This is a genomic window from Frankia nepalensis (assembly GCF_016786325.1).
Taxonomy (GTDB): Bacteria; Actinomycetota; Actinomycetes; order Frankiales; family Frankiaceae; genus Pseudofrankia; species Pseudofrankia nepalensis.
Genome location: NZ_JADWYU010000132.1, coordinates 1 through 57,671 on the forward strand (window position 1 = coordinate 1; position 57,671 = coordinate 57,671).

42 protein-coding genes and 1 pseudogene (1 of these 43 running past the window's edge) are annotated in these 57,671 nt (G+C 72.1%); 24 read left to right on the forward strand and 19 right to left on the reverse strand.

The features are described 5' to 3' along the window. Positions 1–338: 338 nt before the first annotated feature. On the forward strand, positions 339–1,181 hold the full coding sequence (locus I6A81_RS17880; protein WP_238428309.1) for a DUF7065 domain-containing protein: 843 nt from the start codon (positions 339–341) through the stop codon (positions 1,179–1,181). A 70-nt stretch (positions 1,182–1,251) separates the two neighbouring features. On the opposite strand, the gene I6A81_RS17885 is transcribed toward I6A81_RS17880, so the two are convergent. Further along, on the reverse strand, positions 1,252–2,466 hold the full coding sequence (locus I6A81_RS17885) for a zinc-dependent alcohol dehydrogenase (RefSeq protein WP_203000199.1): 1,215 nt from the start codon (positions 2,464–2,466) through the stop codon (positions 1,252–1,254). A 538-nt stretch (positions 2,467–3,004) separates the two neighbouring features. Here I6A81_RS17885 and I6A81_RS17890 point away from each other — a divergent pair. Then, complete coding sequence (locus I6A81_RS17890) at positions 3,005–4,225, forward strand: diacylglycerol/lipid kinase family protein (RefSeq protein ID WP_407661322.1); 1,221 nt, start codon at positions 3,005–3,007, stop codon at positions 4,223–4,225. A gap of 99 nt (positions 4,226–4,324) precedes the next feature. Here I6A81_RS17890 and I6A81_RS17895 read toward each other — a convergent pair whose 3' ends face one another. Continuing rightward, on the reverse strand, positions 4,325–4,915 hold the full coding sequence (locus I6A81_RS17895; RefSeq protein WP_203000197.1) for a TetR/AcrR family transcriptional regulator: 591 nt from the start codon (positions 4,913–4,915) through the stop codon (positions 4,325–4,327). A 297-nt stretch (positions 4,916–5,212) separates the two neighbouring features. Here I6A81_RS17895 and I6A81_RS17900 point away from each other — a divergent pair, with 297 nt between their 5' ends. Continuing rightward, positions 5,213–6,157 (forward strand): alpha/beta hydrolase family protein, encoded by a 945-nt coding sequence (locus I6A81_RS17900; RefSeq protein ID WP_203000196.1) that lies wholly within the window; start codon positions 5,213–5,215, stop codon positions 6,155–6,157. A gap of 271 nt (positions 6,158–6,428) precedes the next feature. Here I6A81_RS17900 and I6A81_RS17905 read toward each other — a convergent pair whose 3' ends face one another. From I6A81_RS17905 to I6A81_RS17925, 5 genes are all read right to left on the reverse strand, one after another. After that, entirely contained in the window at positions 6,429–7,475 is a 1,047-nt protein-coding gene (locus I6A81_RS17905) for a hypothetical protein (protein WP_203000194.1), read from the reverse strand. A 158-nt stretch (positions 7,476–7,633) separates the two neighbouring features. Further along, positions 7,634–11,188: a hypothetical protein gene (locus tag I6A81_RS17910; protein WP_203000193.1), complete on the reverse strand. Its 3,555-nt coding sequence runs from the start codon at positions 11,186–11,188 to the stop codon at positions 7,634–7,636. Positions 11,189–11,201: 13 nt separating this feature from the next. Beyond that, on the reverse strand, positions 11,202–13,463 hold the full coding sequence (locus I6A81_RS17915; RefSeq protein ID WP_203000191.1) for a hypothetical protein: 2,262 nt from the start codon (positions 13,461–13,463) through the stop codon (positions 11,202–11,204). Positions 13,464–13,521: 58 nt separating this feature from the next. After that, positions 13,522–16,536: a DUF6603 domain-containing protein gene (locus I6A81_RS17920; protein ID WP_203010240.1), complete on the reverse strand. Its 3,015-nt coding sequence runs from the start codon at positions 16,534–16,536 to the stop codon at positions 13,522–13,524. A gap of 404 nt (positions 16,537–16,940) precedes the next feature. Next, entirely contained in the window at positions 16,941–17,522 is a 582-nt protein-coding gene (locus tag I6A81_RS17925; RefSeq protein WP_307874732.1) for a hypothetical protein, read from the reverse strand. A gap of 52 nt (positions 17,523–17,574) precedes the next feature. Between I6A81_RS17925 and I6A81_RS17930 the strand changes: the two genes are divergently transcribed. From I6A81_RS17930 to I6A81_RS17945, 4 genes are all read left to right on the forward strand, one after another. Next, a complete protein-coding gene (locus tag I6A81_RS17930; protein WP_203000188.1) occupies positions 17,575–18,282 on the forward strand; it encodes a response regulator transcription factor in 708 nt (235 codons plus the stop codon). Continuing rightward, positions 18,279–19,637 carry a sensor histidine kinase gene (locus tag I6A81_RS17935; RefSeq protein WP_203000187.1) on the forward strand — a complete coding sequence of 453 codons (1,359 nt, stop codon included), beginning with the start codon at positions 18,279–18,281 and terminating at the stop codon, positions 19,635–19,637. The genes I6A81_RS17930 and I6A81_RS17935 overlap by 4 nt, the downstream gene beginning before the upstream one ends. 91 nt (positions 19,638–19,728) lie before the next feature. Then, a complete protein-coding gene (locus I6A81_RS17940; protein WP_203000186.1) occupies positions 19,729–21,249 on the forward strand; it encodes a cellulose binding domain-containing protein in 1,521 nt (506 codons plus the stop codon). A gap of 224 nt (positions 21,250–21,473) precedes the next feature. After that, positions 21,474–22,682, forward strand: coding sequence for a beta-1,3-glucanase family protein (locus tag I6A81_RS17945; RefSeq protein WP_203000185.1), 1,209 nt, complete (start codon positions 21,474–21,476; stop codon positions 22,680–22,682). A 228-nt stretch (positions 22,683–22,910) separates the two neighbouring features. Here I6A81_RS17945 and I6A81_RS17950 read toward each other — a convergent pair whose 3' ends face one another. From I6A81_RS17950 to I6A81_RS17965, 4 genes are all read right to left on the reverse strand, one after another. Continuing rightward, the gene (locus I6A81_RS17950; protein ID WP_203000183.1) at positions 22,911–23,414 is read right to left on the reverse strand and encodes a hypothetical protein; all 504 of its coding nucleotides are present in this window, start codon (positions 23,412–23,414) and stop codon (positions 22,911–22,913) included. 68 nt (positions 23,415–23,482) lie between these two features. Then, complete coding sequence (locus I6A81_RS17955; RefSeq protein ID WP_203000181.1) at positions 23,483–24,322, reverse strand: MaoC/PaaZ C-terminal domain-containing protein; 840 nt, start codon at positions 24,320–24,322, stop codon at positions 23,483–23,485. Positions 24,323–24,692: 370 nt separating this feature from the next. Then, on the reverse strand, positions 24,693–24,857 hold the full coding sequence (locus tag I6A81_RS17960; protein ID WP_203000179.1) for a hypothetical protein: 165 nt from the start codon (positions 24,855–24,857) through the stop codon (positions 24,693–24,695). A gap of 447 nt (positions 24,858–25,304) precedes the next feature. Beyond that, positions 25,305–26,588 carry a sulfite oxidase gene (locus I6A81_RS17965; RefSeq protein ID WP_203010241.1) on the reverse strand — a complete coding sequence of 428 codons (1,284 nt, stop codon included), beginning with the start codon at positions 26,586–26,588 and terminating at the stop codon, positions 25,305–25,307. Between the two features lie 446 nt (positions 26,589–27,034). Between I6A81_RS17965 and I6A81_RS17970 the strand changes: the two genes are divergently transcribed. The 5 genes from I6A81_RS17970 to I6A81_RS17990 all read left to right on the forward strand — a co-directional run bounded on the left by I6A81_RS17970 (position 27,035) and on the right by I6A81_RS17990 (position 33,587). After that, positions 27,035–28,024 (forward strand): LacI family DNA-binding transcriptional regulator, encoded by a 990-nt coding sequence (locus I6A81_RS17970; RefSeq protein WP_203000175.1) that lies wholly within the window; start codon positions 27,035–27,037, stop codon positions 28,022–28,024. 198 nt (positions 28,025–28,222) lie between these two features. Next, on the forward strand, positions 28,223–29,752 hold the full coding sequence (araA, locus tag I6A81_RS17975) for an L-arabinose isomerase (protein ID WP_203000173.1): 1,530 nt from the start codon (positions 28,223–28,225) through the stop codon (positions 29,750–29,752). A gap of 30 nt (positions 29,753–29,782) precedes the next feature. After that, positions 29,783–31,579: a ribulokinase gene (gene araB, locus I6A81_RS17980; protein WP_203000171.1), complete on the forward strand. Its 1,797-nt coding sequence runs from the start codon at positions 29,783–29,785 to the stop codon at positions 31,577–31,579. Next, entirely contained in the window at positions 31,576–32,280 is a 705-nt protein-coding gene (locus tag I6A81_RS17985) for an L-ribulose-5-phosphate 4-epimerase (protein WP_203000169.1), read from the forward strand. The genes araB and I6A81_RS17985 overlap by 4 nt, the downstream gene beginning before the upstream one ends. 569 nt (positions 32,281–32,849) lie before the next feature. Then, a complete protein-coding gene (locus tag I6A81_RS17990) occupies positions 32,850–33,587 on the forward strand; it encodes a class I SAM-dependent methyltransferase (protein ID WP_238428308.1) in 738 nt (245 codons plus the stop codon). A 52-nt stretch (positions 33,588–33,639) separates the two neighbouring features. Here the strand turns inward: I6A81_RS17990 and I6A81_RS45620 are convergent, their stop codons facing one another. Beyond that, on the reverse strand, positions 33,640–34,608 hold the full coding sequence (locus I6A81_RS45620) for an AraC family transcriptional regulator (protein WP_203000165.1): 969 nt from the start codon (positions 34,606–34,608) through the stop codon (positions 33,640–33,642). A 44-nt stretch (positions 34,609–34,652) separates the two neighbouring features. On the opposite strand from I6A81_RS45620, the gene I6A81_RS18000 reads away from it, so the two are divergent. Both I6A81_RS18000 and I6A81_RS18005 read left to right on the forward strand, forming a co-directional pair. After that, positions 34,653–35,534 carry an NAD(P)H-binding protein gene (locus I6A81_RS18000; RefSeq protein ID WP_203000163.1) on the forward strand — a complete coding sequence of 294 codons (882 nt, stop codon included), beginning with the start codon at positions 34,653–34,655 and terminating at the stop codon, positions 35,532–35,534. A gap of 217 nt (positions 35,535–35,751) precedes the next feature. Beyond that, positions 35,752–36,864: an epoxide hydrolase family protein gene (locus I6A81_RS18005; RefSeq protein ID WP_203000161.1), complete on the forward strand. Its 1,113-nt coding sequence runs from the start codon at positions 35,752–35,754 to the stop codon at positions 36,862–36,864. 268 nt (positions 36,865–37,132) lie between these two features. On the opposite strand, the gene I6A81_RS18010 is transcribed toward I6A81_RS18005, so the two are convergent. The 3 genes and pseudogenes from I6A81_RS18010 to I6A81_RS45625 all read right to left on the reverse strand — a co-directional run. Further along, complete coding sequence (locus I6A81_RS18010) at positions 37,133–38,203, reverse strand: glycoside hydrolase family 16 protein (protein WP_203000158.1); 1,071 nt, start codon at positions 38,201–38,203, stop codon at positions 37,133–37,135. A 19-nt stretch (positions 38,204–38,222) separates the two neighbouring features. Then, entirely contained in the window at positions 38,223–38,441 is a 219-nt protein-coding gene (locus I6A81_RS46220; protein ID WP_407661323.1) for a WD40 repeat domain-containing protein, read from the reverse strand. Between the two features lie 5 nt (positions 38,442–38,446). Next, a pseudogene (locus I6A81_RS45625) lies at positions 38,447–39,499 on the reverse strand (WD40 repeat domain-containing protein); the annotation flags it as partial. Here I6A81_RS45625 and I6A81_RS43515 point away from each other — a divergent pair. The 5 genes from I6A81_RS43515 (at position 39,500) to I6A81_RS18045 (ending at position 46,406) form a co-directional block, all read left to right on the forward strand. After that, complete coding sequence (locus tag I6A81_RS43515) at positions 39,500–40,213, forward strand: GNAT family N-acetyltransferase (protein WP_203000155.1); 714 nt, start codon at positions 39,500–39,502, stop codon at positions 40,211–40,213. It abuts the pseudogene before it with no gap. Beyond that, positions 40,210–41,067, forward strand: coding sequence for a heme oxygenase-like domain-containing protein (locus tag I6A81_RS18030; protein ID WP_203000153.1), 858 nt, complete (start codon positions 40,210–40,212; stop codon positions 41,065–41,067). Before I6A81_RS43515 ends, I6A81_RS18030 begins: the two co-directional genes overlap by 4 nt. Further along, positions 41,064–42,056: a beta-ketoacyl-ACP synthase 3 gene (locus I6A81_RS18035; RefSeq protein ID WP_307874733.1), complete on the forward strand. Its 993-nt coding sequence runs from the start codon at positions 41,064–41,066 to the stop codon at positions 42,054–42,056. Before I6A81_RS18030 ends, I6A81_RS18035 begins: the two co-directional genes overlap by 4 nt. 61 nt (positions 42,057–42,117) lie before the next feature. Then, complete coding sequence (locus I6A81_RS18040; RefSeq protein WP_203000151.1) at positions 42,118–42,426, forward strand: acyl carrier protein; 309 nt, start codon at positions 42,118–42,120, stop codon at positions 42,424–42,426. A 170-nt stretch (positions 42,427–42,596) separates the two neighbouring features. Next, positions 42,597–46,406, forward strand: a complete 3,810-nt coding sequence (locus I6A81_RS18045; protein WP_203010244.1) for an indolepyruvate ferredoxin oxidoreductase family protein — start codon at positions 42,597–42,599, stop codon at positions 46,404–46,406. Here I6A81_RS18045 and I6A81_RS18050 read toward each other — a convergent pair. Together I6A81_RS18050 and I6A81_RS18055 are read right to left on the reverse strand one after the other, a co-directional pair. Continuing rightward, positions 46,302–50,237 (reverse strand): DUF6531 domain-containing protein, encoded by a 3,936-nt coding sequence (locus tag I6A81_RS18050; RefSeq protein WP_203000148.1) that lies wholly within the window; start codon positions 50,235–50,237, stop codon positions 46,302–46,304. The genes I6A81_RS18045 and I6A81_RS18050 overlap by 105 nt on opposite strands. Positions 50,238–50,722: 485 nt before the next feature. Continuing rightward, positions 50,723–51,124: a MerR family transcriptional regulator gene (locus I6A81_RS18055; protein WP_203000146.1), complete on the reverse strand. Its 402-nt coding sequence runs from the start codon at positions 51,122–51,124 to the stop codon at positions 50,723–50,725. 59 nt (positions 51,125–51,183) lie between these two features. Between I6A81_RS18055 and I6A81_RS18060 the strand changes: the two genes are divergently transcribed. Beyond that, on the forward strand, positions 51,184–52,077 hold the full coding sequence (locus I6A81_RS18060; RefSeq protein WP_203000144.1) for an NAD(P)-dependent oxidoreductase: 894 nt from the start codon (positions 51,184–51,186) through the stop codon (positions 52,075–52,077). Between the two features lie 96 nt (positions 52,078–52,173). Here the strand turns inward: I6A81_RS18060 and I6A81_RS18065 are convergent, their stop codons facing one another. Further along, on the reverse strand, positions 52,174–52,761 hold the full coding sequence (locus I6A81_RS18065; RefSeq protein WP_203000142.1) for a DUF642 domain-containing protein: 588 nt from the start codon (positions 52,759–52,761) through the stop codon (positions 52,174–52,176). A 1,067-nt stretch (positions 52,762–53,828) separates the two neighbouring features. Here I6A81_RS18065 and I6A81_RS18070 point away from each other — a divergent pair. Together I6A81_RS18070 and I6A81_RS18075 are read left to right on the forward strand one after the other, a co-directional pair. Then, positions 53,829–54,311, forward strand: a complete 483-nt coding sequence (locus I6A81_RS18070; RefSeq protein ID WP_203000140.1) for an ATP-binding protein — start codon at positions 53,829–53,831, stop codon at positions 54,309–54,311. After that, a complete protein-coding gene (locus tag I6A81_RS18075) occupies positions 54,280–54,570 on the forward strand; it encodes an STAS domain-containing protein (RefSeq protein ID WP_238441520.1) in 291 nt (96 codons plus the stop codon). The genes I6A81_RS18070 and I6A81_RS18075 overlap by 32 nt, the downstream gene beginning before the upstream one ends. A gap of 221 nt (positions 54,571–54,791) precedes the next feature. On the opposite strand, the gene I6A81_RS18080 is transcribed toward I6A81_RS18075, so the two are convergent. Continuing rightward, positions 54,792–55,718: a TauD/TfdA dioxygenase family protein gene (locus tag I6A81_RS18080; protein ID WP_203000136.1), complete on the reverse strand. Its 927-nt coding sequence runs from the start codon at positions 55,716–55,718 to the stop codon at positions 54,792–54,794. An 800-nt stretch (positions 55,719–56,518) separates the two neighbouring features. Between I6A81_RS18080 and I6A81_RS18085 the strand changes: the two genes are divergently transcribed. After that, entirely contained in the window at positions 56,519–57,127 is a 609-nt protein-coding gene (locus I6A81_RS18085) for an HD domain-containing protein (RefSeq protein WP_307874734.1), read from the forward strand. A gap of 173 nt (positions 57,128–57,300) precedes the next feature. Further along, positions 57,301–57,671: the start of a GlxA family transcriptional regulator gene (locus I6A81_RS18090; RefSeq protein WP_307874735.1), read on the forward strand. 697 nt of this gene lie beyond the right edge of the window; only the first 371 of its 1,068 coding nucleotides appear in the window; it begins with the start codon at positions 57,301–57,303; its stop codon lies off the right edge, out of view.

Below are 57,671 nucleotides of genomic sequence, written 5' to 3' on the forward strand. Positions count from 1 at the left end.
GCTGACCCTGCCCAGCACGGGCGCCGGCGGTACGGGTCGTCGAAGCGTCGGGCGCCATGCTTTCACGCTACCGGAGCGGGCGAACGGTCCTCCTGGATGGCGGCCATGCATACATTGGACGTCGTCTGGGCCGACGGGATGCCGTCGCCGCCGCCCGCGGCCACCGGCAGGTCCTGACCGTGTCGGTGTCGGCTTCACCGCGTCCGCGGGCTCAGATCAACGACGGAGGGATCATGAGTAGGCCCCTCGATGCAAGCGACGAGGCGTTCCACCCGGCCGGCGACGATCCGTGCTGGAACGAAAGTGCGTGGTTCGGCTTTTCTGTTCCGGAACGGAGGATGAACGGGTTCGTATACTTCTTCCACGACGTTCGCACCGGGGTTTCCGGTGGCGGCCCCGCGGTGTGGGACCCCAGCGGGGAAGAAACCTACACCTGCCGGTTCTATGACTGGCGCTGGCTGCAGCCACCCACCGGCCGCCTCGACTTCGGGGACTTCACGCTGCCGAACAGCCTTCGTCACGAGGTGGTCGAGCCGCTGCGGCGCTACCGGTTGTCCTACGCGGAGCTGGGGCTGGAGCTCGATCTCGAATGGACCGCGTTGATGGCGCCGCACGAGATCCGCTACGGCAACCTGTCGACCATGACCGGTGCCCGGCACTTCGACCAGCCCGGACGGATGACCGGATCGCTGCTGCTCGACGGTGAGCGCCTCGAGGTCGACTGCTACTCGCTGCGGGACCGCACCTGGGGCCCGCACCGGCCGGGCGCGTCCCGGTCGGGCGACTACCTGTGGGCGATCGCCTCGCCCGAGGACCACTGGCACGCGATCACCATCGCGAGCGACGAGCCCGGTGTGGACACCGTCATGAACGGCTACCTCGTTCGCGACGGTGAGCTGGGTGAGCTGGTTCGCGGCCAGCGCCGGGTGCTCGAGCGCCGCGCGGGCGCACCGGTACGGGTCCTGCTCGAGGCCGAGGACGACCGCGGGCGGCACCTGCGGGCCCACGGCGACGTGCGCACCGCCCTGCGCTGGTTCGGGTGGCCCGGCCGGCTGGCCTTCTGGACGCTGACTGACTGGCGCTGGGACGACCATCAGGGCTGGGGAGAAGATCAGGAGTTCTTTCCCCGCGAGCAGGCACGGTCGCTGATGGAGCCGCCCGCCGCGTCTGACCTCGGCTGAACACGCCGCCACCGCGGGACGGTCTCCGGACGTACCGGCGGCCGTGACCCGAGAGATGTCGGCCCTGGCCTCAACTGGCCGGGTCCAGGGCCACCTTGAGCCAGCCCGGGCGGCGCAGGTCGAACTCCTCGTAGGCCGCGAGCACATCCCGCATCGGCTCATGCTGGGTGAGCACCTTCTCCGGGTGCGCCACTCCCGATTCCACCATGGCCAACAGCTTCGGGATGTACCGCGGGTGGTTGCCGTTTCCCATGTTGATGGTGAGGTTCTTGTTCATCGCGGTACCGATCGGGAAGAACCTGTCGGTCGGCGGATACACCCCGACGATGCCCAGCGTGCCCGCCTTGGCCAGGCTTTCGACCGCCCACGTGTGGGCCTGCGTCGGCGCGTCGCCGGGCTTCCAGTGTCCGTCGTGCTCATTCGTCTCGGGGGCGATCTCCCGCAGTTCCGCGCGGTGCTGATCGTCCTGCGCACGGGCCCTGGCGGCGGCGGGGCCGGACTTCGGGCTTTCCGCGTCCACCCCCACGGCGTCGATGGCCCGGTCGGGGCCGATACCGCGCGTCAGATCCAGGAGCGCCTCGACCGGTTCCTCCTCGTTGAAGTTGACCACCTCGGCGCCCAGCGCCTGGGCGCGTTCCAGCCGGTCGGCGTGCCCGTCGACCGCGATCACCCGTGTCGCGCCGCGCTGGAACGCGGACAGAATCGCGAACTGCCCCACCGGCCCGCAGCCCCAGACCGCCACCACGTCGCCGTCCGACACTTCGGCTATGACCGCGCCGAAGTATCCGGTGGGGTAGATGTCCGACAGCGGGATCGCCTGATCATCGGAGATCGAGTCCGGCAGCCGGAACAGGTTGGTGTGGGCGTAGGGCACGCGGGCGTATTCGGCCTGCAGCCCGTCGAACGAGCCGTTGTCCTTCGGGGCGCCGTAGAAGCCCGATCCGGCCCGGCGGCCGTACGGGTTGATGTCGTCGCACTGGGCGAAGTAGCCGCTGCGGCAGTAGGAGCAGGAGCCGCACCCGAGGACGGCGGACAGCAGCACCCGGTCGCCGCGCCTGACGTTGCGGACGCTCCGGCCGACCTCTTCGACCACGCCGACGCCCTCGTGCCCGATGATGATGCCCGGCTTCATCCCCGGTACGGTGCCCCGGACGAAATGCAGATCCGTGCCACAGATAGCCGCGGTGGTGATGCGAACGACGGCGTCGGTCGGCTGCTCGATCTTCGGTTCGGCGACGGTGTCAAGACGGATATCACCCACACCGTGCCATACGACTGCTCTCATCACCTTCCGCTCCTTCCGTCCCTCGTGGTTCGTGACATTAATCGCGAACGCCCACCGGCCCGATTCACGGCGAACTCTCAGTCCACCGACTCACACGCCAACATCGACGGCACAGCAGGCTCATGCATTCGGTACAGGTAACTATCGCCCCAGAGGGACGCCGACGCCCGACGAGGCCAGCGGGTGGAGGGGTAAAGCGCGACATCACCGAAATACGCAAGGCCCGGTGGCGGACATGGCCGGGTCAGCTCGGATGGCTGTTTGTCACGACGCACGGGCCCGCCGTGACACGAACTCGCTCCGCGAAGGCGGCTGACGGCCCACCCGTGGACCGGCGCTCGCGGTTGCGGAGCCAGGCGAGACGGGTGAGCATGCCGGGATGGTTCGCCGGCGAGTACGGCGCGTGGAAGTGTCGGCACCGCCTGCGCATCGTCATGGCTCTCCCGCCGATGCCGGACATGGTCGTCGCCCAGGCAGGCGGGTTTCCCCATCTCGGCGGGCAGCCGCCGTCGGCGCGCTGGTCTGCTTCGCCGCGGCGATCGCGGTCGTGCTGGCGCGGTTGGCCGACCGGCCGGTCGCCCTGCCGGTCTCGATCGTCGCCGTGTCCGTGACGGCGATGGCGGGCTGGACGGCGCTCGTTCAACGAGGGTCACGCCGGGTGATGGCCGCGCTCGTGGCCGCCCTCGCGTTCGCCGGGCTCCTTGCTTTCGCCGAGGCGGCCGGTCTTGTCAGCGTGCTCGTCCTTGTAGGGCTGCTGTTCGCGTCGGGAGGCACGGCACGCGCGGCTTTCGGCCGACATCGACCAAAAGGAGCGGTCGTCGGGCCCGCCCGGCGCGGAGTGCTGCTGGTGAACCCGCGCTCTGGCGGGGGTGCCGCCGAGCGCCATCGGCTCGTGGAACGGGCAGCCCAGCGCGGAGTCGAGGTCGTGATCCTCACCCCGGGTTCGGACCTGCGCACCCTCGCCGAGCGGGCAGCCGACGCCGGTGCCGACGTGCTGGGCATGGCCGGTGGGGACGGTTCGCAGGGGCTGGTCGCCGACGTGGCCCGCCGGCGCGGGATGGCGTTCGTATGCGTCCCGGCCGGGACGCGCAACCACTTCGCCCTCGACCTGGGCCTTGACCGGAGCGATGTCGCGGGGGCCCTGGATGCCTTCGGCACGGCCATCGAGCAGCGTGTCGACCTCGGCCAGGTAGGCGACCGCGTCTTCGTCAACAACGTCTCGCTCGGCGTCTACGCGGAGATCGTCCAGTCCGACAGCTACCGTGACGCCAAGGTGAGTACCGCCGCCGCCCTGCTTCCCGACCTTCTGGGCCCGGGCCGCACCCCGCCGGACCTTCGGTTCACCGCCGCGGACGTCCTGCTCGTCTCCAACAACCCTTACCACCTGCACAGCCTCGGCGGTCTCGGTACCCGGCCCCGGCTCGACAGCGGTCAGCTTGGCCTGGTCGCGCTGCGGGTCGACCGCGCCCGAGATCTGCCCACGCTCGTCGCGCTCGAGTCCATGGGCGCCATCAACACGTTCCACGGCTTTCACCAGTGGAACAGCCCCACGGTGCGCGTCGATGCCGCCCGGCCGGTCAGCGTCGGTGTGGACGGAGAAGCGCTTCGCCTCGCCCCGCCGCTGCAACTGCGCTGCCTTCCCGGCGCCGTGCGCGTACGAGTGCCCCGGCACGCGCCCGGGGTACCAGCCCCACGACCGGGCATCTGGGGCACCGTTCCCGCCCTGATCCGCATCGCCGCGGCCAGGCCGGCGGCCTGAACCGCCAGAGCGGAGAGAGCAGGCGGGGCGCGGACGTCGCCCGACGGCGACCGCGACGGTCCGCGCGTCGCCGCATCGCGGGCCGCTGTCGGCCGATGGTCAGCGCGGCCGGCGTAGCCCGGTGACGAGGAGCTCGACCAGCCGGCGCGCGTCGTAGCGGGGATTGTTGCCGGCGCCCACGCAGAGGCTCGCGACGCCGCGCATGAGTTCCTGGGCGTTCAGGTCGGAGCGAATCTCCCCCGAGGCGGTCGCGGCCTCGAGCAGCCGGGTGCACACCGGTTCGAGCCGCTCGAGGAAGTAGGAGTGCAGGGGGTCGAAGCAGGGGTCGTCCGACTGCAGGACGGCGGCGAGTCCGAGCTTGGTGACCAGGAAATCGACGAAGAGGTCGATCCATCGCCCCAGCGCGGCGTGCGGCGTCGCGCTACTCGCCAGCAGGGTGGGACCGGCCTCGGCGAGGGCCTCGACCTGGTGCCGGTAGACGGCGATGACAAGATCGGCTCGTGTCGGGAAGTGGCGGTAGATCGTGGCCGTCCCGACGCCCGCCTTGGCGGCGATGTCGCGTATCGGCGCTTCCACGCCGGAGGTGACGAAGACGGCGGCGGCCGCGGCGAGCAGGGTCTCCTCGTTGCGCCGCGCGTCCGCCCGCTTGGGCCGCGTCGCCCGCCCCGCGTCCCGATCGCCGTCGTCCACCGCATCCTCCCACCACCGAGCTTGCTAAACGGGACAGCGTCCCGTATCGTCAAACGGGACATCGTCCCACTTCCTCATGATGGCAGATCGGGGAACCGACAACCACCCCGCGCACAGCCATCACGCGCCCAGCCGCCATGCGTACCGCGAAGGAAGAAACGATCACGCACCGTGCCGCGGGCCGCGTGGGAACGCGCTGCGGCGCGCTTGCGCTCGGCACGACATCCCGCGGGACGGGCCTCCGCTTATCCCACGGCCCGCCGCCGCCAGCCGAAACATCCGCGAGGAGGGCCCTTCATGGCCGAATCTGACAGGACGATCACGGAGGCGGACGTCGACGCGCCCGCTCCGATCGTCTCGGTGAAGCCGGTGGTGCTGCCGGCGCCGGGCCGCGGGGAGGACCTGCGGGTGAGGGTGTCCGCGCCGACGACCGGGCGCGAACTGCCGATCATCGTCTTCTCGCACGGCTTTGGCTCGTCGCTGGACGGCTACGGCCCGCTGGCCGACTTCTGGGCCGCCCACGGCTTCGTGGTCATTCAACCGACCCATCTTGACTCGAGGACACTGGGCATTCCGCCGGACGATCCCCGCGCCCCTCGGATCTGGCGTTTCCGCGTCGAGGACCTGAAGCGGGTCCTCGACCATCTTGACCTGCTGGAAGCCGCCGTTCCCGGCCTCGGCGGACGCCTGGACCGAGACCGGATCGCCGCCGCCGGGCACTCGTTCGGCGGCCAGACAGCAGGCAATCTCCTGGGCCTGCGAGTCCTCGATCCGGAGACCGGGAAAGAGGAGGACCTGGCCGACCCGCGCGTCAGCGCGGGCGTCCTGCTCGCCACCGCCGGACGCGGCGGAGCCGACCTGACGCCCTTCGCGGCCGAGCACTTCCCCTTCATGAACCCGAGCTTCACCGAGATGACCACGCCGGCCCTCGTCGTCGCGGGGGACCGAGACGACTCCCCGCTGTCCGTCCGCGGGCCGGACTGGCTCACCGACCCGTACTTCCTGAGCCCGGGCGGCAAGAGCCTGCTCACCGTGTTCGGGGCGGAACACTCGCTCGGCGGAATCCCCGGCTACGAGGCCAGGGAGACGACGGACGAGAGCCCTGAACGAGTCGCCCTGGTCCAGCGAATCACCTGGGCCTACCTTCGCGCCGCGCTCGGCATCGAGGATTCCAGCTGGTCGGCGGCGCGCAGGGCCTTGCGGGAGAGCGCCAGTCCACTCGGCCGGATCGAATCCAGATGACGCCACGCAGGAGGGGGCCGATCTTTTATGCCCAGGCCGAGCGTTTCCGGTTCGCCGGGCAGGCCAACGGCATGGCCGGGCCGACAGCGCCCCGCCAGAGCAGACCCCTACCGTGCTTGGACTTGTCGTCACCGCCCACAGTGCGGCGGCGCCGCTGTTCTGACGCACCCCACCCGTGGTGGCCTCGACGCTCGAGGGTCGTGATGGCGGCTGCGCGTGCTGCTCGGACCCCGGCAACCTCGCCCGGTCGGGGACTCGGATCCCCGGTGGGCTACAGCGGCTGCAGGTCGCCGGACCCGAACGGGGTCCACTTCATGTAATGGCGATGGTGGGACGGGTTCCACACGCTGTCTCCATGCTCCGCGCCCAGTATCACGCTGATCGTGGTCCCGGCGCGCAGCAGAACGCTGCCCGTATTTTCCAGGTCATCGATGGCCAGCACCCGGAAATGCACTCCTTCGCCGCTCACCAGAAAAAATGACTCAGGTGCCGATTGGCTATTTTTTTCCGCCATCAGCACCAGTATTCCGTCGGTCGGCACGGCATACCGGCTCCCGTTGGCCGGACCAACGATAGTTGTCGTCTTCCCGGCCATGGCGACCTTGCCGGTGGCGCTCAGGTCGGTGGCGTCGACGTGGGGGCGGGTGACGGTGACGGTGGTGTGCAGGATGCGCTCGGCGTGGTCCTCGCCGACCTGGGCGCGGCCCCGCAGGTAGAAGGTGGTGGTGCTGGTCAGGTTGTTGACGGTGAATTCCCGGCGGTCGGTGACGTCGATGTCGGTGGCGCCGTAGAGCAGCCGGTAGTTCGCGTTCTGCGAGGCTTCCCAGCGCAGGGTGACGCTGCCGCCGTTGTCGACCTCGATGGGGGTCACGGTGAGGTTGCGCAGGTAGAAGTCGCGCGGGAACTTGCCGACCTCGATGACGGTCTGGGGTTCGTTCCAGGTGCTCTCGCCCTGAGGACGAGATCTTTCGATGATGGTGATCGGCGCGCTGCCGACCTGGCGGTTGACCGGGATGCCACGGAACTGGATGGTGATGCCCTCGTTGACGGAGATGGTGCCGTGTCCGGTGGGCGGGGCGAAGATGAACCGGCCGGTCTGGCTGTCGAAGGTGGGCGTCCAGCCGTCGATGCTGATGGACGCGGTGACGCCCTGGAGGTTGAGCGCGAATTCGGGTGAGCGTTCGCCGTCGGGGATGCGCACGGAGATGCGCGCGCATTCCAGGGGCAGGCTGGAACGCCGGGTGCCGACGATGATGATCTCGGCCTTCTCCGGTTCGCCGGAGGCCGGCGACACCCGTACGGGGTCGGGGACGGTCATGAGTTCGAATTCCAGGCCGGGTCCGGTCTCGAACCGGATGTCGGCGCCTTCGGCGGCCGGTCGCTGGAGCTGAAGCACCGTGGCCATCGTGTTCTCCTTCGGCGGGCGGCGGCGCGGCGCCGCGCGGTGGGTTCGGGCGGGTGCGGGGTTGGACGGGTCTAGCGGGTGGCGGAGTGGCGAGTGGCGGACGCGGCGTCGTCGAGGACGAGGAAGCCGGAGCGGATCTCGGGCGCGCCGACGGGTGCCTCGTCGTCGGTGGGCGCCACCATCGGCCAGCGGGCCCACTGCCCGTCGAAGGGTTCGGTCCAGCTCCAGGTGCCGACGGCGGTGGCGGGTCGGGGGATGGCCATGGCGTCGACGAGCTGGCCGTCGGGGGTTTCGATCTGGCGGGGCGCGGCGAGCAGCGGGCCGGTACGGAAGCAGATCGCCATGCGGGTGAGCGCGGCGGTGACGAAGCGTTCGGGCACCCGCAACTGGCCGACGGGGAGGATGTCGGTCACGGCGTGGACGGCGGCGCGGGGGTCGAACAGCAGGGTGAGGATGGCGTTGTCCTCGCCGGCGAAACTCAGCCGCAGGCGGGAGCCGTCGCCGATCGGGCGCAGGTAGTCGCCCGCCGGGCCACGGGGGTCGACGACGGTCTCGAAGTGGTCGTAGTCGTCGTTGAGGACGTAGCCGACGAGCCCGTCGTCGGTCATGGGTGCCTCGCCGAGGCGGATGGTCCATGGGTAGGTGGGCATCTGCGGGGTGGGTGGGGACAGGACGGCGCGCCAGTGGACGTCCCGGCGGATCGGCCCGCACAGTTCCAGGTCGACGCGGGCGCGGACCAGGGCGAGCGGCCGGCCAGCGAGGAAGCTCAGCGCGGTGTCGTCGGGCCCGTCGGGGTCGATCGTGGTGAGCGCCTCGTCGATGGTCTGGCGGACGGCGGTGAAGGTGTCGACGCCGCGTTCCTTGATGGTGCGCAGGAAGCGGTACAGGTGGGGGTAGGGGCCGGCGAGCTCGCCGAAGTCGGTGAGCGGGGAGCCGGGCAGCGGGGTCCAGTCGACGATCCGGTCGCCCGACGGCGCCATCACGACCCGCAGCTCGCCGAGGGCGGCGCCGTCGGGGTCGTAGCAGGCGAGGGATGCGTCGAGCCGGTTGTGCAGCAGCCAGCCGGCGACCGGGTTCTCGCCAGGGGCGAGGTCGACGTCGTCGCCGACGTTACCGGTGTGGGTGGCGGGCAGCAGGTCGAAACGGAGCCTGGCGGGCTGGAGCAGCCGGGGCGACAGCTCGATGAACCGGTCCGGTTCCACGGGGTGGACGGGGTGGTCGGGGACCATCGTGTCGGGGACGACCGGGGTGAAGTGGTAGTCGTTCGTGATGAGGTTGACGGCCCGGCCGAACCGGTCGACGACCGACAGCCTGGTGAACTTCATCTGGCCGGCGCGCAGCTCGACGAACTGTGACGGTTCCCATTCGTCCCACTCGTCGAGCGGCTGGGGCCCCGGGTCGGGCGCGCGGTAGTCGCCGTCGGCGAGCAGGTCGGCGATGGCGCCGGTGGGATGGGCGGTCGCGGCGGGCTCGCGCTGGCCGACGGCGGCGCCGAGGCCGTCGAGGCGCTGCACGAGCAGGTCGGACTGTTCGGCGTCGTCGCGCAGGGCCCTGGCGACGGTGGCGGCCGGGTCGTCGCGGTGGCGGGCGTAGGTGTCGAACCGGCCGGCCGTGGCGTGCCCGACCGACGGGGTGAGGTACTGGCGGCCCCGGACGACACGGGACTTCGCCGGGGCGCCGACGCCGAGCCAGCGGTAGCGGTTGCTGTCCCACTTCCAGTGCTCGGTGGCGCCGTCGCGGAACGTCAGCGGGTAGAACTCCGCCTCCCACATCATGTAGAGCGGCTGCCAGGGCTGCCGCCACGGCGCGGCGCCGAGTTCTGGCAGCGTGCCGGTGACCGTGGCGGTGGCCAGGTCCATGCCGGCGGCGAGCGCGCGGTCGAGGATGAGGAACTCGGTGAGCGCGCCGCGGATCGCGTCGAGCAGCTCGGCGGGCAGCCCGCCGAGGGCGACCTTGGCCAGGTCGGCGGCGACGTCGGCCGCGCCGATGGTCGTCCGGCCGCCGGCGACGCGGGTGACGTGCCGGTCGGGCAGCCGGCACGGCAGGGCGTCGCCGCGGATCAGGGGGGCGTTGAGGCGGGCGCCGGCGAGGACGACGGCGGGGTCGGCGTGCTGCTCGAACGGGTCACGCGGTACCCGGGTGAGCCTGCGGTCCCCGACGATGCCGTGGTCGGTGGCGTAGGCGGCGATGCTCGCGGCGAGTTCCGCGTGCTCCAGGCCCCAGGGCAGGGTCCGGCGGGCGGTGGCCAGGGCGGCGGTGAGCGCGGCGACCTGGCCGGCGGTGCCGTCGGGGTTCGCCGGGTCGAGCTGCGCGCCGATCTTCGACCGGAACTCGTCCGGCTGCTTCGACAGCCGCGACAGCCACCACAGCTGGTAGAGGCGTTCGCGGGCCGCGGTGAGGTCGTGCTCGAGGCGGTCGTGGGCGCGCTGGGCCCGGTTGAGGTCGGCGACGACGGTGTCCTCGGCACGCTGGCGGCGGGCCAGCGCGGCCGAGGACAGCGACGATGGCGTGCTCGGGTCGCCGCGGCCGACGACCTGCCAGCGGTAGCCGCCGGGCACCGGGCCGAAGCCGCCCTGGTGCGCGGTGCGTTCGACGATCTCCTCGCCGTCGCCGCGGTCGAGGTCGTCGAGAGCGCCGAGCAGGAACGCCCGGAACAGCGCGGCGTCGTCCGCGCTGAACGCGTCGGGCCCGTCGGCCTGCTCCTGCAGTTCGGCGGCGGCCTCGGCCGCGCTGTTGCCGATCGCGACCGCGACCGTGGAGCCGTCGGGGCTGTCGGAGTCGGGGACGGCGCCGTCCGGGTCCCAGTCGACGCCGAGCGCCGTGCCGGTGTAGAGGGTGCGGCGCCCGACGGCGGCCGCCGGGCCGGGCACCGTCCATTCCAGCTTCTCGAGCAGGTCGGTGAGCTCGCCGTCGGCGAGGATGTCCGAACCGGCGGTGGCGTACCAGCCGGCGACGGCGTAGCTGAGCCGGTCGGCGCCGGTGACGTCGTCGAGGGTGTCGTGGATCGAGAAGACGTTCTCGTTGTATGGCTGGAAGACGGTGAACGTCATCAGGCCCGGGCCGACCGCGGTGAGGAACGGCTCCGGCGGGTCGGCCGGCTCCCGCCACGGGGCGTCCGCGGTGAGCTCGTGCCGGCGTCCGATCATGGTCGCGACGACGCCGTCGGCGGTCGGGTCGGCGAACGACACGGTGCCGTCCCGCGGGTCCAGGTAGTCGCTGTGCACCAGCCAGGCGCGCACGGCCCGGCTGGAGCGGCCGTAACGGACGACCAGCCAGCGGTTCGGCACCAGCGGGAAGTCGCCGACGCCGCCGGTCGACTCGTGCTTCCCACGGCAGAGCGCCTCGGGCAGCTGCCATTGCAGGTAGACGCCGAGCCGGTCCGGGTTGCCGCGCCAGTCGGACTCGACGTCGAACGGGCGGGGCTCGGGCGGCAGGTTGTCCAGTTCGGTGAACCGGAAGTTGGTCCGCCAGCGCTGGAAGACGAACGTGCCGTCGGTGTCCCGGGTCCGGGCGTTGACGGCCAGCGCCGCGACGCTGACCGGCACGACCACGGCGGCCTGCGTGTTCTTGCCGCCGGCGCGGCGCGTGGGCCGCGCCGCGCGGGGCGTCGTCGAGGAGTTGGTCATCGTCGGTCGGTCCTCACGGTCGCTCGAAGGTCTGCAGCTGCGGAGCTTTGATCATCTGGAGGGCGAACTGGCAGGACGCCAGGGTCGACAGCCCGTGCGCGGCGGCCAGCTCCGGCAGCAACGAGCCGTCGCTGCCCGCGAGGGACAGCACCCCGTCGCCGACGCCGCCGGTGATGGGGCGCAGGAAGCGGTCGAAGCCTGGCGGGTCGGGGAAGTCGCCGTCCTCGACGGGTGAGCCGATGTCGCCGGTGAGGTGGCGCAGCTGGATCGTCTCGAGGTCCCCGAGACCGAAGTGCAGGCCCTGCGGCGGTTCGGCGAGCGTCAGGGCGTCGATCAGCCCGGGGAACAGCAGCAGCCAGATGTCGGTGCCGACGACGATCCGGCGGACCGGTTCGACCGGAGCCGCGCCGCGGTAGCCGGTGATGACCGTCTTCGGCCAGTTCGGCACGAGCGTCGAGCGGATCAGCACGCCGCTGCCTGGCGGCGCCGCGCCAGCCGTCGCGAGATCGTTGAGCTCGCTGTCCAGGGTGTGCCCGACGCCGACGCTGAGCGCTCCGTCGACGGCCGCGCGGACCCAGCCGGCGTCGACGTAGCAGAAGCGCAGGCTTTCCTCGGGCAGCATCGCCTCGTCGGGAACGAGATGCCCGAACGGCACCATCTCCAGCCGGCGCAGCCGGTCCAGCCAGGCCACGACCGGGTCCAGCTCGGCGGCGACGGCGCCGCGCAGCACGTCCGCCACCTCGGGATCCCCGAGCCGCTGGCGGGCGAGTTCCGCGAACGGCCGGGCCCGGGCGGCGCCGCGGGCGTGCCGGACCGGCGGGCGGCGCCGCCCGGCCGCGACCGCCGCGCCGGCGCCCGCCATCGCGCGGCGCACCCGGATGCCGTCGCCGTCGACGAGGAGCTGGTCGAACGCCCGCCGGGGAAGGTTCACCCCAAGGACGGCGGCCGCGTCGCGGGCCGCCCGCCCGGCCAGCCGCGGATGGGTCAGCAGCCGGCGGGCCGCCGAGCGGGCGGCCTTGCGGTAGCCGAGCAGGTGGGCGCGGAACTCGGCGTCGGCGAGCGCGAGGGTGCGTCCCAGGGTGAACGCGGCGGCGTAGCTCGTGTCGAAGACGCCGGCCCGCTGGTGGTAGATGAGCGCCTCACCGGCCGAGTCCAGCCGGGCCCGTTCCGGGGCGGGCAGGGCCGGCGCGGGTTCGGCCGTCAACGGGCCCCGGTAGAACGCGACGGTGCGCTCACCGGACTCCAGCCGCTGTGGCAGCGCGGTGCCGCCGCCGTCCAGCACCCGCGCCACGTCGCGCTGCCCGGGATCCGGGCTGGCCGGCGCGTCGTACCGGCGGCGCAGCAGCAGGTCCGGGACGTGCGGGCTGTCGACCTCGCCGCCCTCGGTCGCCAGATAGTGGACGAGGTCCCCGAAGCCGATGGTCGTGTCCTCGAGGGTCTCGAACACCCACGACCACAGCGACACGACTCGCAGCCCCTCCTGGGGTGGGGCCTGCCCGTTCAGGTACGCCTCGTGGCCGTCGAGGGACAGCAGGTGCGCCACGTGCATCCCGGCCTGCCGGGACGGGAACCGGTTCGCCACGACGACCGCGTTCAGCGCCGACTCGTCGGGCGGCGGGTCGCTGCCCCGCTGGGCGTCGGGTGGGCCGCCCTCCCGGATGTGCGCGAGCAGCCCCATCTCGGTCGGGGTCGGCGCGACCGCGCGGAACAGGGCGGCCGGCACGAGGATGCTCTGGCAGGTCAGGTCGTGCTCGTCGGGGAACAGCGACTCGGGTGTGATCGCCGGCGGGCGGCCGGTCAGGGCGCCGGCCCTCAGCTCGTCCACGGTGCAGCGGTCGACGTGGCCGATCGCGTCGGGGTCGTCGGGGAGCTCGCCCTCCCGGAAGACGCACAGCGCCATCCACGGCACCGGCGCCGGCTGGCCCGCGAGCGGCCGGTTCCACGGCAGCCCAGGGGTGTCGAGCGTGATGTGCGGCAGCAGCTGGCTGTAGACGCCGACACCGCCGGGGATCGGGTAGCAGGCATGCACCTCGGTCCCCTCGATCACGAACCGGGCGCCGCGGACCTCGAACCGGCGGCGCTGTTCGGGCAGCGCCGCCTCGGTGGGCTGCCCGGCTACGGTCTGCCGCGTCGTGATCTCGTACCGGCCGGCGTAGAGCGACGGGATCTTGTGGTCGAAGAACCGGGTGCGATGGGTGGCGCGGACAGCGGGCACGGCGGCATCGCCTTTCAGCGGCTCGGTACGGACATCGGCGGGTACGGCGTCGACAGCCACGACGTCGACAGGAACGGCATCGGCGGGAACACGGAGCAGGCGGGACGGGTCGCCGCCGTCAGGCGGGGACGAGCATCGGTTCCGCGGTGAACGCGGTCGCCGCGGCGCGGGCGTAGCCGGGCAGCTCGGCGTCGAGGTCGCCGAGGTCCAGGCCGAACCCGGTCAGCGCCGCCGCGAGCTGCGTCCGGGCGGCGCGCCGTTCCGGCGCGTCCACTCCGGCCACGATCAGCGCGATCGTGCCGTCCTCGTGGACCGGCGCCGGCCCGGGCCGTGCGTCCGGGTCCAGCGGCATCGGCCCGTCGTCCGGAAGCGGGTCGAAGGCAAGCGCCTGCTCGGACATGTAGCCGGTGGAGGTGCCGTAGTCGACCGGCGGGGAGGTGTAGTGGGCGCCGGTGAGCTGGTCGTGGACCAACTGCTCGCCGGGCTGCGGGAGAACCTCGCCCCGGCCGGTCCCCCACATCGCCTGTGGCACGCTCGCCCGGGTTTCCGTCACCGACCAGCGCGACAGGTCACCCGCCTGCGCGTCGCGGGTCAGCGTCACCCGGTGCGAGCTGGCGAGGTCCTCCTGCTGCATCGGCCGGATGTCGAGCCTGTCCCCGCGGACGGCCGGAGTCTGCGCGGTGTCGAGGTAGATGCCGCTGACCGGCACCGCCGAGTCGGTGCTGAACGTGAACCCGGACTCCGAGACCTGCCACGGCGCCTGCGCGCCACCGCGCCGGCCGTCCTCGTCGTACCCGTCGGCGACCAGCCCGGAGACCGGCACCACCCGCACCGCCGCGTCAGGCGGCGGAAGCATCCGGGCGAACTCGTTCCAGGCCAGCGGCGGCGGCATCCGGTCACGGTCGGCACCGAAGCCGATCGTGAACGACACGAACCAGAGACTGACCTTCGCCTCACCGCCGGTCGGCGGCCCCCACACCCGCAGGTCCGCCCCGATCTCGACGGTGATCGAGATCCGGACGAACCAGACCTTGATGGTCGCGGAGACCCCGACCGAGACCCCGATCGCGATGTCGAACCGGAACGGGTCCCACTGCACGAGGGCGTCCGCGTAGGCCGTCAGCCAGGCGCGCAGCGCGCCCGAGTGGAACTTCACCTCCAGCCGGCCGCCGGCCATCACCGCCGACGGGGTGATCGCGAAGTAGCCGCCGCCGACGACGGTCACCTTCGACCCGAGACCCCAGGTGATCCCGAGCCGCTCGTTCTTCGGATAGCCCACCGGGACGTCGTAGCTGGGGTGGTAGCCACCCATGCTCAGCGCGAAGTCCCCGGCCTGCGGGTGCGCCCCGAACCACACCTTCAGCCCGACCCCGCCGTGAATCGCGCAGTCGTCGTCGAACACGTAGGAGTTCGGCGTGAGCGCCGCGCCAAGACTGAGCTCCCCGGCCACCGGCCGCAGCACCAGTTCGACCGCGAGCTCCAGCCGGGCGTACTTCTTGTCGCCGTGCCGCGGGAACTCGGTGCCCCCGATCCCGATGAGCGCGATCGTCAGGTCGTTGCCGGCCTGCACCAGCAGCATCGCCCGGCCGAAGATCGTCTCGAAGCAGCTGAACGCCAGGCCCGCCGCCACCCACAGGTCACCCCGCGACGGCCGCACCCACGGGTGGGCACCGCCGGTCAGGACCCGCAGCACCTCCATCGGGTCCGACAGGCCCTCCTCGTCCGCCCCGATCTCCCCCGGATTGTCCAGCGCGACCAGGAAGGGGAAGTCGGCCACCGACGTGGCCTGCGGAACCCGGATCGCGCTGTTCCACCCCATACCCGCGGCGATCCCGCGGACCTGGAAAGCCAGCGGGCCGATTCCCTTGTCCCGGCCCAGAGACCCAAAGCCGAAGAACGACGGCGACCCTCCGAGCTTCTCGACGACGTAGGCGCCCATCGCCGTCCCGTTGAGCACCCCGATATCGACCATGACCACCCCGGCGACGGTCGCCGCGTAGTCCGGATCGGTGGTGGGGAACGGGGACAACGCGCCCGCGACCCGCAAGGGCGGGTTCTCGTAGTTGATGCTCACGCCCTGTCCCCCGGCGGGCACACCGGGATCGGTCCAGCCCCGGCCCGCGGGCAGCCGCGCCGGCGCCGGCATCGCCGTGACCGTCAGCCGGCCGGCCCGCGTCCGCGGCGGAACCACGACCACGAACCCGCCGTCCCGGGCGCTGAGCATCGCGACCGGCCCCGGCCGCCGCGGCGCGCGCCCCGCCCGACGCCCCCCGACGGCGGGCGGCCACTGCCCGCGGGCCGCGCCCCCCGCCGCGCCAGCCGGGCCGCGCCGGCGCAGCGGCACCACGACCGGCGCCCCCGCCCCGGACAGCACCAGCCAGTCACCGGCGCCGACCAGCCCGGCACCGAGCGCCGCCGGCACCGGCGCGTCGCCGATCTCCGCCAGGCGGGCGGCGAGCCGCGCACCCTCCGCCGCCGGCACCGGACGACTCGCCGACAGCACCTGCCAGCCGGATCCCCCGGCGCCCTCGGCGACCACCATCCGCAACGCGCCGCCAGGCAGCGACCCGCTACCAGCGGTACTCTTGCGCTTCCCGCGCGCCGTTCCGGCTTTCCGGGGAACGTCGTCCGGCACGACGACGACCGCGACCCGGCCATCCGGCCCAGTACCCGCCGCGATCCGCGTCCCGGTCAGCTCGTGGTGGTCCAACGTCAGGCCGGTCAGCTCCGCCAGCCCGCCCGGCAGATCCGGGCAGTCCGCGCCCACCAGACCGGCCAGTTCCCGGACCGTCAGCCGCCAGCCCGCCGGCCCGATCGTCACCCGCGCGCCCGCCACCGCCGTGCCGTCCCGGCCGTCCCGCTCGAACGCCACCCGGACCGGTACCGGACCGCCCATCTCCCCGGTCAACCGCCCCGAGATCCACAACCCGTCCGGGTCACCCGCCAGCGGCTCCAAGGGCAGGAACCGCCCGTCCCCCGGGCCAGGCGGGCACACCCGGCGCAACACCTCCGCCAGCCCATCCGACCCGACCAGATCCCGGGGCAGCTCGACGGTCCCGTCCACACCGGCCGGCCGGCCGTCACCGTCGGCCGCGCTCAGCAGGTCACGCAGTTCATCCACCCGGACGGTCACGTCCCATCCCCCCGAGAAAGGTCCCCGGTGCGCACACCGGACCGGCCGACACAGAGCGCGCTGAAACAGCGCGCGAGCAGAAAAAGAAAACCAGCAACAGGCGCACGGGACAGAACGCACCCGACAGGAAAGACCACCGGGCACGGCGAACAACCACCGCGAGACGAATAGCATCGCGCCACCCGCCGGCACGCCCGAAACCGGGCGGACCAGCCAGTTCGGCGATAAGAAAAAGCCGCGTCAGCTCACGCCGATCTCGGCCGAGAACCGCTGACGAGGCAGAGAGTAACCCACCACGCACCCGAGCGCGCACGCGCACGCGCCACCCGGAGCAGCCCGCGGACAACGAAAGTCATGGACGCCGCGACGCTGGTACTCAGCACACCGCACATCCCTTTCTCCGGTCAGGTGGTCTGCACCATGGGTGGATGCCCGTTCCAGGTGACGAAACAGGACGAGGTGGCCCCGTCGCGGCTGAAATCCACCCGCAGCCAGCCTTCCGCCTGCCAGGCCTGGACCCGCCAGTCCGGCTCCGGCGTGGCGGACACCAGCCGCGCGGAGGTCGCGGTCATCTCCAGCACGACCCGGCCGCCGGTCAGCTGGTAGCTCTGGATGTCCGGGCCGCCGGGCGCCGTCTGTACCGGCGTGGGCGGCTGCGCGGCCGGCCCCGCCGAGGGCCCCGCCGCGCTGGCGGCCGCGGTCGCTGGGCCCGTCCCGGCAGGCCAGGCCGCCCCGTCCGGTCCGGATCCGGGCCCTGGCCCGCTCTCGGCGGGTCCGGGCGTCCCGGCCGCCGGGCCGGGCGACGCCGCCGGGCCGACCGGGGACACAGCCGCGCTGGGGGACGCGGATCGGGTGACGGGGACGACGCCCGGAACGTCCGCGACCGCGTCGGCGGACAGCGCCCGCTGGACCCCGAACCAGGAGACCAGAACGGCCAGGCCGGTGCCGACGGTCCACAGGGCGAGACGGCGCAGCGTCCTGGCCACGCCGGCAGGGTACATGCCGGGCATCGGGGACGGCGGCCTACGGTACGGCGATATGGCGACAGTGCTGGTGGTCGAGGACGATCCGGCGGTGCGGGCGGCGCTGGTGCGCCATCTCGCCGCCGCCGGGCACGCGGTTCGCAGCGCCGGCGCCGCCCTGGACGCGATCCGCGAGGTCACCCAGGTCGGCTGTGACCTGGTCGTGCTCGACCTGGGTCTGCCCGACCTCGACGGCGCCGCCGTGCTGCGGATGCTGCGCGGCGTCACGGACGTGCCGGTGGTGGTCGCCACGGCGCGCGACGACGACGCCAGCATCGTGCGGCTGCTCAACAGCGGCGCGGACGACTACCTCGTCAAGCCGTTCACGCCGGCGCATCTGGCCGCTCGGGTCGCCGCCGTGCTGCGCCGGACACGTCCGCAAGGTCCTGGCCGGGCTCCGGACGAGGTCACGACGAGGCCGCCCCTGCGGGTCGGAGAGCTGGCGGTCGACGTCCGCCGCCGGACGGCGACGTTGGCCGGCGCGCCGCTGGATCTCACCCGGCGGGAGTTCGACCTGCTGGCCTACCTCGCCGCCCGGCCCGGGGAGGTGGTCGCCCGGGGCGAGCTGCTCGCGGCGGTGTGGCGCCAGGCCTACGGCGGCGACCAGACCATCGACGTCCACCTGTCGTGGCTGCGGCGCAAGCTGGGCGAGACCGCGGCGAGGCCGCGCTACCTGCGCACGGTGCGCGGCGTGGGCGTGAAGCTCGAGGCGCCCGAGTCGTGAGGCGGGAACTGATCCGGCTCTCGATCGCGGTCACGTCGATGGTGGCGCTGGCCTTCCTGGTGCCGCTCGCGCTGATCGTGGCCCAGACGGCGCGTGACCGGGCCTTCGCCCAGGCGGAGCGGACCGCCGCCGAGCTCGGCCCGGCACTGGCGATCACCACCGACCGGGCCGCCCTGGACCGGGCACTCGCGGCCAGCCCCGGCGGAGCCGACGGCCTGGCCGCGGTCCACGTGCCGGACGCCGACGGCGCGCTGAGCGCGATCGGCCCGTCGAGGACCCGGCGGGACCAGCTCGCCGCCGTGGCGACGAGCGGGCGGGCGGCGGTGGTCGAGGTGCCGGGCGGCTCGGCGCTGCTGCGCCCGGTCGCGGTGAGCGACGCGCGGATCGCGGTGGTCGAGGTGTTCGTGCCCGCCTCGGCCATGAACCAGGGAGTACACGCCGCCTGGCTGGTGCTCGGCGGGCTGGCGGCGGGACTGGTGGCGATCTCGGTGCTGGTCGCCGACCGGCTGGGCAGCCGCACCGTGCGGGCGACCCGTGGGCTCGCCGCCGCGGCCCGCCGCCTGGGCGCCGGCGACCTCGACGCCCGCGCGCCGGCGTCGGACGCCGGGGCGCCACCGGAGGTGCGGGACGCGGCCGTCGCGTTCAACGCCATGGCCGACCGGGTCCGCGATCTGCTGGCCGCCGAGCGGGAGCTGGCGGCCGACCTGTCCCATCGGCTCAGGACGCCGCTGACCGCGTTGCGCCTCGGTGCCGCCGCCCTGGCCGACGACGGCTCGGCCGATCAGGTCCAGCAGGCCGTCGACCGCCTCGAGCGCGAGGTCGATCTGATCATCCGGGCGGCGCGCGAGCGCGGCGCCGGCGGGCCGGTCGCCCGGGGCTGCGACGCGGCCGACGTCGTCCGCGACCGGGTCGCGTTCTGGTCGGCGCTCGCCGAGGACCAGGGACGCCCCTGGTGGCTGACCGGGGCGGACGAGAGCGCGCCGGTGCCCGTCGCCAGGGCCGAGCTGGTCGCCGCGCTGGACGCCCTGCTGGGCAACGTGTTCCAGCACACCGGCGAGGGCGTCGGGTTCGGGGTCGCGCTGTCGGTCACCGCGGACGCCGTCACCATCGTGGTCGCGGACGCGGGGCCGGGCATCGCGGACCCGGCCGAGGCGGTCCGGCGGGGCGCCGGGGCGGGCGGCGCGGGCTCGACGGGGCTCGGGCTCGACATCGCCCGGCGGGTGGCCGACTCGACCGGCGGCGAGCTGGCGATCGGGCGGTCCGGCCTCGGCGGCGCCGACCTCCGGCTGCGCCTGCGCACCACCCCCGGCCCGGCCGCGGCGCGCCGGCGGCGGCCTTCCCTAAGCCAGCCCTAAGAGACCTTCTCGGCTTCCTCAGGCCACGGGGCGCCGGCCCGCGCGCTGGCTAGCGTCCGCCGCGGACGCACACCGAGGAGGTCACATCACGATGTCGTCGAAGCAGGGCCGGCACCGCCGGCGCCGCCGACAGGTCGTCTCCGGCACGGCGGTCGCGCTGGCGGCGGTGACCGGGCTCGTCCTGGCCCTCACCATCCCCGGCACCGCGTCGGCCGCCGGCTTCGCGGCGGCGTACTCGCGGACGGTGGACTGGGAGACCGGCTACTCCGCCCAGTACCGGGTGACGAACACGACCGGGTCGGCCCGCGGGTTCACCCTCGAGTTCGACCTGCCCGCCGGCGCGCGGCTCACGTCGCTGTGGAATGCTGGCCATCGGGTCGAGGGCCGGCACGTGACCGTCACCCCGCCGTCGTGGCAGCCCGAGCTCGCGCCCGGCGCCACGGTCGACGTCGGTTTCGTGGTGAGCCAGCCGGGCGGGGTCAGCGACCCGACCGGGTGCCGGATCGACGGCAGCCCGTGCGCGCCCGCCGGCGGCGACGGGCCGGCGCCTTCGTCCACGCCGCCTTCGGCCACCACCTCCGCGCCGCCGTCCGCGCCGGCGACGAGCGGGCCGACCGGCCCGGTCACGACCCCGTCGGGGCCGGCGGCGACCACCGCGCCGCCCGCCAGCACGCCACCCGGCGGCGGGTCCGACCGCTTCGCGCCCTACATCGACACCTCGCTGTACCCGCCGTTCGACCTGGTCTCGGCCGCGCGGGCTACCGGGGTGCGCACCTACACGCTGGCGTTCGTGCTCGCCGGCGGTGGCGGCTGCGACCCCAGATGGGGCGGCGTGTCCGAGCTGGGCCAGGACGGGGTCCCCGGCCAGATCGGCCGGCTGCGCGAGCTCGGCGGCGACGTCCGGGTCTCGTTCGGCGGCGCGAACGGCACCGAGCTGGCGCACGCCTGCGCCAGCCCGGCGGCGCTGGCCGCCGCCTACGGCGAGGTGATCAGTACCTACGGGCTGACCAGGGTGGACTTCGACATCGAGGGCTCGTCGCTGCCCGACACGGCGGCGAACGACCGGCGTGCCCAGGCCATCGCCCAGCTCCAGCGGGCCGCGGCGGCCCAGGGGCGGGAGCTGGACGTGTCGTTCACGCTCCCGGTGCTGCCGTCGGAGCTGACCCAGCCGGGCGTGGCGCTGCTGGAGAACGCGCGGGAGCGCGGTGTACGGGTCGACGCGGTCAATGTCATGGCGATGGACTACGGCGACGGCGCGGCGCCGAACCCGGAGGGCCGGATGGGCGCCTACGCCATCGACGCGGTGACCGCCACGCAGGCCCAGGTGAAGGGCGTGTTCGGGCTCTCGGACGCCGAGGCCTGGTCGCGGCTCGCCGTCACCCCGATGATCGGGGTCAACGACGTGCGGACCGAGGTGTTCCGGCCGTCCGACGCCCGGCAGGTCGCCGCGTTCGCCGTGGCGCACGACCTGGCCTGGTGGTCCATGTGGTCGCTGACCCGGGACCAGCCGTGCCCCGGGGGCCCGGCCGACTACGCCCAGCCGACCTGCAGCAGCCTCGCCCAGCAGCCGCTGGAGTTCACCCGGATCTTCGCCGCCGGCTCCACCGGCTGACCCGGCCCCGGCCGCGGCCACCCCGCCGCGGCCGGCGTCGCCGGCGCCCCCTCCGTTCCCCCTCCCCGGGGCGCCGTCGACACCCCGGCGCCGTCGCCCCTGTGGGGCCGACGCCGTCGGTGCCGGTGCCGCCCTCAACGCCGGCGGCACCGGTGCCGTGGGCGCCGTCCGAGAACGTCGCCATCCGAGAGCGTCGCCATCAGTCACCATCGAGGAGACCCGTGATGCTGAACCGACGAGCCCTGCTGAGCGGCGGCGCCGCCGCGCTGGCCGGGGCAGGAGCGGGCGGCGTCCTCGCGGCCGCCCGCGGCGGCGGGGCTGGCCAGGCCGGCCTGGTCGCCGCCACCGGGGCCGCGGTCGAGATCCCGGCCCACACCCCTGGCACGCCGCTGCCGCTGGTCGTCGTCAACCACACCTACCGGTACGCCAACCGCGAGATCTGGTTCTACGTCGTCGGCACCGACCTGAGCACCGGCCGGCAGGTCTACGGCCGCCCGGACGGCGGCGTCACCGAGGTCGCGGCGGGCGTGGACGGCGCCGACATCGCGATCCCGCTGGCGGCCGACGGCGACACCGTGGCCGCTATCCCGGTCGGGATGTCCGGGCGGATCTACGTCTCGATCGGCGCGCGGCTCGATTTCCGTGTCGTCGCCGACGGTGCCGGCCGGCCGGCGCTGCAGTACCCGGCCGGCTGGGTGCGAGACGCGCCCGGCTACGCGGTGCTGCACGACTTCGTCGAGTTCACCCACAACGCGGCCGGCATGTTCTGCAACACCACCATGGTCGACATGTTCAGCGTCCCGCTCCTGCTGCGGCTGCACGGCGACGGTGACCAGACCACGGGCCGGGTCGTGCCCGGCGGCCGGGACGCGATCTTCGCGGCGCTGCGGGCGATCCCGGCGTTCGCCCCGCTGGTCGTCGACGACCTGCGGGTGATAGCCCCCGGGCACGGCATCGACGCCGGGCTGTTCCCCGCCGCGTACTACGACTCCTACGTCGACGCGGTGTGGAGCCGCTACGCGTCGCGGCCGCTGGCCGTCGACGCCGCCGGGCGGCGCGTCACCGGGCGGGTGGTCGGGGACACGCTGACCTTCGACGGCCCGGTGGCGTCGTTCGCCCGGCCGAGCAGCCGCGACGTTTTCTTCTGCGACGGCGCTCTCGGCGCCCCCAACGACGGGGTCACCGGACCGGTCGCGGCCGTGCTCGGCGCCGGGTTCAACCGCTCGACGCTGCTGGCCGACGCCGCGCAGCCCACCGCCGACCCCGCCGTCTTCTACCGCGACACGGTGACCAACCACTACGCGCGGGTCCTGCACGCGCACACCGACAACGGCCGCGCCTACGGTTTCGCCTTCGACGACGTCGGCGGGCAGGCCTCGTACGTCGAGGACCGCGCGCCGTCCCAGCTGACCTTCGTACTCACCCCGTTCTAGCCAGGTCGGCGTTCCGCGACGTTCGCTCTGTGCCCGCGTGCGGCCGCGCGCTCGTCCTGTCCGACACGGGGAATCGTGTCAGACACCAGAGCCGCGACCAGCACCGTTTCGTGACCCTGATGTCCGACAGGATCGTTCGGGATCCTCGCGTGGCTGCCACGATGCGGGAGAGGAGCGGCGCGCCGCACCGCCCGTCCGTCGGCAGGGCAGACATTGCCCGCGGCAGCATCAGGCAGGTGTTCCGCGATTTCCTGCCGGGTCCCCCGCCAGGATGAGTTCCCGAAGGGCCGCGCGGACGTCGCGGAAGAGCGCGGCCGACTCGGCGACGGCGGTCTCGAAGGGGCGGCCGGATCCGAATGTCACGCGCGGGTAGGGCGGATCGGGAAGTGGACCGCCCGCGCGCTCGGCGAGCAGGTACGCGGCCCGGTGAAAAGGTCCGCCGCTGCGCTCCCACACAAGGATCAGTTCGATGCCAGCCGAGATCGCCACGTTCAGTCCGATGTCGTCCGCCTGCGCGCCGCGTGTCCGGCAGGCGAAGAACCGTTCGCGACCGTCGTACCGCGCCTCCAACCCGGCCGCGGTGAGCGCGGCCGTCTGCCTGTCCAGATCCGGCCACTGCCCGGGCGCCTTCCCCGCGTCCGCGCAGAGCGCGTAGTAGCGCTCCGGGCACCCGGCACGCTCGAACGCGCGCAGCACGAGTTCCGCCTTCTCTTCGCCTTCCTCGCCGGTCATGCCTGTATCGTTCCGCCCGGACCTCTCGGATTCCGCGGCGAGTGGGTACGGCGCTCGGGGACCGTGCGCTAGCCGCGCAGTTCCGCCCGGCCGTGCGTGATGACCGGGACTCCGGCGCAGTCGGCCTCGAAGGCGTAGCCGAGCCCGCCGGCCTCGTAGACGCCGACGCGGAGGTCCTCGCCGACGAACGCCGGTGAGGCGAACCGCACCGCGACCCGCCGGACCCGCTCCGGGTCGCCGCCCGCCACCGCGCCGACGACCTCCCGCGCGCACAGCGCCATCGTGCACAGCCCGTGCAGGAACGGCCGGTCGAAACCACCGCGACGCGCGGCCGCCACGTCGAAATGGTGGTCCGACCAGTCCCCCGACACCTCCGCGTACCGGCGCGGCATCTCGGCGTCCACCGCCACCGGGTAGTCCCCCACCGGACGCCGCCGCGCCTCGGCGGGAAAGGCGTGGTCCGGCACGGACGACCCGACCGCCGCGCAGGTGGCGTTCAGATACACGGTCGTCCACAACTGGTCGGCGACGACCTCGTCCCGCTCGTCCAGCGTCGAATAGCGCAGCGTGACCAGCGCGTTGCGACCCGCCGGCCGCGCCGCGAAGCCGTGCACCCAGGTCCGCAGCCGCTCACCGGGGACCAACGGCCGGTGCAGCACGACATCGTGCTCGCCGTGCACCCCGCCCGAAGCCGCCGCCAGCACCGCCTCACTCACCAGCGCCTTGCGGCCGGCCTCCTGGGCCGCCCAGATCTGGGTCACGATCGCGACCGCCGGCACCGCCAGGCCAGACCGCACCCGCTCGGACCGATCGCCGGTCGCCACGGCATACCGCCGGATCAGGTCGGTGTCCAGACAGCCGGGGAACGGCCCCGTCGACTCCCCGGCGAGTGCTCCGGCGTCGGTCATGTCAGTACCTCCAGCCATACGGCCACGCGTTCGCCCCACTCGGGGCGGTCCCGGCGGATCCTTCTGTCGAATGATCCCCCGGCGGCGGATCCGGCCAGGGCGCGACGGATGTTCCGGCTCGCCGTCACGGCCGGCTCTGTCTCACGGGCGGCTCGTGGGGTCCGGCGCTGGCCCCGGCGCGCGGACCTTCGGGTCGTCGACGGCTGGCCACGGCACAGGTCGGATTCGACGGAGACGGATCAGGGGCGACAGCCCACCAAGCGATCACCCTGGTCGGGTGGCCCGGAGGAGTAGCTCACCGCCGGTGGCCGAGTTCTGGAACTCCTCGACCGCCCTCGGTCGATTCCGCGCGACCAGAAGCTGAGAATTCTCACAGATCCCCACGACTGTCCAGAATTTCCCTCAGCCTGCGGATTTCGCCAATCAGTCGCGGCACGGCCTCGCGCGCCATCGCGATGAAGGCAGCATTCTCATCCCAACGGCCATCACCCACATCCACATATCGTGGATGCTGCACCAGGGTGGCGGCGATCATCTCCCGGTGGTCGAAACCAGGCCACCTCTCAGCCCTTCCAGACCCAGCCCGAGATACGGTGCTTACCGCGACGATATTCATCGCTCGATCATCATCGAGCGTGCGAACGAACCATGGCCCAGGAGTAGCCGCCGAGCACAGTCCCTCGATCGCTTCAAGCTCACTATCATGCATACCAAGCCTCCCGAGGTGCCTGCACAGCCGATGGCGCGTTCGGGGTAGGCTGCGCGAGCCATTGCACCCCGGACAATCCGCAAGAGCGGCCGTTCCGACGGCGAGTCACCACGCCACCAGGACCGGCGGCGAGCAGGCTCGACCTGGCACGGCCGCCAGCCGCCGTTCTGAGTCTCGTGACGGCGGAGCGAACCGAGTTCAGGCACGTTACAGGATGACGCCGGACGCGTGTTCCCTGCCAGCGCCGCGACGCTGGCCCTGGGGGTCAGGAGGTCATGTCACGGTCACCGGGTGCAGGACGACGGCGCCGAACAGGTAGCCCTGGGTGTTGGGCGGCACGCTGGCCGGCTGGGTGGCGCCGGTCTCGTCAGTGGCTCGGGCGGCCAGGATCGCGGGCCCGGAAGCGGGTCGGCGCCAGTCGTACTCCCAGCGGACCCACTGGTTACGGGCCGGCGCATCGAGCAGGCGGGCCCGCCGCCAGGTCGTAGCGCCGTCGGTACTGACCTCGACCTTCGTGACCCGCCCTTGCCCCGACCACGACCGGCCCGTCAGCCGGACCCGGCGCGAGCCGCCGCCGTCAAGCGCGGCGTTCCACGCCAGCTCGAACGCGCTCTTGGTCACCTGGGTCGTCAGCGGCGGGCTCGCGCCGCCCGGCCAGGTGTCGCCGAACAGCCGGTAGAACTGGGTGTTCCACGGAGACAGCAACGGACTGGTGGAGACTTCGATGTCTCCGACCCATTTGATCGACGCGATGCCGACCCACGACGGCACGATCAGCCGCACCGGGTAGCCGTGGTCGGGTGGCAGCGGAGCGCCGTTCATCTCATACGCCACCAGCACGTCGTCCAGTGCCTTGGCCACGGGCAGCGGCCGCCGCACCCGACCGAGGTTCTCCCCGTTGGCCACGTACTCGTCGTCGAGGCCCTGGGGCATCACATCGATGGCCCCACCGGTTATCCCGGCCCGGCGCAGAACCGTCGACAGCGGGACACCGCGCCACCTGGCCTGCCCGATTGCGCCGAGCCGCCAGGCCGTCCCGGAGACCGCCTGGCCCTGCTGGGTCGTGTAGAAACTGCGCCCGTTGCCGGCGCATTCCACGAAGGCGTCCAGGGTGCGGGCCGGCAGCCGGCGCAGGTCGTGGTAGTCGAAGGTGACGGCGTCGGCGGCCGAGGGCTTGGAACGCAGCCCGTCGCCGAACACCCGCAGCCGCCAGTTCGCCGCGTCCAGCCGTGGGGTCGCGGTGTGGTTGCGCACGAAGAAGTGACTGGCCGGCTCGGCCCGGCCCAGCCCGGCCAGCGCCTCGAAATTCGTCTCCGCGTTCGTCCCTCGGACCGTGAAGACCTCCGGCGGCAGCGGCTTGACGATCGTCGGGATACCGGGCGTGCCGGCCCGGGCCGGCCCGGCCGCCGCCGCGACAGCCGCCCCCGGCCCGGTGGCCAGGGCCAGTAACCGCAGCAGCGAACGGCGGGACAGACCATGGGCGCGGGCCTCCCCACGCACGAACTGGCGCAACCGCTCCTGGTCGTAGGCGATCTCGTCGCTGGTCGGCTCGATCATGCCGCACACGCTAGCCCGCACCACCACACCCGTCAGGGAAAACAGCCATTTCCCCGCAAGACCGATCGAGAAGATACACAAGCCCACCGCATGGTCCGCCATAGCCGAAGATCACGCCGCCAGAGCGGCGCGAGACGACGAGCGACCCGGCGCCGCGGGAACCGGCGGTTCGCGGCATGGTGGCGGCAGGACCATGGGGTGCGTGCGAGCGCCCGGCGGCTCCGACCAGCTCGCGGCTGGCGGCCCACCAGACCGTTGTCCGACCCAGCACCTGGGACAGCCGTCCGCCCGATGCTAAAGTGATCGCTAACATGCCAGGCCAGAACACGTCATCCGGGTCCCGCGACGCGGCGGGGGCGAGTCGGCGCGCGGCCGCAAGCCGGCCGGCCGCGCCCCCGGCGGACGACGTGGATGGCGCCCGCGGCGCCCCGCGGCGCACGCCGGGGATGACCGACGTCGCGCGGCTGGCCGGCGTGTCCCACCAGACGGTGTCGCGGGTGCTCAACGGCCACCCGAACGTCAAGGAGCAGACGCGGCTGCGGGTGCGGGCGGCGATGGAGCAGCTGGGGTACCGGCCGAACCGGGTGGCCCGGACGCTGGTCACCGGACAGTCGCACGTCGTGGGGATCGTGGCGCAGAACACCGCGCTGTACGGGCCGACGTCGGTCCGGACCGCGGTCGAGCGGTCGGTGAACGCGGCGGGATTCGCCGTCGGGGTGGCCAGCGTGCCGGCGCTCGACCGGAGCTCGATCGCCGAGGCGATCGGCCGCCTGCTGGACCAGCGGGTGGCGGGGGTCGTGGTGATCGCGCCGGTGACCTCGGCGAACGAGGCGCTCGACGATGTCCCGGACGACCTGCCGATGGTGGTGATCGGCGGTGACCCGGGCCGCCTGTCGCGGCTGGTCACCATCGACCAGCGCCACGGCGCGCGCCTGGCGACGCGGTGCCTGCTGGCGGCGGGGCATGACACGGTCTGGCACGTGTCCGGTCCGGCGGGCTGGTATGACAGCGCCGAGCGGGTGCTGGGCTGGCGCGAGGCGCTGCTCGACGCCGGCGCCGAGGTGCCACCCGTCCTGGCGGCGGACTGGTCGCTGGACGCGGGGTACGAGGCCGGCCAGCTGCTGGCGCGGATGCCCTCGGCGCGCGCGGTCTTCGCGGCCAGCGACCACCTCGCGATGGGCGTCATGAAGGCGCTGCGCCAGGCGGGGCGGTCGGTGCCCGGTGACGTGAGCGTCGTCGGGTTCGACGACATCCCGGAGGCGGGGTACGTCTGCCCGCCGCTCACGACCGTGCGGCCCGACTTCGCGGCCGTGGCCGAGCAGGCGGTGCGTCTGCTGCTGTCCCAGCTGGACGGCTCGCCGCCGGACGGGCCGCCACGCCTAGCGCCGGTCGTGCCCGCGCTGGTCGAACGGGACAGCGTCGCCCCACCCCGCTGAGCCGCGCCTGGCCGATCACTCAGGTGGCTCCAGGCGACCGGTCCCGGCTCCCCCACCGGTCCGTTCCGTGGCTTGACGCCCGGAATGTTAACGCTAACATTGTGCCTGACAGCCCGGCCCTCCGCTTCGTGCCGCCGCCGCGACGCCGCCTGTCAGCTGGTCGTGCCGGTGCCATCGTTCGCCCCGAGACGAGGTCACATGTCCTTGCCCGGTCACCCGTTGGCGGTGCCCGCCCTGCCGGGTGCCGCCGTCTGGTTCCTCACGGGGAGCCAGCACCTCTACGGGCCCGAGACGCTCGACCAGGTCGCGACGCAGTCACGTCGCGTCGCGGCCAGGCTGGACGGCGACGAGACGATCCCGGCACGCGTCGTCTGGCAGCCGGTCCTGACCGACGCCGACGCCATCGCCGCCGTGTGCGCGCAGGCGGACGTCGACCCGGCGTGCGTCGGGGTGATCGCGTGGATGCACACCTTCTCCCCCGCGAAGATGTGGATCCGCGGGCTGGAGGCGCTGCGCACGCCGCTGCTGCACCTGCACACCCAGGCCGACCAGGCGCTGCCCTGGGACACCCTGGACATGGACTTCATGAACCTCAACCAGGCGGCACACGGGGACCGCGAGTTCGGCTACATCCAGACCCGGCTACGGCTGCCGAGGGTGACGGTCGTCGGTCACGTCGACGATCCCCTCACCCGCGAACGTGTCGGCCGCTGGGCGCGGGTCGCGACCGCCCGCGCCGACCTGCGCGGGATGCGGCTCGTCCGCTTCGGCGACAACATGCGCGGCGTCGCCGTCACCGAGGGCGACAAGGTGGCGGCCGAGATCCGCCTCGGCGTGGCCGTGAACACGCACTCGGTCAACGACCTCGTCGACGTGGTCGACAAGGTCGACGACGACACGATCGACGAGCTGACGAGCGTCTACGACGACCAGTACGACGTCGCGGCCGAGCTGCGCGCCGGGGGCGAGCGCCACGCGTCGCTGCGCTACGCCGCCCGGGTCGAGGCGGGGCTGCGCGCCTTCCTCACCGAGGGCGGCTACCGCGCGTTCACCACCAACTTCGAGGACCTCGGCGGGCTGCGCCAGCTACCGGGCCTCGCGGTGCAGCGCCTCATGGCCGACGGCTATGGCTTCGGCGGCGAAGGGGACTGGAAGACCGCGCTGCTGCTGCGCGCGGTCAAGGTCATGGGCGCCGGACTGCCCGGGGGCACGTCGTTCATGGAGGACTACACCTACCACCTCGGCCCCGGTCCGCAGCGGATCCTCGGCGCGCACATGCTCGAGGTCTGCCCGACGATCTCGGCGAGCCGCCCGACGGTCGAGATCCACCCGCTGAGCATCGGCGGGCGCGAGGACCCAGTCCGCCTGCGGTTCACCGCCGCGCCGGGGCCCGGCGTCGTGGTGGGGCTGGCCGACCTGGGCGGCCGGTTCCGGCTCGTGGCCAACGGCATCGACGTCGTCGAGCCCGACCACGAGCTGCCGAGGCTCCCGGTCGCCTGCGCGGTGTGGTCCCCGCGGCCGAGCCTGCCGACCTCCGCCGAATGCTGGCTCACCGCCGGCGGCCCGCACCATACCGTCCTGTCCACCGCCGTCGACCTCGACATGCTGGACACGTTCGCCGGCATGACCGGCCTCGAGCTCGCGCCCATCGACGCCGACACGACCGTCCGCTCCTTCACCGCCGACCTGCGGCTGAACGACCTCTACTTCAGCCTAGACCGCCGGTAGCCGGCGCCCGGACGACCCACGAGGAGCACCATGACCGCCAGCACCGACCTCGCCGCGGACGCCTGTGTCGTCGGCGTCGACTTCGGCACCCTGTCGGGCCGGGCCAGCGTGATCCGGGTCCGCGACGGGCACGAGCTGTCCACCGCCGTGCACCCCTATGCCGACGGGGTGCTCGACACCCGGCTGCCGGGCGGCCGGGCGCTCGCCCCGGACTGGGCGCTGCAGAACCCGGCCGACTGGCTCGCGGTCCTCGCCACCGCCGTGCCCGCCGCGGTGCGCGCCGCCGGCATCGACCCGGCCCGCGTCGTCGGGATCGGCACCGACTTCACCGCGTGCACCGTGCTGCCGACGGCCGCCGACGGCACCCCGCTGTGCCAGCTGCCCGGCTACGCCGACCGGCCGCACGCCTGGCCCAAGCTCTGGAAACACCACGCCGCCCAGCCGCACGCCGATCGCGTCAACGCCCTCGCCCACGCGCGTGGCGAGCCCTGGATCGGCCGGTACGGCGGGAAGATCTCCAGCGAGTGGCAGGTCGCCAAGGCGCTGCAGGTCCTCGAGGACGATCCCGAGATCTACGCCGCCACCAACCGCTGGATCGAGGCCGCCGACTGGATCGTCTGGCAGCTCACCGGGACGGAGACCCGCAACGCCTGCACCGCCGGCTACAAGGGCGTCTTCCAGGACGGCGCCTACCCGAGCCGCGACTTCTTCGCCGCTCTGCACCCCGCGTTCGCGGACTACGCCGACACCCGCCTGTCCACCGCGCTGCTCCCGCTCGGCGCCCCGGCCGGGCGCCTGACCGCCCGCGCGGCCTGCTGGACGGGCCTGCCCGTGGGCACGGTCGTCGCGGCCGGCAACGTGGACGCCCACGTCAGCGCGCCCGCGGTCGGGGTCACCGAGCCCGGGCACATGCTCGCGGTGATGGGCACGTCCACCTGCCACGTCATGTCCGCCGACGCGCTGGCCGAAGTCCCCGGCATGTGCGGCGTCGTCGACGGCGGCATCATCGCCGGCCGCTACGGCTACGAGGCCGGCCAGTCCGGCGTCGGCGACATCTTCGCCTGGTGGGCCGAGCGCAACGTCCCCGACTCCTACCGCCTCGCCGCCCGGGCGGCGGGCGAGTCCCTGCACCAGTACCTCACGGCGCTGACCGCCGACGACCCGGTCGGCGGCCACGGCCTGCTCGCCCTGGACTGGATGAACGGCAACCGGTCGATCCTCGTCGACCACACCCTGTCCGGGGTGCTCGTCGGCCTGACCCTGGCGACCCGCCCCGAACACGTCTACCGCGCGCTGCTGGAAGCCACCGCGTTCGGCACCCGCCGCATCCTCGACGCCTTCCGCGACGCCGGCGTGCCCGTCCGCGAGTTCTACGCCGCCGGCGGACTCATCCAGAACGCCACCCTCATGCGGCTCTACGCCGACGTCCTCGGCCACCCCATCCACCTCGCCGCGACCAGCCAGGCCCCCGCGCTCGGCTCCGCCATCCACGCCGCCGTCGCCGCCGGCGCCTACCCCGACGTCCCCGCCGCCGCGGCCGCCATGGGCCGGGTCCACCGCGACGCCTACCTTCCCGACCCGGCCCGGCACGCCGCCTACTCCCGCCTCTACGACGAGTACCGCGCGCTGCACGACTCCCTCGGCACCGCGGGCGGCGTCCTGCACCGCCTGCGCGCCCTGCGCGACGAGGCCCTGCGCGGCCGCGCGGGTCCGGCGGACGGTCCGGCACCTACCGACCCATCGCCCCTCGCCCGCCCGGTCGCGACAGCGGCCAGCCCGGACACGACGAGCCCGGACGCGACCAGCCCGACCGGAGACCCACGATGACCTACCAGGCACCCTGGCCCGGGGTGGACGAGGCGCGCGAGCAGCTCGTCGGCCTGCACCTGTCCCTCGTCGACAACGGCCTCGTCGCCTGGACCTCCGGCAACGTCTCGGCCCGCGCCCGCGACGCCCGGGGCCAGGAGGTCATGGTGATCAAACCGTCCGGGGTCGACTACGCCGAGCTGACCGCGCAGAAGATGGTCGTCTGCGACCTGCGCGGCACCGTGGTCGCGGGCGGTCTCAGCCCGTCGAGCGACACCGCCGCGCACGCCTACGTCTACCGCCACCGCCCGGACGTCGGCGGCGTCGTGCACACCCACTCGCCCTACGCGTGCGCGTGGGCCGCCCGCCGCGAGCCCATCCCGTGCGTGCTGTCCGCCATGGCCGACGAGTTCGGCGGACCCATCCCCGTCGGCCCGCTGTCCGCGATCGGCGACGACACCATCGGCCGGGCCATCGTCGCCACCCTCGACGGGCACCGCTCCCCCGCCGTCCTCATGGCCAACCACGGCGTGTTCACCATCGGCCCCACCGCCCGCGCCGCGGTCAAGGCCGCCGTCATGTGCGAGGACGTCGCCCGCAGCGTCCACTTCGCCCACCAGCTCGGCATCCCCAAGTCGATCCCCCCCGAGCTCGTCGACCGGCTCTACCACCGCTACCAGACCGCCTACGGCCAGCGCGACCACCCGGTCGCCTCCCCGTGAACGCCTGGCGCTGAACCCCATGGCGCGGGCCGCCGGGCTCGCGTCTTTCGGGCACCGGCCGGCCAACCTCCTGTGCGTCGAGGTGACTGACCGCGGCTACTTTGCCCGGAAAACTCGGCCACCTTGAGCCCCGACGCGGGCGCGAGAGGAAAGGAAGAACAGCCGGCGCCCACAGCGAGGCACCCGCAAGGGGGTAAACCGGATCCGCTGCCACGTCCACACCGAAGCCAGTCCCAAGATTACACCCGACCGAGGGTGAGAGATCCGGGCTGACTGTGCTAGACAAAGTACATGCGACGAACAGGCCGTTCCAGATGGGATGCCGGGCGGTCAGTCGGTCTTCTTGACGCATACCTTCGGCCCATGGGGTGGGTGTGGAACTCCCCTACATAGACGTACTGCTCGACAACCGCGGCCGAGATGACCAGGGGTCGGACGCCTTTTCCCGGCACATACACTGGGGGCTGTGGCCGCGGCTGCGCGGTACAGGAATCCGAGGGCGGAATGTCGTCGCCGCGCAGGAGCGTCTCGATGACACGGTCGCCGCCGGGGCACTGATCTCCGATGGCATGACCGTTCTGGATGTCGGCTGCGGCTTCGGAGGCACGCTGGGGCGATTATCCGAAAGGTTACCGACGGCGCGGCTGGTCGGTGTGAACATCGACCATCGACAGCTTGCCCGAGCCCTGCCCACCCGTGCCCGGTTCATCTGCGCGGACGGCTGCGCGCTTCCGCTGCCCTCCGCCGCGTTCGACGCGGTTCTCGCGGTCGAGTGCATCTTCCATTTCCCGTCCCGACTCACCTTCCTCCAGGAGGCGCGGCGGGTCCTGAAACCCGGAGGACGGCTGTCTCTGTCGGACTTCGTGCCCGCGGACAATGCCGACACAGACAACGCCGCCAGCCGCTGGCTCGAGAACCAGGTCGCCAAGGGATACGGCCGGCAGTCGACGTGGTCGGACGGCGACTACCAGGCAATGGCCGACAAGGCCGGACTCGTGGTCGAACAGGACCAGGACGTCACCAGGCTCACCCTGCCGACCTACCTCTACCTGCTCTCGAATGGCATCGCTCGCGCGGTCACCGGCCGTGGACATGTCCCGATCCGCTCCACGTTCCTGCTCTTTCTGCTCTCGGCCCTCGGCGCGGTCCGATACCGCCTGGTGGTCCTGCGCAAGCCAGGTGATCCGCCCCCGGGCCAGGACGATGGCGAGGCGGCGACGCCGGCCGAAGAGGCCGAACAGCCACATGAACGCGGTGTCGTCGGTAAGGCGCCGGTGTTCTTCGCGCCGCGGCTGCGGTCCTCGTAGCGGGCCGTTCCGCGGCGGCCGGGCTTCCGCGCCGCCGCGGGGAGTCTCGCGATCAGCCTGGTGGCGTCGTCGGCGAACGCCGGTCGGCACGCCACGCTGGTTCCGGGCTCCGGTGATCACTGGGGCGAGTGCCGCGTAGTCGCTTGAACGCCACGCTCAGCGCGAAGGCGTTGGCGTAGCCGACCTTCTTCGCGATCGTGCCGACCGTGTGGTCGGTCTCCCGCAGCAGGTCCGCGGCCAACGCGATCCGCCAGCCCGTGAGGTAGGACATCGGTGGTTCACCGACCAGCGCCGTGAACCGCCGGGCGAGCGCCGCCCGCGACACCCCGGCTTCGGCCGCCAGGTCCGCCACCGTCCACGGGCGGGCGGGGGTGTCGTGCAACAGCCGCAGCGCGGTACCCACGACCGGGTCGTCGAGTGCGCGGCACCAGGCCGGGGCATCCGCATCCGGATTGTCGAACCAGCCGCGCAGCGCGCAGACCAGCATCAGGTCCAGCAGCCGGTCCAGCACCAGCTGCTGTCCTGGCCGGTCTCTGGCAATCTCCTCGGCCACCGTCTCGACCGACGGAGCAGGGCTGTCCTGGGCCGGCACCACCAGCACGGCGGGCAGGGCCCGCAGCAGCCGTTCGCTCAGCTCTCCCCGGCGCTCGAAAGCCCCGCTGAGCAGCACGGCCGCCCCTTCGGTGGGAGTTCCGCAGGTTCGAGCGGGCCAGGAAGCGCGCTCGATGCCGTTGGCCCCCGGGCAATAGTCAGCGCTGGTCACGACCAGCGAGGGCGTGGTCGCGGGGTCGTCGGCCACGGTGTAGGGCACGTCGCCGCGGATGACGGCGATGTCTCCAACGCCGATGGGCACCGGCTCGTGCTGGTCGGGAACGATCCAGGCATGGCGGCGCAGCATCGTGGCCAGCGTCAGCGGAGCGCCACTGGCCATCCGCAGAGCCCAGGGGGGTCGCACGATCGTCTGCCGGAAGATGGCACCGCGCGCCCGTACCTCTCCCAACAGCTCCGACACGGCGTCCACACCCTCATCGTAGACGCCTAGACATCAACCGGAGCCTTGCAGCCATGGACCGTCTCAGGGCCGGCCGGTTGACTGGAGACATGCCTGAACATCCGATTCTTGTCACCGGGGCGACCGGCAAGTCTGGCCGCCGCGTCGTCAGCCGACTGCGGGCCAAGGGACTGCCGGTCCGCGCGGCGGCCCGGAACGGCGAGCACCTCTTCGACTGGACCGACAGCTGCTCCTGGGATGCCGTTCTGAAGGGCGTGCGGTCCATCTACGTCGTGCAACTGGACGGCACAAAGCTCGTTCGCCCGTTCATCGAGCGAGCGGTGCGGCATGGGGCACAGCGGATCGTGCTGGCCTCGGGGCGCGGGATCGACAATCCGGACTACGCGAAGGACAGCGGCGGCGTGTTGGACGGTTTCCTCGACGGTGAAGCCGCCGTGCGGGAGAGCGGTCTGGAGTGGACGATCAGCAGGCCGGGCTGGTTCGCGCAGAACTTCAGCGAGGGCTTCTTCGCCGATGCGATCCGCGCCGGTGAGCTGCGGCTGCCCGCCGGCGATGGGGCTGCCAGCTTCGTCGATGCCGAGGACATCGCCGCGGTGGTGGTCGCCGCGCTGACCGAGAACCGGCACGCGGGCCAGATCTATGAGTTGTCCGGACCCCTGGCGGTGACGCTGACCGAGGCGGTCGCCACGATCTCCGAGGCCACCGGCCGCGACATCCGCTACGTGCCGCTCTCCGTCGAGCACTACGTCGCCGAACTCGTTCAGCGGGGCTTGCCACCCGCGGACGCCAAAGCCTTCGCGGACGTCATGGAGCCGCTCAGAGAAGGTACGGACGAATATGTCTCCGACGGCGTGCCGCGTGCCCTTGGTCGCCAGCCGCGGACCTTCGCCGAGTTCGCCAGGTCCACTGCCGCCGCGGGCGGTTGGCCAGCCTGACCATCACACCCGCGTCGGCCGGTTCGGCCGCGGGCGTCGGCCTCGGTTCGCCGATCGCCGCTGCCTGACCGGCCGCGAGGACCGTGCCCGCGACCGCGCCCAGCTCGCGGCCATCGCCTCGCCGTTCGCGGGAGCAGATCTACTGCCCTGCTGGACCGAAGCGCACGACGCGGCGATCTTCAGACCCGACCCAGCCGTCTTCGGTACCATCGCGCAAGTGACAGCGCTGGATCCGTTCCGAGTCGATGTGCCAGCCGGCGTCCTCACCGACCTGGCCGAACGTCTGCGGCGGACACGCCTTCCGAATGAGATACCGGGTATCGGCTGGGAACAGGGTATCCCGCTGGAAGTGCTCCAGGAAATCATTCGCTACTGGCTGGACTCCTATGACTGGCGGGTCCACGAAGCCCGCCTGAACCGCTACGAGCAGTTCGTTACGACGGTCGACGGCCAGCGTTTCCACTTCCTGCACATTCGGTCGCGTCACGAGACGGCCGTCCCGTTGTTCCTGACCCACGGCTGGCCTGGCTCCGTGGTCGAGTTCCTGGACGTGATCGACGCGCTGTCCGATCCGGCTGACCCCGCCGACGCGTTCCACCTGGTGGTGCCCTCGCTGCCCGGCTACGGGTTCTCCGGCCCGACCACGGAGACGGGCTGGAACCCCCGGCGGATCGCCGCCGCCTTCGGTGAGATCGCCGATCGGCTCGGCTACCAGCGCTATGGCGTCCAGGGCGGGGACTGGGGCGCGATCGTCTCCTACAACATGGCCGAGTTGCGCCCGGAACGCGTCCTTGGCCTGCACGTCAACCTGATGAACGTGCCACCGCCCAGCGGCGAGGCGCCCGCTCCCCCAACCCCGTGGGCACGGCGGATGGGACGCGCCGGCGGCGGCTACGACCTGATCCAGGGGACCAGACCGCAGACAATGGGTTATCTGCTCGACGACTCACCGGCCGGACTCGCGGCCTGGATCATCGAGAAGTTCCACGAATGGACCGACAGCTCCGGCGGCGACCTTGTCCTCACCAAGGACCAGATGCTGACCAACGTGATGGTCTACTGGGTTACCCTCACCGGCGCGTCGTCGGCCCGCCTGTACTGGGAACGACGCCAGGCCCCGGAGACAATGGTGCCACAACGACGGGTATCCGTGCCAACCGGAGTGGCCAACTACCCGGGAGAACTGGTCCGGTCGCTCCGGCCGCACGCCGAGCGATTCTTCAACATCGTGCACTGGACCGAGCTCCCCCGCGGCGGGCACTTCCCCGCGATGGAAGTACCGGACATCTTCGTGGATGACGTACGGGAATTCTTCCGGCCTCTGCGCTAATGCCATGCCCGGCAACGTTCGCCGTGTGCCCGCCCGCGGCGGCGCGCTCGTCCTGTCCGACGTCACGGGGAATCGTGTCAGACACCAGAGCCGCGACCAGCACTGTTTCGTGACCCTGACGTCTGACAGGACGTCCGGGATCCCCAGTGTCTGCCGCGACGCGGGAGAGGAGTGGTGGGGCGGCCGCTCCGCCCGCCGTCGGGTCGGCCCGGTCGCCGCCACCTGGGCGCTGCCGGGTGGCGGCGGAGTCCTCCGGAGCTGGTCGCCGTCAACCGGTGTAGTTCGGTTCGGCGGTGATGGGCGTCGCCGGGCCGGCCGGTGGCAGTGGTCCTTCCGTGGGACTGGTGGGTGTCGGCGTCCGCGGTGACGGAGTGCCGGCGGTTGGGCTGGGGCTCGGCGACGCGGTGCCCGCGGTAGGGCTGGCACTCGGCGACGCGGTGCCCACGGGCGGGCTGGAACTTGGCGACGGCTCGGCGGTGGGCGGTGGGGCCGGATTCTCGTAGGCCCGTACGTAGTCGACGAGCAGCTGCGCGGGGAAGGCCGTGGCGGGTCCGGGTGTCCCTGCCCATGCCCCGACCGCCAGGTTGAGGATGAGGAAGAACGGCTTGTCGAACACCCACCCCGCGCCGTAGTCCGCCTTGGTCACCACCACGACGACGTTTCCGTCCACCGAGAACCGAAGCTCATCGGCGTCCCAGTCCACCGCGTAGACGTGGAACCCGGCCGCGAGCGGAGCGCCGCCGGGCAGCTCGGCGGCGCGCACGTCGCTGGAGTCCACCCTGCCCGAACCGGGGAGGGGCGGACCATGGACTCCGGCGTGCGCCCGGCTGGGCTCGCTCCCGATGTGCTCAAGAATGTCGATCTCGCCGCTGCGCGGCCAGCCAACCGTGTCGATGTCCGCGCCCTGCGCCCAGAAAGCCGACCACAGTCCTTGGCCGGGAGGCACCTTGATCCGTGCCTCGAAGCGGCCGTACGTCCCCGTGAACCGGTTCTGCGTGGTCACCTGAGCCGAGGTGTACTCGCACGGGACACCGTCGCACAACGCGCTGGTCTGCTCCCGCCTGGCGGTGATCACCAGGTTTCCGGACCCGTCCAGCGTCACGTTGCGCGGATCACTGGTGTAGGCGCTGACCAGCCCGTCTTCCGCCCAGTGCCGCGCCAGGTTCCATTTCGCCGGGTCGGGTGCTGTCCCGGCGGCTCCGGTGAACTCGTCGGCGAAGATCGGTTCGCCGAGGGGCTGGGTGACCGGCGTGGTAGACGCGACGGATCCCGGTGGCCACGTCACAGCGACCGCGCCGACGACGGAGAGCAGCACCGCGAGGACCTTTTTTCTACCCATCAGATCTCCAGACCCAGACTTAGATGGGATCAATGCTCCACATGATTATCTTCTTGTCGAGGCCGCAGGTGACGATGCGCGTTCCCGACGGACCGAAGACGACGCCACGCGTTTGGCCGTTGTGTTTCCGCTGCGGGCCGGCCAGTTCCGCGCCGTCCGCCACGGACCAGAGCCGAAGATACCTGTCGTCGCGCCCGAGGCTGGCAAGCAGGCGGCCGTCCGGCGACCAGGCGACCAGGCGACTGCCTTGACGACGCCGCGATGAGCGGGCAGCACCCCTGTCGCGACGCGGGTGTCCGTGGAAAGAATCTCCACGGCACCGTCGTGATAGGCGACGGCCAGAAGCTTGCCGTCCGGCGAGTACGCGATACCCGCGATCGGTTGCATTCGCTCGGAGTGCTGGTCGACCTCGGTCGAGGTAGCCACGTTCCAGAACCGGACACGACTGTCGTTGTAGCTCGCCGCGAGGATGCCGCCGCGCGGGTCGAAGGCGGTGTCCCGAACCGGCTGGCCCACTGGCCCTGGAAACCGGGCCGCCCGCCAGCTCACCGTGTCCCACAGCAGGGTCAGATCGCCGATCTCGGTACTGATCAGTCGTTGCTCGTCCGGCGTGAAGGCGACCGACTCGATCGGCTGGGCGTGACCGGGAAAGCAGCCGACCAGCGAGTAGTCCGTGGCGTTCCACACCCAGACCCTGGCGTCGACGCCACCGGCCACCAGAAGGTTGCGTCGCTTCGCATACGCCACGGCGTACAGCGAGTATCCGGGATCCGGACCTGTGAGGACCCTGTCGAGATCGCCGGTGTCGGAGTTCCACACGCCGAGCGTTCCGTCTTCGTTCGCGCTGGCGAACCGCCGGCCGGGACCGTCGAAGTCGACGGCGAAGACCTTGCCACCGAGCGAGGTGATGACCGCGCGGTCCTGGAGGTAGAACCGCGCGGGCGCCGCGCCCGGTGGGTCCAGGTGACGCCCACCGGGCTGGGTGGCCGCGAACGCGACGCCGACGGGTACGCGGCGCTGCTCGGCTCGGCCGGTCTCCAGGTACGCCAGACGATCCCGACCGCGTCGCCCTTCTCCATCATCGAGGCCGTCCGCGCCGAGTAGCCGCTCCCCTGCCCGGGAACGGACTAAAGCACTTTCTCCCGCCCCGCCAGGCGGGCACAATAGGAGATACGTCACCACGGTCCGCCGGTGAGTATCCGGCCGCGAACCTGAGTAGGGGACGATCCGACAGCTGACATTCTTTGAGTAAGCGTCACTCAGGATGTCGGCGCGACTGGGCGGTTCACTTCTCATGTGCCATCAACCAGCCCTCCCAGCCCGGCGACGGCCATCCGCATCGCGTCCCGCTACGCCGCGGTACTCGACTTCGAGATACATTCTCCGGCGGGCTGGGGAAGCGGATCGGAGATCGACGATACAACCCTCGCCGCGCTGCGGGCCTTCCGCGCCGAGGTGCTGTGGTCGGATGGCCGCCGGCCGGCGTTCCGAAGTCCCGACAACCAGTTCGTCGACGCCGACGAATCCGACCCCGACGCGTTTCACCTGGCGCTGCGCGACCGGGCGGACGGCACTCTGGTGGGCTACGTGCGCGCCATCCCCGCCGAGCGGTGTGCCCTCTCGTCGCCGGAGCGGCTGATCGGGGCCGGGCCGGTCAGCGCGGCACTCGCGGCGCACGGTGCCACCAGGGCCGACATCCTGGACACCGGCCGGCTCGTGGTCGCCGGCGGCCGGCGCGGCAAGGGCACCGCGCCGCTGCTCGTCGCCGCCCTCGTCGCGCTCGGTCGCGATGTCGACCGACCCATGATGCTGTGCGCGGCGGGAACCCGGGACGGTCAGCACCTCCTGTACCAACGACTCGGCTACACACCCATGACCAGTTGTCGCGTGCCGTCGGACCGGTACGACGACGACATGTGCCCGATGCTGCGTGACGCCCGGCGCCGCATTCCCGGGGTCGACATTCTTGCCGAACAGTTCGAGGAACAGACAGGAGTCTTCCGCGCATGACCCAGTACAGCGACCACACCGGCCGCGCCGCCCCGGCGCCGGCCGTCGGAAATTCCACCGTGACCGGCGAAGGAACGGGAACCGGAAAAGAAGACGACCCAGGGTCCGAGACCGTCGCCTTCGCCGCCTACGAGGCCGGCGTGACCCCCGCGCGGCAGGCCGTCGAATATCACCCCGGACTGCGCGGCCTTCTCGCGGACGACGGCGATCCGAGGCTTTTCCACGCCTGGATGCTGCGCTATTCGGTACACGGCGTGCACATGACGAGGCCGGTCGAGGGCTGGATCTCGACGGCCGGCGACCACTGCGCCGAGATCGGCCTGGCCGACCTCGGCCGCGCGCTGCGGGCGCACGCCCGCGCGGAGTCGGGCCACGAGCAGATGATGATCACCGATGCCCGGTACCTGGCGACACACCCCGCCGGCCGCGACGGCATCGACCTCGAGGCGCTGTTCGCCGCGCCGCCGCTGGCCAGCGCGCTCGACTACATCGAGCTGCACCACGACACGATCGAAGGCACCCGCCCCTACGGCCAGGTCGCGATCGAGTACGAGATCGAGCGGCTGTCCACGGCGATCGGCCCGACCGTGCTGGTGGCCGCCCGGCGCTTCATCGGCCCCGACGGCGCCGGCTACAGCTTCGTCGCCGACCACGTCGAGCTCGACCAGGGGCACACCACGTTCAACCGCCGCCAGCTCACCGGCGTGCTCACGGAACGCCCCGACGACCTGGAGTACCTGGTGGCGACGGGAACCCGGGCGCTGCGCACCTATCTCGGATTCCTCACCGAGTGCCTCGACCTGGCTCGTGCCGACCTGACCGGTCGGCAGCCGCTGGCCGGGGCGTCCCGGTGAGCCCGCGCGTGGGCGGCGCGCGGCTGCTCGGTCTCGGCGGCGCCCTGCCCACCCGGGTGGTGACCAACGACGAGCTGTGCGCCCGCCTCGACAGCAGTGACGAGTGGATCCGCGCCCGCACCGGCGTGCGGACCCGGCGTATCGCCGGCGCCGGCGAGTCGGTCGCGCAACTCGCCGCCGTCGCCGGCGGCAAGGCCCTCGCCGACGCGGGGCTCGCTCCCGCCGACGTCGACCTGGTGATCCTGACGTCCTCCAGCCGGCCGTCCCAGATCCCCGGGCTCGCCCCGGAGATCGCCGACCTGCTCGGCATCCGCGCGGCCGGCACCTTCGACACGATCGCGGGCTGCGCCGGCTTCTGCTACGCGCTCGCCACGGCCGCGTCCGCCGTGACGAGCGGCACGACCCGCAACGCGCTCGTCGTCGCGTCCGAACGGGTCACCGACTACGCCAACTGGGACGACCCCAAGGCGGCGCCGTTGTGGGGTGACGGCGCCGGCGCCGCCGTCGTCGGCGGCGACGCGGGGTTCGGCGGAGGCGGGCTCGACGAGGGCGAGGGCGGGCTCACCGCCCCTATCGGACCGCCGGTGTGGGGTCATGACGGCTCCCGCAAGGATCTGATCCGCGTGCCCGGAGGCGGCGACGACCTCCTGCGCATGGACGGCCGGTCGGTGTTCCGGTGGGCGGCCAGCCTCGCGCCGAAGCTGCGCGAGGCGTGCCAGCGCGCGGGGATCCAGCCGGCCGAGCTCGCCGGCGTCGTCGTCCACCAGGCGAACCTGCGCCTCGTCGACGCGCTGGTCGACACCCTCGGAGCGGACCGCGCGGCGATCGCCCGCGACGTCGTCGAGGTCGGCAACACGTCCGCCGCGAGCATTCCGCTCGCGCTCACCCGGATGCGCACGAGCGGCGAGCTGCGTCCCGGCGACCCCGTCCTGCTCTTCGCCTTCGGCGCCGGCCTGACCTACTGCGGCCAGGTCATCCGGTGCCCCTGACGGGGACGCGCCCGCCCCGTCCGTCCCACGCCCCGACGCCCAGCCACGAAAGGCGGTTCGCATGTCACCCTCGGAGATCCTCACCCACCTGACGGCCATCCTCGTCCGGGTCGCGGAGGTCGACTCCGCCGCGGTGACCGCCGACAAGTCGTTCGTCGAGGACCTGGACGTCGACTCGCTCGTGCTCGTCGAGGCCGTCGTCGTCGCCGAGGACGAGTTCGGCGTCCGGATCAGCGACGACGACATGGAGCACATCTCGACGGTCGGCGAGCTCGTCGGCCACATCGAACGCGCGTCGTCGAGCGCGGCCGGCGAGACCGGTCCAGCCGAGGCCGCGGGCGTCGGCGCGGGGTCGGCCGGGCAGGCATGACCCCGCCGGCAGCGGTTCCCGCGCACCGGACGCCCTCGGCGACCGGCGGGAGTCATCCGCGAAGCGCGCCCGCCGGCACGCTCACCGCCCCGCTCTCGTCCGCGGGCGAGGCCGGGTGCGCGTCGGGCCGGCCCGGTGCCGGACCGCCGGCGGCGGCTTCGGCCGGGCCGGTGCTCACCGGCGTCGGCGCGCTGGTGCACGCCATCGCCCGCAACCGTCGGCGCGACCTCGCCGCCGGGCACCGGACCGGCGCGTTCGTCTCGGGCTATCCGGGCAGCCCGCTCGCGGGACTCGACCTGGAGCTCTCCAGGCACGCCGAGCCGCTCGCGCGGCTCGGCGTCGTGCACCGGCCCGGTGTCAACGAGGAGCTCGCCGCGACCGCCGTCGCCGGCAGCCAGCTCGCCGCGGGCCTGCCGGGCGCGCGGGTCGACGGCGTGACCGGCTGGTGGTACGGCAAGGCACCCGGTCTGGACCGCGCGGTCGACGCGCTGCGGCACGGTAACGTCGCCGGCACCGGCCCGCTCGGTGGCGTCGTGCTGCTCGTCGGGGACGACCCCGAGGCCAAGTCGTCGACGTTGCCCAGCGCGTCCGAGGGGACGCTGCGCGACCTGCTGGTCCCGGTGTTCTATCCGGGCTCGGCGGCCGAGATCGGCCCGTTGGCCGACCACGCGGTCGCGCTGTCGCGGGCGAGCGGCCTGTGGGCCGCGTTGAAGATCGTCGCTTCGGTCGCGGACGGTTCGGTGACGGTCGCGGCCCGCCGCGCGGGCCCGCGGACCGACGGCGGGCTCAGTGCCACGGACGGCGGGCTCGGGTCAGCGGACGGCGGGCTCGGCGTCGATCCGGTGATACCGGTCGTGGAGCACCGCGGCCGGCCGTACACGCACCGGCCGACCGGCCGGCTCCTCCCCCCGGCCACGCTGGACCTGGAGGAGGCGCTGCACACGGTCCGGCTCGAGATCGCCCGCCGCTACGGCCGGGAGAACGGGCTGAACCGGGTGGTGGTCCGCGGCCCGGCCGACCGGCTCGGAGTCGTCGTGCCCGGCCGGCTGTACCGCGACCTTCGCCAGGGCCTCGCCGACGAGGGCGTCACCGACGACATGCTGCGCGCCGCCGGCGTCCGGCTGCTGCACCTGGCGCTGCTCTGGCCGCTCGACCCGGCGCTGTCGCGGGAGTTCGGGCGCGGGCTCGACGAGGTGCTGGTGCTGGAGGAGAAGCAGGCATTCGTCGAGCCGGGTGTCCGGGATGCCCTCTACGGCCTGCCGGACGCGCCGCGGGTCGTCGGCCGCCACGACGAGCACGGCCACCCGCTGGTCCCGGCGCACGGGGTGCTCACCGCGGCGCGGCTGGCCGAGCTGGTGCGGGCGCGGTGTGCCGGCCGGCTGCCACGGCCGCGGACCACGCTCACCGTCCTGCCGACGCGGGCCCGCCCAGTGCCCGTCGGGTCGGGCTCCGCCGCGACACGGGCCGCGACCCCGGCCGGTATGCCGGCCCGCACGCCCGCGTACTGCTCCGGCTGCCCGCACAACCTGTCCACGCAGGTTCCGGACCCCACCACGCTGGTCGGCGCCGGGATCGGCTGCCACGCGATGGTCACCTGGGCTGACCCGGACCGGTTCGGCCAGGTCGTAGGGATCACCCAGATGGGCGGGGAGGGCGCGCAGTGGGTCGGCGCCGAGCCGTTCGTCGAACCGGCCGCGACCCGGCAGGGGTTCGTCCAGAACCTCGGTGACGGCACCTACTTCCACTCGGGTCAGCTCGCGGTACGCCAGGCCGTGGCGGCGGGCGCCACCCTCACCTTCAAGATCCTCTACAACGGCGCGGTGGCGATGACCGGCGGGCAGGACCCGACCGGGCGCGTCGGCGTGCCGGAGCTGACCCGGATGCTGGAGCTGGAAGGCGTCACCCGCACGATCGTCACCACCGAGGACCCGCGCCGCTACCGGCGCGCGCGGCTGGCCGGCAACGCCCAGGTCTGGCACCGCGACCGGCTCGCCGAGGCGCAGCGCGCGCTTGGCGCGCGGACCGGCGTGACGGTACTCGTGCACGACCAGCGGTGCGCGGCCGAGACGCGGCGCGACCGCGCCCGGGGCGTGGCGGCCGCGCCCACCGAGATCGTTGTGATCAACGAACGGGTCTGCGAGGGATGCGGCGACTGCGCGGCCGTCTCCAACTGTCTGTCGCTGCATCCGGTCGACACCGAGCTCGGCCCGCGCACCCGGATCGACCAGTCGTCCTGCAACCTGGACCGGTCCTGCGTCCGCGGCGACTGCCCGTCGTTCGTCACCGTCCCCGCGCCGCGCGGGGTCACGCCCGGCCAGTCGGGCGCCGGGCCGGCCGACGCCGTGAGCGGCGCCGGGTCCCCGCGGTGGGCGGCCGCGCTCCCGCCGCCGCACTGCCCGCCGGCGGTTCCACCGGCGCCGGACGGGCCGGGTGGTGGCTTCGCCGTCCGCATGGTCGGTGTCGGCGGCACCGGCGTCGTGACCGTGAACCACATCCTGCTGGCGGCGGCCGCCCGAGACGGCCTGCACGCCGCCGCGCTGGACCAGACAGGGCTCGCGCAGAAGGGCGGGCCGGTGGTGTCGGAGCTGCGGATCGGGACGGCCCCGCCGGACGGCAACCGGGTCGGCCCCGCCGGCTGCGACGTCCTGCTGGCGTTCGACCCGCTCGGGGCGACCAGCCCCCCGACGCTCGCGGCGCTCGACCCGCGCCGCTCGTCGGTGGTCGCGGCGAGCACCGCCGCTCCGACCATCCAGATGGTCACCGACGCGCGGCTGCGCGCGCCGGACCCGACCACGCTGCGCGCCGTGCTCGCCGAGCGGACCTCGCCTGGCCGGGTGAACGTGATCGACGCGCGCCGCATCGCCACCGAGCTGGTCGGCGACCCGATGGGCGCGAACCTGGTCCTGCTCGGCGCCGCGTGGCAGACCGGGCTGCTCCCGCTCAGCCTCGAGGCGCTGCTCGCGGCCATCACCGGCGGGAACACCGGCGCGGCGGGCAGGGCTGGCGGACGGGGGGCCCGCGACCTGGCCGCGTTCGGCTGGGGACGGGCGGCCGTGGCCCACCCCGAGGTGGTCGCGGGCCGCCTCGCCCAGACGCCGGCGCGGTTCCGGCTGCCGGCGGCCGCGCGCGGCCGCGACCTCGTCGACGGCGCGTTCCCGGCCGACGGCCCCGCCCGCGCCGCGGCGGACCGCGCCGGCCTGCTGGACCTCGTCGCCGCCCGGGCGGCCGACCTGCGCGACTACCAGAACCGCCGCTACGCGCTCGACTACGTGGCGTTCGTCGCCACCGTCGCCGCGGCCGAGGTGGACCGGCTCGCGGGCTCGACCCGGCTGGCCGAGGCGGTCGCCCGCGGGCTGCACAGGTTGCTCGCCTACAAGGACGAGTACGAGGTGGCCCGTCTGCACCTGCGGTTCCACGCCGACGTGCGTGCGGCCGCGGCGGCCGCCGGAACCGACCACGCGGACATCCGCGACGGCGCGGTCGCGGCGCCGGCAGGCCCGCGCGGCCCGCGGTGGCCGTGGGGACTGGGCGGCCTGCGTTGGCATCTGCGCCCGCCGTTGCTGCGGGCGCTCGGCGTCAACCGGAAGATCCGCGTCGGGGGTCCGCTCGGCGTCCTCGCGCTACGTTCGCTCGTCGGGCTGCGCCGGCTGCGCGGCACACCGTTCGATCCGTTCGGGTACACCGCGCTGCGCCGGACCGAACGCGCGCTGATCGCCGAGTACCGCGCGGCCGTGCTCGCGACACTGCCCGGGCTCACCGCCGCGACCGCGGAAACCGCGCTGGCGGTGGCCGGCGCGGCGGAGCTGGTCCGCGGCTACGAGCGCGTCAAGCTGGCCAGCGTGGACGCCTTCCGCGCCGCGCTCGGCGGTCCGTCGTCAGGCCACGGCCATGCCGACGTCGACGGCGGTCAGGGCCGCGTCCATCGTGGGGCCGCCGGCCAGGCTGAGGATCGCGAGACCGCATCCGGCCGCGTTGGCTGACGGGCCCACGCATTCCTGGTAGATCGAGTACGCGTCGCCGATCGGTCCGAGGTACCTGGCCACCGGACTGCTTCTGATCTTGTCGGCTATCCAGCGCGCACCGTTCGAGATCACCTGGACGCCCTTTTTCACCGCCCTGACGAACGCGCTGCCGGCGGCTCTCAGCTTCGACCACGTGTGTTTGCGCGTCGCCCCGGGCGAACGCGCGTTCGGGTTGTCCGTCGATGGACCGCCGGCGAACTGGGCCACGGCCCCGATGACCTCGCCGGCCGAGTCGAAGTCAACGAGGTCCGTGAGCTCGCCGGCCGCGCCGGTGAAGGCGGCCAGACCGGGCAGGTCGGTGCCGGAGCTGAGCACGTTGACCGCGAGGACCGTCGCGCGCACCACCGTGGCGGCGAGCCACTCGGGAAACTGGCCGGACGGGTCGACCCGGTTGAGCGGGTCGCCACCGGCGAAGCCGTAGGGTGTCCCGGTCGTGGCCAGCTCCGGGTCCGGGGTGAAGAAGGCGGCCGTGTCCAGGTCGTAGAAGCGCGCGCGCAGGTACTGGCAGTTGCAGGCGTGGTCGGTGTACTGGCCGTTGAACTGGAGGAGGGAGCCGGCACCTCTGACCTCGCTGAAGTCGACGTGGCCGTAGGGGCTGTAGGTGTAGGACGCCGTCCATTCCCCCGAGGGGTCGGTGACGAGGCGGACGCTGCGCTGCGGGTCGGTGATCAGATAGGTCGGGCTGTCGCCGCTTACCTGCTCGAACGGCTCGCCTCCCGGCCCGTACAGGTAGGAGACGACGCCGTCGCCGATCAGCAGCGGGTTCTTGCCGGAGACGTCCCAGGTGAAGGGGACGGTGTCCCGGCCGTGCTGGGTCCTGCCGACGAGAAGGCCGTCGCCGTCGTAGGTGTAGTGGACCCGGCAGTCCTCGCCGTCGTCGTCGCAGTCGTAGCCGGTGAGCCGGTCCTCCTGGTCGTAGCCGAGCTGGACGCCCTGGCCGTCCGACCGGACCGTCCGGGTCCGCGCGCCCGAGCCGTTGTACGCGAACGAGTTCACTGGCTTCTTGCCAGGACGGGTCTGGCCCGTGATTCGCCCCTGTGGGTCGATCGCGATCTGTGTTCCGTCCGGGAACCGGGTGATGCCGCCGGTTCCGTGGTAGGCGTATGTGCCGCCGCATTCCTCGGGCTGGCAGTTTATCGACGCGAGCTGGCCGGAGGGCTGGTAGTCGAACGTGTCGTTCCACCCCTCGGGCACACCGGGGCCGACGATCGTCGTCTGCGTGATCTGACCGATCTCGTTCCGCTGGTACGTGAACGTTGCCATGGGTTCGTCGTCGTTGTCTCCGCCGGTTTTGTGGACCACGACCTCGTTCTGGGTGTACGTGACGCGGACGCCGTTCGGGTAGGTGATCTCGGAGAGCAGACCGTCGGGCGCGTAGGCGAACCTCGTACGGTTCGCCTTCCAGTCGGTCACCTCGACCACGCGGCGGTCGTCGTAGAGGCTGTAGTCGTAAAGGACCCGCCTGTTGCCCGGATAGATGATCTCGACGCGGCGCCCGGCCTCGTCGTACCTGTAGCCGACGTCCTCGCCGCCTCGGAGCTCGGGCAGTTCGTCCAGCTTGCAGTGATGCTTCTCGGCGTCGGAGGCGCGGTCCCCGTGGACGACCGCCAGGACCCTGCCCGCGCAGTCGTAGTAGTACCCGGTGACCTTCTCGCCGACCTTCATGGTCCCGCGATGCCCGTCGGACGTGTACTCGAAATGAACGGAGGTCCTGTCCACCGAGTAGGAGATGCCCACCAGCTGGTTCGCGTCGTCGTACCGGTACTCCGTCGCCTCTTCGGGCCCGCCGTCCCCGGAGTGGACGAGTTTGACGAGGTTCCCGGCCAGGTCGTACTCGTAGCGGGTCCTGCCCCGCAGGATGTCGGAGATCTGCCTGATCCGGCCGCGGGTGTCGTAGGCGTACTCCGTGGCGTTTCCGGCCGCGTCGGTCACCGTGCGCGGGGTGTCGTCGTCGTTGTAGGTGACGACGACACCCTGAATGGCGGGGGTGGCACCATCCCGGGATCTCTGGGTGTCCAGGGTACGGCCGGCGAAGTCCTTCCGCGTCTTCGTGATGTAGCCGGCGGCGTCCGTCACGGTCGTCGCGGAGGAGCCGGTGTCCGCCTTCTCAGGGTCGGTCTGGAAGGTGTCATACGTGACCGCCGTCGTCGCGTCACCGCTGGTCACGCTGGCCAGGCGCCCATGGTCGTCATAGCTGTACCTGGTCGGGTTCTTCGCCTCCTCGCAGACGGCATCGGGGGCTTCGGCCTCCACCATCACCTGACAGGTCAGCTCGCCGCTGCGGCCATAGCCGCTGAGAGTCTTCTGCCAGGTTCCCTGGACGCTGCCCACGAGGTCGCCGGTCACCGGGTCGTAGGTGAAGCTGGTCCGCGCCCGCCCCGGCTCGGCGATCGACGTGACCTGGTCCAGATGATCGGGACTCACGTCGTAGCCGGTCGCGCGGTCCTCGGCGTCGACGCTCGTCGCCAGGCCGCCGTCGTCATAGACGAGGAACGAGGTCACTCCGCTTGGCAGCGTGACGCTCTCCGGCCTTCCGTCCTCGGTGTACGTGTAGGTCGTCGTCCTGCCCAGCGGGTCGGTGAGCGTGGCGATGTTGCCGGCGTCGTCGTACTCGTACGTCGTCGTCTTGCCTCGTTGGTCGACGACGGCGGTCGGCAGGCCGACGTCACCGACCAGCGGGTAGGAGTAGCGGATGGTGCCGCGCTCCCCGCCGGCGCCCTCGGCAAGCTCGGTGAGCCTCGCCTGGCCATCGAACACATAGCTCGTCACATGCCCTGCGGGATCCGTCATGGTCGTCGCACCGCCGGCATTCGGCGTGGCCACGCCGGACGATGGTGATGACGACGATGGTCGTGGTGACATCGTGGCGTTCGCCGTCGCTGTGACGCTCGGCGTGGCCCGCGTGGCCGAAACACTCGGCGCGGTCGCCGTCGCCGACCCGCCCGGCGGGGTCGTGAACGGCGTCCCCACGTACGTGAACCTGGTCGGCTCCTTTCGAGCGAGTTCCCTGACGGACTCGACGCGGCCGTCAGGGTAGTACTCGATGCTGGTCTTCGTTCCGGGCTGCTTGATCTCCTCCTCGAGCAGATGATGCTCGTCATACCGGAAATCCCAGATCACGGTGTCCGGCTCCGTGACACGATCAAGCTCGCCGTCGTCGGTGTAGACAAAAGTCGCGGTCCGCTGCTTCGGCACCCCGACCTCCTCGATCACCTCCTCGATATGACGACCCGCCGCGTCATACCGGAAGACCAGCTTCCGGTAGCTGCCCGGGCGCCCGACGGTGAGCGCCGGGTAGCCGTCCTTCACTCCCCGAACCACGTCAGTCCGCTCCCCGGACAAGGTCTTCGTCCACTGGAGCTGGCCGTTGGCGTCGAAACCAAAGCTCCCCCCACCCCCGCGCCGGGTGAGGACATGGGTGTCACCCTCCCTCCTGAGCGACGCGAGCACCCTGGGCGGCGCCTCGTACTCACCGTCCGCGCCCACCGTGAAGGTGACCGTCGAACCGTTCTCCTGGTAGATGACGACCGTGCCGTCGCCGGAGTGCTCCAGTTTCATTCCGTAGTTGAAGCTCCAGCCGAGGCCGAAGCCGACGTCCTTGCCGGCGTTCACCGAGCTGTATGTGCGCACCAGCTCCAGCGGGCCGCCCGGCGCGGGCAGCGAGAAGTCCGTGAACTGCGCCCAGAACGCGCCGGACGCGCAGTTGACCGGCCCGGCGAGCGCGCACTCCGGCTGCCGCTCGCTGGGGTTCGGGGCCCCACCCTGCTCGGTGAGGGTCGGCGGCTGCATCGTCCGCGCGGCGTCGCTCGCCGGCTCGGACCCAGACCGATTCAAGGCCGGAAGGCCGAGTAAGACAAAGAGGAGCACGCCCACAAGCGTGACGATCCCGGCGCCGCCTAACGCGCGCTTCCTACGACCGCTCATGGCTTGACCCCCCGCGCCCGCAGTCAGCGCGAAGCGTACACCGCATACCGGACCGTGCCGACATCGTGGATGAGGAAGTCACCCCAGCCGTGCACTCGTTTCACGATCTCGGTGGAGCACCGACACTAGAGATCACCAACGGGACCCGCGCCTTCGCGCACAGGTCCAGCCGCCGCGCGCCGACGCCGGAGCTTTTCGCCGAGTCCGCGGTGGGCCGCCCCGGATATGATGATCTACGCGACCGGCCTGGTCTGGGGCGAGGCCGCGGCCGGCGGCCGGCGGCGGCCTCGCCGTCATCCGCGCTTGCCAGGCAGGAGAATGGACGTCACGGCCCGAGGTGACAGGTTTTCCTACCTGCCGAGCGGCGAGAGGGCTTCGCAGTTGTCGCCCGGCGCGCCCGTTCGCCGTACGGCGGAGATCATGGCATCGAGCGCGTTGCGGGCGGCCAGCAGGTCGTCGATGGCGGCGCTTATGCGGTCACGGTCCTCGACCAGAACCGGTGCCAGTTCCTCGCAGGCGGGCACCAGCACTCCCCCGTCCTCGATCATGCAGGGCAGCACTTCGCTGATCGTGACGGTGTTGAGGCCCGCGGCGAGAAGCATTCGGATCTTGAGGACCGTACGGACGTCGGTCTCCTGGTACTCGCGGTACCCGCTCTGCCGTCGCGCCGGCCGGAGAAGACCCTGCTCCCCGTAGTAACGAAGCATCCGCTCGCTCGTCCCGGTCCGCCGGGCGAGTTCTCCTATCCTCATGTGTCCGGCACCACCGTTCATTGACTCTCACATCGATGTCAGAGTTTAGCTTGACCGGCATGACCACTCGGAACTCGACCCACGGCGATCGGCCGCGCGTGACCATTCTCGGCCTCGGCCGGATGGGGACCGCGCTGAACAGGGCGCTTCTTGCCGCCCACTACCAGACGACGGTGTGGAACCGGACCCCGTCGAAGGTCGACGGCCCGGTGGCCCTGGGCGCCGAACGCGCGGAAACCCCCGGCGCCGCGATCACGGCGAGCCCGATGACCGTCGTCTGTGTCGCGGACTACGCGGGGGTTCAGGAGGTACTGGCCGCGGGAGGCACCACGTTGCGGGGACGTACCCTGGTCAACCTCACCACCGGCACGCCGCGGGACGCCCGGGACATGGCGGCCTGGGTCGCCGGACGCGGCGCGGACTACCTGGACGGGGCGATGATGGCCGTTCCCCAGTCCGTCGCCACCCCCAGCGCGTTCTTTCTCTACAGCGGCTCCCAGGACGCGTTCGACCGCCACCGGCGCGCGCTGGACGCCCTGGCGACCAGCCACTATCTCGGCCACGACCCCGCCGCGGCGGAGCTGTGGGACCTCGCCCTGCTCGACAGCGGGTACGCGGCCCTCGCGGGCTTTCTTCACGGCCTCGCCCTGCTCGACACCGCGGCTGTCCCGCCGTCCCGTTTCGTGCCTCTGGTCGCCCAGTGGCTGCGCGGTATGACCGAGTACATGTCCGAGCTGGCGGGGGAAATCGAGTCCGGCGACTATTCAGCCGGTGCCTCGCCGGTCGGCATGAACCGGGCCGCGGTCATGAGCCTGATCCGCGTCAGCGAGGATCTCGGTATCGACGCCGCGCTGCTCGGCCCGCTCGGAACCCTGCTCGAGCGCGGTGTCGCGCAGGGGCGTGGCGACCAGAGCTTCGCGAGCCTGTTCGAACTCCTGCGGCGCGTCCACTGAGCCCGCGGGAGGATTCCCGCCCGTGCGCGGCCGGCCGGACACCCCCATCCGGCCGGCCGGTAGTGCGGCCGGTGTGAGCCGTACCGTCAGCGGGGTTCAGGCGACTTCCTGGTCCTCGCAGCTGGTCACGCAGAACCTGACGTTGTCGATGACAGGTCCCCACGGCCCCTGCGAGAAGCTCCTGAAGATCACCTCGGAGTCAGCGTCGTCCGCGAGCCAGCGAAGGGACTCGGTGCGGTACCCCATCTCGCTCCCGGAGTGCCCCGTGGTGTCGAAGGAATACAGCTCGTACCCGCCGTCGACAAAAACTCCGAGCCGCTTCTCCGCCAGCCCGCCTTCCGGGTTTCCGGCTAGCGAGAACCGCAGCTCGTACCACTCGTTCGGAACGACCTCGAATTTCTGGCTGATGCCTCCCGGCCCACTTCCGTTGAGGTCGACCGACTGGGCGCCGTCCGCGGCCTGCCAGTAGTCCTGACCCACCACGTCGACCGTGCCGGGGTAGACCTCCCAGCCCTCCAGGTACTGTCCGCCGCCGAACTCCTGAACGGGAGTGCCGATGGCCGGCTCCTCGAAGCCACTGGTGGTCACGCCCGTCACCACCGCCTGCGCTGGCAGCGCGTCGACCCCCAGGACCATCAGCGCCGCGACCGCGGCCGTCACCGCCGCCGCCAGCGGCCTCCTCATCGGCCGTCGAGTATTCCGACCTGAACCCACGTTGACGTGATCAGCTTTCGGGAAAGCGCCCGAGATGGACATATCGCTACTACCTCCCTCGTGATGGACTGTTGCGATCGAAATGCACAGCTCCTGATCGGAACTGACCGACAGGAGCGATCCCCGACTCAGGGGCATTTGGCCAGGAACACTCGGTCACTGTCGGCGCCGATGCTAATGTGATGCGCGGTCCTTACCTCGCCTTCGGCCTCCCGTGACCGTGGTAGGGCGGTTTCATCGCCTACCGGACTATCAGTGGTCTCGAACCTGCGTGGCCGTACTCGGGCATGCCTGCGCGCGGGGCTTTCATGGCGTTCGCTGCCGGTGCTCGTTCGCGCTCCGACCCCGCCCGTCCGCGCCGTTTCCGCGGGTTTTTACCGGGAGGTTTATCGTGGTTTTGACAACCATTCCTGGCCGCCCCGGCGACCCGGCGCCCGCGCGAGTGCCGCTTCAGGCAACGTCGGCCCCATCGACGATCCTTGGCAGTCGTTGATCCTGGGCGTGCTGGTTCCGCCCGCGGAGCAGAACCCGCGGGCCCGCACGACTGTGAGGTTGCGTCGGGCGACGCCATGGTTGGCCTCGGCGGCGGAACATGATCGGAAGATGGCTCTCTGCCGTCTTCGCCCGCCGGTCGGCTCAGGCCGAGACCCGACGAAGCCCACAAAACACCTACTCGGAGCACATCGACGCCGCGGGTGCGGGCGATGCCGCCCATGGGCCATGCGAGATCAAAATCCGGCTTCGGCGATCCGACGCGGCATCGTGCGCGGCAATCCCGAACGAGAAGATCGCCCCCGGCATCCGGCGAGTTTGGACTACCTCCACACGGCAACAGATAGGAACAGCGAAACTACAGAATGTAGCGATGGATGGACAGGTGGAGTGGGGGCATCCCCAGCCGGTGCACGGCCCGCGTGGGGCCCACTATGACGAGGGGGGTCTCAGGCGATGGCGCCCCTGAAGGAGGACGCGCGGGTAACCGCGCCGCGGCGCCTTCAAAGGACTCGATCCCCCTGAGCGGGACCGCCGCGCGACCGATGGAACTGCGGTCCGTCCTGGCGAGTATCGACATCGCCGAGCGGTCGGCCTACCGGCTGGCCGGGGAATCCGGCCTGGGCTCCGATGACGCCGACTGGCTGGGGCTGGCGGTGCGAGAGGCCGTGGCCAACGCGGTGATCCACGGCAACCGTCTCGACCCGAACCTGCCCGTGCGCCTGCTCCTCGAACGAGACGCCCACCGGATCAGAGTGACCATCGGCGACCAGGGTCCGGGGTTCACCCCGGAGGTGGCCGCCGACCGGGAGGTGAACCTCACGCCGTCGGGCCGGGGGCTGGTCCTCATCGCCCATTGCGTCGACGTCATGGATGTCATCCGCCGTACCCATCCGCCGGGATGCGACGTCGTCCTGGTGAAACACCTACCGGAAGGACAACCTGATACCCATGAAGATCACCCGTCGCCAGCAGAACGGCGTCACCATCCTCGACATGGCCGGCAAGATCACCATTGGTGTGGGTGATGTCGCGCTCCGCGAAGCCGTCCGCGAGGAGATGGACAACGGCACCCGCAACCTCCTGCTCAACTGCGCCAGTGTCACCACCGTCGACAGCTCCGGCGTCGGGGAACTCGTCCACTCGTACACGACCACCACCAACCGCGGCGGCCAGGTCAAACTGCTGAACCTGCCGCCCAAGGTCCACGACATCCTCACGTTCACCCAGCTGATCACCGTCTTCGACGTCTACGACGATGAGAAGGAAGCCGTCGGCAGTTTCTGAGCCCGGGTTGGCTGGACGGTCGTGTCCCAGGACACGACCGTCCACCCACACACCCTCGCCAGCAGAAGACCCGGCCCGGCCGTCGCTCGTCAAAGACCCACCGGCCGTCCCTCGTCAAAGACCCATAGGCGCCGGCCCTCCGCTCGGCGTGCCCGCCCTCGCGACCTACGCTGCCGCGTGGGCTGGGTCCGACGCCCCGGATGGCCGCGTGCTCGGAGGCTTCAGCGGGGTTCGTCGCCTCGCAGCGTGACGCGCTGGATCACGCGGTGCGCGTCGCCGAAGTCGCCGACGACGGCGTGCTGGGTCGCGCGGTTGTCCCAGAAGCCGATGGTCCCCGCCTTCCAGTGATAGCGCACCGTGAACTCCGGGCGCACCGAGTGCTGGTAGAGGAACGCGAGCAGCGCGTCGCTCTCGGCGCGCTTCAGCTCCTTGATGTGGGAGGTGAAGCCCGGGTTCACGAACAGCGACCGCTTTCCGGTCTCCGGGTGCGTGCGCACGACCGGGTGCTCGACCGGTTCGAGCTTGGTGAAGGTCTTGCCCTCCCAGCGGCCTTCACCGACCAGGTCGAGAACGATCTTGAACTGGTCCTCGCCGTCGTGCACGGCGGTCAGCGTGCTCAGAAACTCCTGAAGCGCCGGGCTGAGGTCGTCGAAGGCGGCCTTCTGGCTGGAGAACAGCGTGTCGCCCCCGGCGCGGGGCACCTCGACCGCGCGGAGGATCGAGCCGAGCGGCGGGCGCTTCACGAAGGTGACGTCGGTGTGCCAGTGCAGCCCGCGCGACACGTCGCCGACCTTGCCGTACGCCGCCGCCAGTTCCCTGGCCTGGGTGTAGTCGATCTGGAACACCTCGGGCTGGTCGGCCAGACCCGGGATGACCGGGTGACCCTCGGTCGGCTCGCCGAAGCGACGGGCGAAGGCGAGGTGCTCCCGCGGCGTCAGATCCTGGCCCGGGAAGAAGACCACCTTGTAGTGAAGCCAGGCCGCGCGGATCGCCGCGATCTCGCCGTCGTCGAGGGTGCGCAGGTCGAGGCCGAGGATCTCGGCACCCAGGTTGCCAGAGAGCGGAATGACCTCGAACGGCACATCGGGCGCCGCCGACTCGGTCGGAGCGGCGCCGGCGGCGGCTTCTGGCTCGGCGGTGACGGTCATGAGCAGGTCTCCTCGCGAGGTAGGTCGGCGGTGTGGTGGTCGTGGTGGCCGGTCCGACTGTGGGCGCCTGGCCGGTCTCGGTGACGCCGGAGATCGCCACGGGCCCTGGATCTTCGCGATGCGCCGCTGTCGCTCGCCACACCGGTCACGGTCAGCGCGGCGACGACGAAGGCGCGAGCAGCGCGACAAGCGAGGCGTGAACGCACGGAAATCCATTTCCAGGCGGCATGACAGGCACCGACCACGACGGGCTGGGCGTGGGGGTACGGCAAGGCAGGCACGCGGAAGCGGGCGCGGCCGGGTGGCTCGCGGCCAGATGCCCAGAGCTCAGGGTCTGCGGACGCGCCCGGTCGTCAGTTCGAACACAGAGCGCTACAGATGCGCTTGAAGTCGACGCAACGGCGCGAGGTCAGCCCTCCGTTGCAGCCGATCGTCGACACGATCCCAATAGTCGACCAACCCGATTGGATTTGTCAACTGCCAATGATCGGCGAATGTGCATGCGGATCGGCGCCCGGGCGACTCCAGCAAGATCTGCCGGAGGACCTTGACACCCGGCGACGGTGTAACCGAGTTCTGCTGGCTAGGTTCGAACCGACGTGGCGGGGGCTCTCCGAGCCGATCGACAAAGGGCCGCCGCCCCAGGCAGAGACCATCCGACGATCACCGCGGCTGTAGTATCGGACGACGGAGACGGGAGCGCTGTGGCCGGCACATCATCAGAACTGTCCGCCCCGGAACCATCCACGGCGCGCAAGCTCGGCAACTCTGCCCTCTCTCCGACCGGCGCCCCTGGCCCGGTGCCTCCCCCACCGGATGTCACCGACCCACGGCTCAGTCGCCAGATCGCGTTCCTGATCGAGATCGACCAACTCAAGTCGGTGCTGCGCCGCAGCAACCTCGTGAATCTCTCCCGCCGAGAGAACGACGCCGAGCACTCCTGGCACCTGGCGATGTTCGCGGTCGTGCTGGCCGAGTACGCAGCATGCACGGTCGACGAGGCCCGGGTCCTGCGCATGCTGCTGATCCACGACCTCGTCGAGGTATACGCCGGGGACACCTTCGTCTACGACTCCGCGGCCGCCGCCGACCAGGAAGAACGCGAACGGGCCGCGGCCGAGCGCCTCTTCCCGCAGCTGCCGGACGAGCAGGCCACGGCCCTGCGCGCCCTGTGGGATGAGTTCGAGCGGCGCCAGACGCCCGAGGCGCGGTTCGCCCGAGCCCTCGACCGGGTGCAGCCGCTTCTCCTGAACTTCCACACCCAGGGCAGCACCTGGCGCCCCCACGGAGTGACCCGCGCGGACGTCCTGCGCCATCGCGAGGTCATCGAGGATGGTTCGCCCCGGCTGTGGGAGTACATCCACAGCATGCTCGACGAGGCCGTCCGCCGCGGGTACCTCGACGACTGACCCGGTTGGCGGGCGGTCGACCCACCGAGGCCGCCCAGCGACCGGGATCAGTCGGCGACAAAGGACTCCAGGAACGGCGTCATCGGCACCTGGCCGTTCGATGCCTGGCGATGGCAGATTCTGACAGAACTGTGTCATTGCCGCCATGGGACCAGTCGTCTGATGCTCGGTGGGTGACCTCCCGCCGCGCCGTCGTGATCGCCGTGTTCGACGGCGTCGAGCTGCTGGACGTGACCGGCCCCGCGTCGGTCTTCGCCACCGCGACCCGCCTGCTCGCCGCGAGCCTCGAGACGGATGTCGACACGGCCGCGACCGCGGGCGACGACGGCGATGAGGGAGGGTCAGGAACGGAGGGTCCGGGTTCGGTTGGCTACCGCGTGACGCTGGTCGGCCCGCGCGCGGGCCCGATCCGCGCCACCGCCTCGGTCCAGCTGGTCGCCGACGCCTCGTTCGCCGAGGCCACCGACCCGCCATGCGACACCGTGATCATTCCCGGTGGGCTGGAACCGAGCGCTGACGGACCGGCTCCGATCGTCGACCGGCA

What these genes read in the sequence shown, in the direction of transcription:
- araA (WP_203000173.1), top strand. Translation starts at nt 28,223, where the DNA reads ATGTCCTTGCCCGGTCACCCGTTGGCGGTGCCCGCCCTGCCGGGTGCC.
- I6A81_RS18065 (WP_203000142.1), bottom strand. Translation starts at nt 52,761, where the DNA reads ATGAGGAGGCCGCTGGCGGCGGCGGTGACGGCCGCGGTCGCGGCGCTG.
- I6A81_RS17970 (WP_203000175.1), top strand. Translation starts at nt 27,035, where the DNA reads ATGACCGACGTCGCGCGGCTGGCCGGCGTGTCCCACCAGACGGTGTCG.
- I6A81_RS17905 (WP_203000194.1), bottom strand. Translation starts at nt 7,475, where the DNA reads ATGACCGTCCCCGACCCCGTACGGGTGTCGCCGGCCTCCGGCGAACCG.
- I6A81_RS17960 (WP_203000179.1), bottom strand. Translation starts at nt 24,857, where the DNA reads ATGATCGCCGCCACCCTGGTGCAGCATCCACGATATGTGGATGTGGGT.
- I6A81_RS18075 (WP_238441520.1), top strand. Translation starts at nt 54,280, where the DNA reads ATGGCCGGCAAGATCACCATTGGTGTGGGTGATGTCGCGCTCCGCGAA.
- I6A81_RS17965 (WP_203010241.1), bottom strand. Translation starts at nt 26,588, where the DNA reads ATGATCGAGCCGACCAGCGACGAGATCGCCTACGACCAGGAGCGGTTG.
- I6A81_RS17985 (WP_203000169.1), top strand. Translation starts at nt 31,576, where the DNA reads ATGACCTACCAGGCACCCTGGCCCGGGGTGGACGAGGCGCGCGAGCAG.
- araB (WP_203000171.1), top strand. Translation starts at nt 29,783, where the DNA reads ATGACCGCCAGCACCGACCTCGCCGCGGACGCCTGTGTCGTCGGCGTC.
- I6A81_RS17955 (WP_203000181.1), bottom strand. Translation starts at nt 24,322, where the DNA reads ATGACCGACGCCGGAGCACTCGCCGGGGAGTCGACGGGGCCGTTCCCC.
- I6A81_RS17940 (WP_203000186.1), top strand. Translation starts at nt 19,729, where the DNA reads ATGTCGTCGAAGCAGGGCCGGCACCGCCGGCGCCGCCGACAGGTCGTC.
- I6A81_RS17950 (WP_203000183.1), bottom strand. Translation starts at nt 23,414, where the DNA reads ATGACCGGCGAGGAAGGCGAAGAGAAGGCGGAACTCGTGCTGCGCGCG.
- I6A81_RS18030 (WP_203000153.1), top strand. Translation starts at nt 40,210, where the DNA reads ATGACCCAGTACAGCGACCACACCGGCCGCGCCGCCCCGGCGCCGGCC.
- I6A81_RS18050 (WP_203000148.1), bottom strand. Translation starts at nt 50,237, where the DNA reads ATGCAGCCGCCGACCCTCACCGAGCAGGGTGGGGCCCCGAACCCCAGC.
- I6A81_RS18055 (WP_203000146.1), bottom strand. Translation starts at nt 51,124, where the DNA reads ATGAGGATAGGAGAACTCGCCCGGCGGACCGGGACGAGCGAGCGGATG.
- I6A81_RS18040 (WP_203000151.1), top strand. Translation starts at nt 42,118, where the DNA reads ATGTCACCCTCGGAGATCCTCACCCACCTGACGGCCATCCTCGTCCGG.
- I6A81_RS18060 (WP_203000144.1), top strand. Translation starts at nt 51,184, where the DNA reads ATGACCACTCGGAACTCGACCCACGGCGATCGGCCGCGCGTGACCATT.
- I6A81_RS17885 (WP_203000199.1), bottom strand. Translation starts at nt 2,466, where the DNA reads ATGAGAGCAGTCGTATGGCACGGTGTGGGTGATATCCGTCTTGACACC.
- I6A81_RS17880 (WP_238428309.1), top strand. Translation starts at nt 339, where the DNA reads ATGAACGGGTTCGTATACTTCTTCCACGACGTTCGCACCGGGGTTTCC.
- I6A81_RS17900 (WP_203000196.1), top strand. Translation starts at nt 5,213, where the DNA reads ATGGCCGAATCTGACAGGACGATCACGGAGGCGGACGTCGACGCGCCC.
- I6A81_RS17930 (WP_203000188.1), top strand. Translation starts at nt 17,575, where the DNA reads ATGGCGACAGTGCTGGTGGTCGAGGACGATCCGGCGGTGCGGGCGGCG.
- I6A81_RS18010 (WP_203000158.1), bottom strand. Translation starts at nt 38,203, where the DNA reads ATGGGTAGAAAAAAGGTCCTCGCGGTGCTGCTCTCCGTCGTCGGCGCG.
- I6A81_RS17945 (WP_203000185.1), top strand. Translation starts at nt 21,474, where the DNA reads ATGCTGAACCGACGAGCCCTGCTGAGCGGCGGCGCCGCCGCGCTGGCC.
- I6A81_RS17910 (WP_203000193.1), bottom strand. Translation starts at nt 11,188, where the DNA reads ATGACCAACTCCTCGACGACGCCCCGCGCGGCGCGGCCCACGCGCCGC.
- I6A81_RS18000 (WP_203000163.1), top strand. Translation starts at nt 34,653, where the DNA reads ATGGACCGTCTCAGGGCCGGCCGGTTGACTGGAGACATGCCTGAACAT.
- I6A81_RS17990 (WP_238428308.1), top strand. Translation starts at nt 32,850, where the DNA reads ATGACCGTTCTGGATGTCGGCTGCGGCTTCGGAGGCACGCTGGGGCGA.
- I6A81_RS18080 (WP_203000136.1), bottom strand. Translation starts at nt 55,718, where the DNA reads ATGACCGTCACCGCCGAGCCAGAAGCCGCCGCCGGCGCCGCTCCGACC.
- I6A81_RS18070 (WP_203000140.1), top strand. Translation starts at nt 53,829, where the DNA reads ATGGAACTGCGGTCCGTCCTGGCGAGTATCGACATCGCCGAGCGGTCG.